Below are 56,936 nucleotides of genomic sequence, written 5' to 3'. Positions count from 1 at the left end.
AGTCCAGCCGTGTCAACGTCGCCATACGGCGTCGCGGTGACCGCAGCTCTTGCACTCATGGAATCGTTACCTCATTGCGTTGTCGGGGCGGGCCGCTTGGCCAAACAGCGCATCATTGATCCAACTCTCCGGTGCGCGGTCCAGATGCAGTTTGTAACGCCCGAACCGCCGGATGTTGTGTGTCGGATACGGACTTAGGAATTCGATATCCTCGGGGCGGACTTTCTCGCCCTCGGCCACCATGTCGCGCAACGCCCGCATCATGTCGGCCGTATTCTGCAGGATCACCGCCGAGGCGATCAGGTCATTGTAGCGGAGCCGCTTCTGCTGCTCTTCGGGCTCATTCTCGGCAATCACGTCGCCTCCGAACGATAGCCACTTCGCGAAACCGTTGTACGACTCGATCTTGTTGGTGTTGGCCGTGACCTCCTGGCGAAGCTCGCGGCTGCCGATCCATTCGAGAAGGAACACGGTCCGCACGACGTTGCCGAGCTCGCGCGCGGCCAGGTAAAGCCGGTTCTTGCGGCTCTCCGAGCCGAGCCGCCGCAGCAGCAACGGCGAGGAAATCGTGCCCGCCTGCATCGAGAGTGCCACCTGCATCAGTTCCTGCCAGTGCCGCTCGATCAGCACCCAGTCGATCGTCGCAGTGAACAGTTTGTCGATGTGTTTGTATTTCGCCTCGTTGTTCGGCCGGTACATCACAAGGTCTTTCCAGTTGCGGATTCTGGGCATCAGCTTGATACCGAGCAGATGGGTGAAGGCGAACACGGCGGCCGATTGCCCCTGCGTATCGGCATGCACGGTGTCCGCCTTGACGGACAGGCCCGCCTTGAGTAGGCCCTCGATCACGTAGATGGCTTCCCACACTCCCGGCGGAATGAAATGCCGGAACACCGCGATATAGTTGTCGGCGACGTGCCGGTAGGCGACGGCGCCCATCTTCCGGTACCGGAAGTGATAGCCGGCCAGCAGGTTGTTGTCGTAGAAGTCATACTGCGTGCCGTCGGCGGCCACCGTCTTGCCGTCGCCCCAGTGCTTGGGCAGATCGAGGCGCAGGTACAGCTCGGTCAACTCGCGCTGTGCGGTCTCGAGTTTCTCCAGGCTCATGTGTCGGCGATTGACGAACGAAAGCATGTGCGCAGTCAGGTCGGTATCGAGATGGCGGGCCGCCTGGGTTGGTCCGAGATTGCAGCCCATTGCGAAGATCGTCAGCAGGTAGCGCTCGGCCGCCTTGCGGATCTGCGGGTCGATCCCGGAGAGCGGTCCGAAGTGCCGCGTAAAATGGGTCCAATGTTCGATGTTGGCGAGGATGTCGAGCACGTTGCGCGTCGGCAGCCGCGCATTGATCCGCTCCTGCAGCGCGATCGCGCTCGCAGGGATCTCTTTTGCAATGGTCTTGCGCAGGGTCGGTTCGCCTCGCTGGTCGATCGTGACGTGTTCGCGCTTGTGCGAAAACTCCTCATCAAGCTTTCGTGCGCCGTCGGTCAGCCATTGGCGCAATTGGTCAACGAACTCGCTGCCGGTCTCCGGCAGGCCGACCTTCGCGCAGTAGTCAGGCATTTGCTCCTCGCACTGCCGCCACGGCAGCAGGTGATCGCGGTAGTCCGCATAGGCGTCGGAACCAGTCACGCACAGGTCACCCACCCGCAGCTCTTCGGCCATGTACGAAAACACGCAGAGTTCAAGAAAGCGTCGGTTGGTCGGCGCTCCCTCCCCGTGGGAGCGGCGCACGAGCTTGCGCCAGCGCGCCGCAGCAAAACTCAGGTCCACGTCGGCATCGATCCATTCACGGTGTAGCGTCTCATTCTCCAACACCACGTCGAGCGCATCGAGCAGCGAGCGAACTTGGCTTGTGGAATCCCATTCAAGCGTATGGACAAGACGCATAAGGACCGAGCGGTGCGCACGGAAATGCTTCCAGAGCAGTGGCAGGTAATTGCGGCCGCTGAAGGCTCGGATCTCCGCACAGCTCTCGCGCAGCGGTTCGAGGTCGCCCTTCGGTGCCAGCCATTTCCGTATCGACTGCGCGATCGTCATCTCGTCGGGTTCGTCGGAAAGAATGTCGACAACGCCGCCGAGCAGGACCACGAGATCTTCGACCTTGTCTCGCTGCCTACGCTGGACGATCTCCAGTTCGTCGCTTGCACGCTTGTGAATCGCGGCCATGCGCCGCACGAACATGTCGGCGAGATCATCGCGGGCGCGCACGCGCATCCGGCTCAGCAGCGCGACGATCAACGTGTAGCGTTTCTCGGGGAGCGTGTCTTTCTTGAGGGCGGACGCGTCAAGCGACATCGCCTGCATCGCCAGCGAGCGCAGTTTTGATGCCGGAACGCCGGCGAGTGCAATCGTGAAGTCGCCGATCTCGTCGAGCCAGGTGATCTGGTCAATCAGCAAGTCCAGGTGCTGCCGGGACGGCCGCTTGGCGTGCCGCTTGATGCGGTTGTAGGCGGTCTGTCGGCTCGAGAGGTCCCGAGCCAGAAGACGGTCGAGACCGCGCTTCTGTTCATCGGTCAGGCGTCGCGCGACCCGTTTGAAAAGCCGCGCCTGGGTCTTCGCGTGAATCTGTTCGGTAATCCGATCCAACGTTGAGAACGCCGGCAGCTCGACGTTCTGCGCGATCAGCTCGTCGATTGTGGCGTTGATGATGTCGACCGGCTGGTCCATGGACAAGGCTGCCGTATGCGCGGCACGCGTGGCAATCGTGCCAGCGTCGGTGCCGTAGTACGGCTTGACGCCGAGGTACTCGCGTACCGCGGCGTAATGTCGGAACAGCGTCGGTGATACCTGCGTGTCGTAGCCGAAGCACACGCCTGGGCCGATGTTCGCCGCTGCGCGCACGTGTTCGACGATGGCCGCCGGAATAACGTCCAGCGCCGGGAAATGATGCATCTGCTGGAAGATTTTTAGAAGGACTAGCAGGCCCAACCGGGGTCGCTCACCCCGTGACGACCGACGTGCCCATTCCAATTCATCGGGCAGAGGCGTGTAGCAGGCCTGCAGATCCCGGGTAGCCAGGACTTTGGGAAAGCGCGGGTATGCGGTGCGTTCGACGGTGGCCATTGCGAGTCGTCCAGATCGCAGAGGGCCAGTCAGATTAGCGCAAGAAAAATCAGACGTTACTGCGTCAGATCGAAATGTTCGGACGCGTTTTCATAACCAAAAAGCTTATGATAGGAATTTACGCGTACCTTGTTGAGCCCTGGTGAACGCCGGCCATACGCAGGCGGCTGGAATTGTCTCCGCAGCGCGGAGACAATCGCGAGGCCGGGCGTGGGTTTGCCTGCGGATGCTCCGATGAGGTACGGTGCAGGCTTGAACTCACTAAAGGACTTTGAATGAACAAGCAGGAACTGATTGACGCGGTGGCCGCCAGCACGGGCGAGAGCAAGGCGGCCACGGGGGAAGCCATCGATGCCGTGCTCGAGACCATTACGCAGGCCCTGACGACGGGCGACACCGTGCAGCTTATTGGCTTCGGGTCATTTGCCACCGGTCAGCGCGCGGCACGGGCGGGACGCAATCCTTCGACGGGCGAGGCGATCCAGATTCCTGCCGCGAAGACGGTGAAATTCACCGCCGGTAAGGGGTTCAAGGACGCGGTGAACGCCTAATGCGCTGATGACTGCACCTACTGGCAGATCGGCCGCCGGATCGTCGAGTTTGAGCAGGGCGGTGCAGACCGGGCAGCATATGGACAGGCGCTGCTGCAGCGTCTGTCTGCCGACCTGACCGCGCAGTTCGGCCGTGGCTTCGGAGCGGATAACCTCGAGCTGATGCGCCTGTTCTGCCAGAGCTACGGCGACAGCGAGATTTCCGAAGCGGCGATTCGGAAATCCGGTGCGCCGGTCCCAGTATCAAATTCCGAATCGCAGTCCGGGATTTCTCGCTTGAGCAACTGGCACAACGGGCTTCCCTCTCCTGGACTCACAAGGTCCGGCTGATGCGACGCACGCGATCGCGCGAGGAACGTCACTTCTATGAGGCGAAGGCGTCACGTGGTGGATGGAGCGTGCGTGCCGCGATGTGCTCGAACGGGCGCAGCGACAGGGGTCGCAGGCGCACGCGTCTTCGCCCGGCTCGCGCGTGGCCTTAAAGCCGCCTTTCTGGACATGAGCGGCTTCTCGCCCGCGCAATCCGAAGTACATGTGCGCTTGCGCAGGCCTGGCCCAAATTTGTTCGACACCCTGTTGCACTATAGTCGTAGGTCGCACATTGTCACGCTTGACCGGCTCGACGACTGGAGCCGTCCCGAACTTGGTGACACTCCGCCACGAACGCAGACCTTTTCCAGGCATACATGGCGACATGGAAAATGTCGCACCGGTGATTGGCGTGAGGCGCGCAGCGAATGTCATGCCGCCGACGTAGAGCGGGGTGTCCACAATTGTCTCCGCGGTGCGGAGACAATTCCGAGCGCCCGCGGAGCATCTGTGCCGTGACGGATTCGAAGACCAGACCTCGAGCGGTCATTAATGCGGTGACCAAATACCTGAGCAAAGAAATATGAGCGACCTTACACTTTCTCCTCTGTTTGACGAAGTGCGACGGCTCATCAATTCGGCGCGCGAGCGGGCCGCGGCTGCAGTTAATGCGGAGCTGACACTGTTGTACTGGCAGGTCGGGCATCGTATTCAGGTGGAGGTGTTGCGCGGCGCTCGCGCGGAATACGGGCAGGAGGTAATCAGGTCATTGGCGCGCCAGCTTACTGCGGAATATGGTCGCGGTTGGAGCGACAAGCAGTTGCGCCATTGCGTGCGCCTTGCGGAGGTATTTGCCGATGAAGCGATTGTCTCCGCAGTGCGGAGAGAATTGAGCTGGACGCACCTGAAGACGCTGATCTACGTCGAAGATCCGCTCAAACGCGACTTTTACATTGAGCTGTGCCGCCTGGAGCGCTGGTCATCCCGCCAGTTGCATGCGCGGATCGAGTCAATGCTGTATGAGCGCAGCGCCCTCTCGCGGAAACCGGAGGAAGTCATCCGCCACGAACTTTCCAGCTTAAGAGATGCTCACCAGGTAACCGCCGACTTGGTGTTGAAGGATCCGTACGTGCTGGATTTTTTGGGGCTGAATGATCGCTACCTCGAGCGGGATTTGGAAGACGCAATTCTTCGTGAGATGGAGCAGTTTTTATTAGAACTTGGTGCCGGATTCACCTTTGTGGCGCGGCAGAAGCGTCTGCAGATCGACGACGATGATTTCTATCTCGATCTGCTCTTCTACAACCGTAAGCTGAAGCGACTCGTCGCGATCGAGCTGAAGCTTGGCGCGTTCAAGGCGGAGCACAAGAGCCAGATGGAACTCTATCTGCGTTGGCTCGCAAAGTATGAGCAGGAGCCGGATGAGCAACCACCGATCGGCATCATCCTGTGCGCTGGCAAAAAGCAGGAACAGATCGAGCTACTTGAGTTAGGAAAGAGCGGCATTCACGTCGCAGAATATCTGACTGTGCTACCACCGCGCGCGACGCTCGAGGCAAAGCTGCATCAATCGATTGCTCTCGCGCGGTCTAGGCTACCCGACCATCGCGAGGACTAATTCGGCTTTGTACAAACACCGTCTCTTGGGGCCCGTAGCGCAGAGAGGGGATACTCTGTAGAGCGCGAGGTCGGTACACGTAGACCGTAATAAAAGCGTCAACGCCCGGTCTAGCAATGACGCGGCATGGCGCGCGCTGGTTGACACTTTTATGTCCCGTTGAATCGTAATAAAAGCGTCAATTCGCGTATGTCCGTATTAAATTCGTCAATTCGCCTCCTACACTTCGAATCCCGCCCGTAAGCGGTTGATCTTATGGAACATTCTCTGCACACCGCAGAGCCGGTCGCGCTCGCCCGTCCGCGCGGAGCACATCGGTTCGAAGCGTTCAGCCCCAAGCTCGCACGCCGGATGACGTTCTATCGCCGCGCCCTGGTTGAGCAGTGGGTGTTGCTCGAAGCCGATCCGTTAGTAGTCGCCTTCTGTGAGCGGCCGGGGTACATACAGATTGACAGGCACAAGCGACTCGCGGACTTCTGGGTTCGTTATGTTGATCGGAATGAATTAGTTATCCTTGATGATCGGTCTTGCGAAGTCGATGCAACGAAGCCAGATCGAGTTCTCGACGTAGACACATGTACGATCCGGCGGGTTGCGCCGGCCGAACTGGCCGCCGCGCGAGTCTGGATTGAAAACTGGCAGCGCATGTTGCCGTGCCTGATGGGGTGCCTTCAGGATTCGGACTTTTATGTACGCTAGCTGCCCGAAAGTCCTTGCCACATAAGGCTTGGCGCAGTTAGTGCGTTTGCTCACGCAAACAGGGCCTCGCCATCAGCAGTAACTTCTTGATTTTCTTGAGGCTGCAGTGCGGCTATCGTGCTTTAAATTCCAAATCCTGAAGGCACCCCTTACCGGACACCTGGCGTACGCTTGCGTCGCTTATGCGCGCACTAGTTGTTCATCAGGATTGAGAGACGGGTCGATGGCGAAGATGCGCAGGGAACTTATCGACGCGGTGTATTTCTTCGTCTTGAATCCAATGATGAGGGCCACTCCAATCAGTGAATCTCGCGATGCGCCCGCACGCATGCGCGAATGGCCCACTCTCTCCATTGAACGGGACATAGATATGCGGATCGCTGACGAACTCATCACCGATATCGTCAATGTCCAGGATGCTTTCGAACGGGATGACAGCGACGACGTCGAGCCAAACGCGATTTTCAGCCGGGAGCTGCTTCCACACTCGCAGAGCTTCGGCGCGTATCGCGCTGTCAATCTGAGGAACCGGCCACGGCGTCTCGCCGCCCAGGTTAATGGCTTCGTTGCAGCAGAACATCGCGTCCCAGATTTCCTCATCATCGGCGAGGTAGGCGAAATGACGGCGCGTCAAGAACTCGAGACCATCGTGGCAAAGGCCCAGATACTTCCGAACGAACCATTGCGGCTGCTTGTCGAAGTTCAGTATCTCTTCGTGGTCGGGATACGTGGTCGCGTCGGGCGAACGAAGCAGCACCGTGCTGTTCTCGGCAGACTCGAGCAGTCGGATCGCCTTGCGTTTCATCGCCAGTTTGGCACGCAGCTCTGTACGCTGTGAACGCCGGCGAATGGTCAGTGACACGCCGAAGTACGCGAACAGCAGCCCGTCATTCTCCGGCCGATACAGTCGATCCTCGATCTCCGCTTTCCCCCAGAGGTGCCATTCCTGCAAGCCCATCGCAGCACATTGGTGGCGGAATCGATCCCGCGCGGTCTTCGAGAAATCGCACGCCGCAGCAAAGATGATGCCGTGCAGTACCTCGCCATGGGCCAGTCGGATCTCGTTCAGGTACTGCAGAAGTTTCGTTGGCCCGATTGCACGCTCGCGCTTGCATTGAACGAGCCACAGCCGGTCACCACTACCGACCACCGTGACCTCTTCGTCATCGGTCTCTGACGCCGACGGCGGCTCCGTTTCGACAATCTCGTATCCACGCGCATCGAAGCCGTCATCGGATCCAGCTCGACCAGTTGCCTCGAGGCGGCGCCATGGCTTGAAGTCGTAGACCAGCTGCCGTATCAAGTCTTCGAACCGCTTGGGTTCGAGGTCTTCGAAGTGGAGCGGATTGAGCGTTCGTGTTGCCGCGACCATGTTGGCTCCCAAGTCGTAAACTTGAACTTGCGTTCTGTATCCGCTGCTTTGTGCAGGTTAAAAGCGCCGTGCAAGCATCCTCTGGATCAGGCCTTCGACGACTGAGTCCGGCATCGTGAAGCCGTCGAACACCTGATAGAGTGGCTGGATCGCCGCTTTGACGTACTCGACGATCGTGCTCGGTGCGGTGTCGAGGGGGACAGTTAGCGTGGATGTCACGACGTCTTGGCGCGATGTGCGCGGGTTGACATGACGTCCAGGTTCAACCCATGACATGAGCACGCGATCTTTCAGGCCGGTCCAACGGAACAGGAATTGCAGGTTAGTCTGTTCGTCCGCCTGGAGCGCCCTCGCGAACGACAGTCCGACAGCGATGGTTTCGCCTACGCGCGTGATGGGCAGGACGATGTCAAGTGCGGTGCCCGGCGTCGGAGCGCGGGTGCCCGATGAGATATCGTCGTCAAGCGCTCGATAGCTATAGAAGCTGCCATTCGGATGCACGCGCATGAAGTCGACGTGCGTGAAGGTGTTCGGGTCGAGTGCGACGATCAACGTCTCCCACGCACTGTCAAATACATAGGGGCGCTTATCTGCGTCCTGGAACGTACGACTGTTCAGCCACACGGGCCAGCCGCTCAGCGACGGATTGCTTGCGCTCAATAGATTCGCGAATTCATCGAGGCCAGTCTGCGGCGGGAACTGGCCATCGATGATCAACGCGACTTCCCAAGACCCGTGCTTTGGCAGGCTGCCCTGCTCCTTCGTCACAGCCAGGAAGCGCCCCAGCCCTTCCGCCATGATTTTGTCGAGGCGTTCACGGACAGATTCCTTAACTGGCCCATTTCCGGCCAATGTCAAAGCGAATTCGCGAAGCGCGCTAGGGTCAGCAGCTGCAAGGTGTCGGCGAAGAAACCGCCCGATGTCGGCCTCACGATTGTTGAAGCAGATCTCGCAAAGTTCGTCCCAATCCCTATACTGCGCCTTTGCCGTACTCGGTGTGTTGTTGCTGTTCAGTGTGCGGACATAGGCGACATCGCGCTCAACGAGCATCTTTCCACCGTCGCCCGTCAGCTGCTGTTTTGCGAAAACGGGCGTACGAACTCCTGGCGGCACGACAATAACGGGATGAATGACGTCATCGTGTTCAACAAACTCGACCGCGATCTCGAACGCCTGAGACGCATACTTCGTGACCAGCCCTTGGATCACGTCGACATGGAAGGTCGAGCGCACATCTTTTGGTGCACTGTCTTTGTCTGGCGTCATTGTCTTGTCGTCGAATCCGATCACAAGATAACCGCCGCCCCGGTTTCGGAGAGCAATCGCTCCCTTGATGATTTTGGCTCGTCCTGCCGGATCGTCCGTTGAGATCCACGTCTTGATCTCAACGACCAGACTTTCGCCCGGTTGCTTGACCAGCTGCTCGATGTGTTCCCGATTGACGTCTGACATTTTCCCCTCGTTGATATTGATGTCCACTGCCTGAATGCACTGCTACGCATGTTCCAGAGCATCCGCAAATTCATCCCAGAATTCGATCATCGCGCGGCCTTACGCTCGCAGATCGGCCACCGTGAGGTACAGGTCTTCTCCGGACATGGGTCGATAGACACGAGGCTCGTAACGAAAGGGCATCGTCGTGATTTCGCCCGTCGCATGCTCCGGTTCGAAGAACTCGGGCCGCGCTGCCTTCAGCAAGTCCGCAGAGTCGCCGTCGGCGTGCTTCACCGTGTTGGCAACCAATCGTAGCTCGTCGATTGCCGCCCACGTCGGCACCAGTGTGATATCGAATCCGGTCTACGCCGATTGACAATTTCATTGTCGCAACGGTGACGAAATTAATACGGTCTCCGGCACGCGGTTGCAAATCGCTCTCGTGGGCAATTTCATTTCGTCGCTCTACGATTTAAGGACAGGTCGCCTGGACGGCTTTGGCCGAAGCGAGCTTACACTTCTGATGGAAGTTGATCGACTCCAGTAGCATGGTCAACGGTGCGTGCGAGAAGACTTGCGAAAACTAAATGTTCCGCAGCTTCTTTTTGCCATAGCCGATGAATTGTCGAGTGCGCGAGCGGATTTCGGATGGCCTGATAAGCACCGGTCAAGATGTTTATAAAACCTTTCTGCTCGTTCCGTCCAGACTCTGTCTCGAGTGTGCTGACGACTAGCCTGCCACCCTCTAATTTAAATGCCTCCGTGACCAATTGTTGGCCATCGAGTTGCAGATCGGCCCGTACCCTGATGTAGTCAAAAACAGCCGTTATCGAAGTCTCAACAGCCGCCCTGTAATGCGCCGCCGTATACAAGTCCCACGCGCGATTTGCGATGATTGGGTGAAGTAGGTCGAAAAGTGGGATGTTGGGATCGCTTCGTCCGTCGGAATGGGTGTCCAATTCCAATCTCGCTGCTTCTCGCAGCTTTGCAATTTCGACAAAGATGAATGAATGGTAGTCACGTTGATGTTCGAATCTGACGAGTCGCATGGTCTCTTTTGACCATTTATACGGTCGCATCCGCTCATGCCAGATGTCTAGAAAATCGTCGAACAGTTTCGATACGTCTTGGTACCCGAGTGACCAAGCAAAACGACGAGAACCTTGGAACACATTTGAGGGCGCATCAGCCCATTTTACGCACTCACGCTGGATTTCATCCAGTTTTTCACACGCCCGCATAAACCAGCTATAGGTTTTTGAGTCCATTGTTAGTTGTCGTTGTGTAAGAGTCGAAAGCATTTTACGTCGGTAAGCTGCGCAGCAGTCCCTTTTGCGCCGCCGCCGCGGATGGAGTGCTGCTCGCGAGCGAGTTTCGGGCACACTACGGATTTCCTGGCGGCTCTCGCATGTCACGTTCATTCACTCCCACTGCTGAACAGGACGCGATCGTGGATGCAGTTATTCACGGCCGCAACCTGAAAATCAAGGCATTTGCCGGAGCAGGAAAGACGTCGACACTGCGGCTCGTTGCCAGCCGCCTCGCAGACAAACGAGGCAGCTATCTTGCCTTTAACCGGGAGATCGCAGAACATGCGCGCCGCGGTTTCCCGCCGAACGTCGTCTCGCGTACGATGCACTCGGTCGCCTATGCATCGGTCGGCGCAGCGCTGCGTTCGCGCCTGGATCTTCCCGCCGAACTGCCGCACGAACTGGCTGCGCGCTATCAGCTGGGTGCGCTGGAATTGCCCGGCATCACGGGCAAGGCGCTCGAGATTACTCCATTCGACATCGGCCGGATGATCGTCGATGGCCTTGGTCGCTTCTGCCGCTCGGCGCAGCTCTCGCCTGAAGCGTTGCACGTCCCCGTGGACGAAAAAATCGACGAGGCGGCCGCGCAATGGCTGCGTGAGGCGCTACTGCCCTATGTCGCCCGTCTGTGGGAGGAAAGCATTGCTCCCCGGACACATCAGGCGATCGGACCAGACGTCGTCCTGAAGGTCTGGGCATTGTCCAATCCGCGTCTGGATGCCGACTTCATTCTTTTCGACGAAGCGCAGGACAGTGACGGTGTCATGCTGTCGGTGCTTGGGCGACAGCGTCATGCACAGATCATCTACGTCGGCGACCCCTACCAGCAGATATACGAATGGCGAGGCGCGATCAATGCAATGGCGTCCATCGAGGCGCCCGAACTCGCATTGTCGGAATCCTTCCGCTTCGGTCCTACTTTCGCAGCGCTCGCAAGCCGTCTGCTTGGCCTGCTTGGCGAGCGTACACCGATTCGAGGCCAGAATACGATTGGCTCAATTATGGTTGAGGACCCGTCGATCGCACCGCCGGTTGACGCCATCCTGTGCAGGAAGAATGCGACCGCCATCTGGCACCTGGCTGCAGGGCTGGAGATGGGCCATAAGCCGGCGATCCGCATGAGCGCGGCCGAAATCGAAGCGTTCGCGGATGGTGCCGACCAGCTAATCGCGGGAAGGCGTGCCTATCGTCCTGCCGCTTTTTCACTTTTCGAAAACTGGGGTGAGGTACAGTCGTTCGCCCGGAGTGCGGTCGGGCGCGATCTTCTGCCAATCGTCCGGATCGTCGAGGAATGCGGTACCGGTTACGTTCGGGCGCTCGCTCGCCGCGCGACACCAGAGCCGGTTGCAGACTACGTTATCTCCACCGTGCATCGCGCCAAAGGACTGGAATGGAAACGCGTGAAGGTGGTGAATGATTTCCGGTTCGGAGTGGTCGACGGTCGCCTGAGCGTGGACGACGAAGAAATGCGCCTGCTTTATGTCGCGATCACGCGCGCACAGCACGTACTCGACATCTCGGAGCTCCGCGAGGAACTTTTGCGGTTACTCCACAAGCGCACCTGACACTTGTAGCCGGAATCACTCCCCCTGCCAGTGCCCGTCCGCTAGCGCCATCGGCATCGCCATCCGTGCGTGCTCCTGACCTTGTACCGCTGATGCAAGATTGGGAAAGGTGGCCTGGACGTCCGGTCGCAACGCCCATTCGGGCAAACCGTCGATGCGATACGTGAAATACACTTTGGTAAACGAAGTGCCCGCGACTTTTACGACCGGATCCCAGCTCAGTATCTTCACGAGTTTGGCCTTGCCGTAGCAGATGGTGCCGTCAGGCGTTATGTATTTCTTGCCCTCGTCAGTCGGCGTGTACTGGTGTCCCGGATAACGTCGGCCCAACCAGCCTGTGACTGACACTGGCTCAGCTTTTAACACGCCAGCCTTGCTCAACGCGGTCATCAGTGGCGTATCTGGCTCGGAATCCTGGGCAACATTCGGCCAGTTGAACGAGATCGTTCTGCACATGCTAGGCCCCCTGGCCAGACCGGCGGTGACTGCCTCCTCGAAGTTGGAGGTGTTGGCGTCCTGCTTGCTTGAGCATGCGGCGGCAGTGGCCAGGATGAATACGCAGGCGGCGAATCTCGGGGCGTACACGGTTTCTCTCAGTTTAGCGGGGATTAAATCATACGATATATCCGGGCGGAATCACCCGGGCGAGCTTGGGACGCGTACCCTGGCGCGTCCTGCTTGTCCTTTACCGGAAGGCTGTATATATTTACACCTGTATGGATAAACAGGGGGTGAATATGGAGCACCTTGTCCGGATCCTCAACGACGGCGATCGGCAGACGCTTGCCTGGCTGCGCACCCACGTCGGCGACGCCCGTGTGGCCGATGCCTCGCGCCAGCTGGCTGCAAACCGGGAACAGTTCGCTGGCGTCAGGGCGAAACCGTACCTGTCGGCCGTCTGTCGCTATCTCGGTGTTTGGCCGCCGGCGCCGCGTCGGTCGACGCGCGCGGATGCGGACCACAGGGTGGCGGACCAGCATCTCGCCCGGATCCGTCAGCTGCTGTCACATCGCTCGCCGGCGGCCCGCCGGGCGACCTGAACCAGGAGCCGAGCATGTCCGGTGAACTGGAATTCCCGCTGATGGAAGGCGAGGACAGCGCGGAGGTCGATCCTGTCGCGCTCGAAAGGGCGGCTCAACGAGCCGCGATGGATCTGCAGCGCGTCGTCGCACTGATAGCCCAGCCTTATCTTCGCTTGCTGCATCAGAAAAAGCTGGGACATTGGGTACCGGCGCCTACATGGCGCCTGCTTGTCGATATCGAGGAGGAGGCGTTTGCGGATCTGGGTTTTCAGGGGCGACACGCAGAGGCAGTCCGCAACGGCTTTGCTCGCCTTGTCGACAGTCGTCTCGCTGGCCCTGATCTTGACTCGCCCGTGGACTGGCAGCGTGACGATGACCCGCTGCCGGCGGTCTATGCGATCATGCGCGCGCTCGTGCATGAATTCGATTCCGCTTCGTCATCTGATCGGAATCCTGATTAATGTTTTCGGCCGTAGACCGTAACGACCCTGATGAAATTCACCCGTCGCTATGGCGGGCGTCGCAGCTCGCGCGCGGAAACGGTCGTTCCGTTGAGACCGGTTACGCATCCCTCTCTGCAGAGTTGCCCGGTGGCGGCTGGCCGGTCGGCGCGCTGATCGAGCTATTGCCGCAGCATTCCGGCATCGGCGAATTGAGACTCCTGCAACCTGCCCTTGCATCGTTGGGAAAGCGACCGGTCGGACTGATTGAGCCACCCCATCCACTGTATGGACCCGGACTCGGGTCGATCGGCTTGCCGCTCGACGCGATCGTGCAAATCAAGGCACCCAGGATGGCTGACAAGCTCTGGGCAGCGGAACAGATTCTCAGGACGGGTAGTTTCGGAGCCTTGCTCCTCTGGCTTCAGCAGGTGCCACAGGCATCGCTGAGACGGCTGCATCTGGCGGCACAGTCGTCGGAGACCCTGTTCATCGTCGTCCGCCCGGAATGGGCCGCGACGCAAGCGTCACCGGCCACATTAAGGCTTGGCCTGCGGCCAGCAGAAGATGGTCTGGCGATCGACATCCTCAAGCGGCGAGGCCCGGTGGCCGCAACGCCGCTGGCGATCAGCGTGCAGCAACCGGTACTTCATTCACGGCGCCGGCGCGCGCGCGTTCCCGCGCCGATCACGGTGTCGGTCGAGGCAGCAGTTGAAGCCTGATTCCGCGCCCGAAACAAGCAGCTTCAGGCATCCTGACGGTGTGACGTACAACCCCTTCTCTCTAAAGACTGACTGGCGAATCGAAGATTCGCCATAGGGTGGCAAAGAGCCAAACTCAGTATATAAGCCGAAGACCATGGATCGAGACTCGCAATGGATGACAGCCCCAGCGGATGCGTACCGGCTCTGGCAGGAAACTGACGCAGTCGGTGCGGATCGCCGTCCCTTTTCCGCACGCTCACGCATCCAGCATGCGGCGATGTTCGAGCGCTTTCTTCGGCACCTCACAACAAAGAGCGTGACGCTGGCCACCTTCGGCGCAGCGCATGTCGAATCGTTCTTCGCAGACGTCGAGACGCGCTGCGCGCCGGGCACCACGACGCGCCTGCGCTACGGCAAGATGCTCGACAGGCTGTGTCGTCACCTCGTTGAGGAAGGCATCCGGACAGAGAATCCGGTCACCGCCATGGCCGCCTTCGAGCGATGGCCAGAGGACGAGCCGGTTCCCCTCTTCCTCGATGTCGACTCGGACGCGCGGCTTCAGGAGTGGGTCGAGCCTGCAGCCGGTGACGACGCACGCGCATTGCGCAATCGCGCGATCGTCGCCCTCTTTCTCGCGACCGGCATCTCAGCGACGGAGCTTCGCCAGGCGCAATGCGACCATTTGAGCGTCGACGGCATCCGCCCGCATCTGGAGGTACCCAAGCGCGGCCCGCGCGAGTCGCGGCGAATTCCGTTGCCGCCGTTTGCGATCGACAGTCTGTCCAGGTGGCGGCAGACGCGCGAGCCGGACGCCGGCGACGCGCTGCTCTTTCCGGCGCCCGGGCGCGGCGGGATGGTCAATGACGTACTGCTGGGTGCGGTGGTGCGCGAGGCGCTCGAAGCGATCGGATTCCGCGCGCCGGACATGAGTCCACGGGTACTGCGCAACACCTTTGCTCGCCGGCAGCTGCTCGACGGTCGCAGCAACTTCGATGTGAGCCGGCTGCTCGGGCTGACGAGCCAGCGCACCGTGGTGCGTCTGCGCGCCACTATTGAGCAACGTGAATCCATTCTTCAATCAGTAGAGCTGACTTGACTTCGCTGGTCGCTCCGTAGGCTGGGATCACCGGTTCAACCGAACCGGCAATTCCAGCAAAGGAGCTTCCAATGGAATATCAGGGCCCGTTCAAGCACATCATCTATCCGGACGAGTCGGCCGATCCCTGCGTGCTCGAATACAGGATTGTCTTCACGAACGGCACGAAGCGGCTCGTCGTCGTGCAGATGTTCGACTCCGCAGTCGCATTTCAAACGCCGTCCTCGTCGTCCAACGTGCGTGACCAGATTCTCAACCGGATTCTCGACCTGGACCTGCGTGGTCTGCCGCTTAACGCGATCCGGCTTGTCGTGAGCGGCAATGTGGGAAGCAGCGCCTACGACATCGAGGTCGACCTTGAAGACTATGTGCGTCGCGGCAATCCCTACCACGCGAGCCACGCTGCCGTGACCGGCACGCGCGTAAGGGAGACCATCTATATAAGCTCGGACACGATCATTGCCGGCCGCACGCGCGTGCAGACGACGCACGCCGTCCCGAAGCCGCTATCTGAAGAACTGGCCGACGCCATCGGTTGATGCCGTCGCAATTCGCGCAGCGGAAAGCTCACCCGATTCGGGCGGCTTTCGCGGCGTTGCGCGGCCGCCGCTGCGCGACACTCTTATGATCGGCAACGAGGGCATTCACCACACTAACATGCGGACAATCACACCGACGGAAGAACAGAACGCCGTACTCGACGCCGTTTCGGCTGGTGGCAATCTCAAGGTGAAGGCATACGCCGGTGCAGGCAAGACGGCGACGCTGGATCTGGTTGCCCGTGCCCGCCCCGACAGGCGCGGCTACTACCTCGCGTTCAACCGCGATATCGCCAACGACGGGAAACGCAAGTTTCCTTCGAACGTCAGCTGCCGGACGGTGCATTCCGTCGCCTTCTCGTCCGTCGATCGTGCGCTGACCGCGCGGCTCAATCTGCCGAAGGAGCCACCGCACCATCTGGCGAGCCGCTACGGTCTCGGACTCATGCGCGTTCCCACCATCATCGGCAAGACGCTCGAGCTGTCGGCGTTTCACGTCGGGCGCATGGTGGCCGACGGCGCGGCGCGCTTCTGCCGCTCGGCTCAGTCTGCGCCTGAAGAATGGCATATTCCCGTCGACGAGAAGATCGAAGAGACCGCGGCGGCTGATCTGCGGGCGATGCTCCTGCCACACGTTGTACGTCACTGGGAGGAAAGCATCAGCCCGACCGGAAAGACGGCGATCACACCCGATGTTTATCTGAAGGTCTGGGAACAGGCGAGGCCAGCAATCAATGCGGACTTCATCCTGTTCGACGAAGCGCAGGACAGCGACGGACTGATGCTGTCAGTCCTCCGCCGTCAGAGCGCACAGATCATCTACGTAGGCGACCCGTACCAACAGATTTACGAATGGCGCGGCGCCGTCAACGCAATGCAGTACATCGACGCGCCGCAGTGCGCGCTGACCGAATCGTTCCGGTTCGGCCACACCTTTGCAGCGCTTGCCTCGCGAATCCTGCGGCTGCTTGGCGAGCGCACGCCGCTGCGTGGCCAGTCCGCAATCCAGTCCCGGCTCGTTGAAGGCGGCGAAACACCACCCGTCGACGCCATCCTGTGCCGGAAAAACGTCACGGTGGTCGGTGCGCTGGCTAACGGCCTGCGAGATGGCCACAAGGTCGCGGTTCGGGCCAACGTCGAGGACATACTCGCGTTTGCGGATGGCGCTGACCGGTTGAAGCGTGGCGAGCGTGCGTACCGGCCGACCTCGCTCGCGCTGTTCGAATCGTGGAGCGATGTTCAGGAATATGCCCGCAGTTACGCAGGCCGCGACCTGTTGCCGATCGTCCAGATCATCGATCGCGAAGGAACGGATTTCCTGCGCGCGCTTCTCTCCCGGATCTCGCCCGAAAGTGAAGCCGACTATGTGATATCGACCGTTCATCGGGCAAAAGGACTCGAATGGGACCGGGTGAGGGTTACTGGCGATTTTCGCTTCAAAACGGAGGATGACGGCCGCACAACGATGGCGGAGGACGAGAAACGGCTCCTGTATGTCGCGCTGACGCGTGCCCGCCGAATGCTCGACGTCTCTGAACTTCACAACGACCTGCTCAAGGTGTTCGAATGTGCGGGTCCCAACGAGCGTTAGCTAAACTTCACAACGGCTCGGAAGGCAACTCTCGACCCACCTCGGCCGTTCGGCCCTCGGTACGCCGAGCGTCTCTTGATGATGTGCAACGGCCAGTCGCTCATGGTCCTCGCCGACATGTCGTCGGCCTTAGCCTACGTTCATGTATCGACACCGACATGTACGCTCAGTGCCATAGAGCAGTCGTTTGGCAACGGAAAACGGCGAATCGCGGACTTCAACGCTCTTGCTGAATCCACATAGCGTCAGACACTATTGCCATCCATCTCCATAAGACACAAGTGTGGTGAGTATGCTTCGCGCACACGAGCGGACATCGATAAATCATAGGACTCGTCTCGTTGCTCCTCTAAATCTTGACGACGAAAGCGCTGACGGTATTCCCGCGGAGTTATATCAAGCCGCCTCGTAAAGATAGCCCTCATGTGAGAACCACTACGGAACCCGCTTCGAAACGCCACCGTTTTCAGCGGCAAGTCGGTCTCCTCGAGCAACTTTCGGGAAAAATAAACGGCATTTGCTCCACGAAAGCCGAAGGCGTCATATTGGCGTTTTTTGCGAAGACACGGAAAAAAGTCCGCCGACTGACCGCGACGGCATCAGCCAACTGCTCGATGGACAGTGGCTCGCTAATGTGCTCAGTGATATAGCGCAGCACCTTCGCCACGACGGTCTCTTCCTTCGGACCAGCCGCGAGATAGGGGCTGTCTTGCGACCGACCACCCTCACGGCGGATGTACACGATCAGACGCTTCGCAATGCGTAGCGCCATCTCGTGCCCCCAATCCTCTGTCACTAAGGCAAGACTGAGGTCGACTCCAGCTGTGACGCCCGCACAGGTGAACAGACTACCGTCGCGGACGAAAATCTTGTCCGGCCGGACATCAGCCTCTGGAAATTGAGAGGCGAGGCGATCAATGTAATCCCAATGGGCGGTCACTTCCTTGCCATCCAACAATCCGGCATGGCCCAGGAGGAAAGCGCCATTGCAAACCGAGCCGAAGCGCCGGCAACCCTCTACTTTCGCGCTGAGCCACCGAAGAAAGCTGGGCGGAGGGTGTAACTCCGGAAGCTTTGGGCCACCTGCTACGAGAAGCAGGTCAGGTTGTTCCTGGTAATGCAGGTAGTCGATTCCGACGTTCAGTCCCATACCGTTGGAGCATCGAACGCTCCCGGAGCGCATGCCAACAAGGGTGATTTCATATTGTTGGTCCGGGGGAAGGAAATTGTTCGCCTCGGTGAAAACATCCATCGGCCCTGCGACGTTCAGCGCCAGCACTGCTTGCTCGTAGCCTGGGCTTTTCGGCGAACGGTTCGAACTGTGCATCAAGCGACTTGGGAAGTGGCACTACAGGTGAATCGGTGACGTCGCCGCCGACTCGCCCTCGCCGCCTCGTTACACATCAATTGCCGCGTGCAGGTACTTTTCCTGACGTGCGACGTGCATCGACTTGTACCCCGGTGCGGTCGATGCGGTTGCTTCAGGCCCGATATAGCGCAGCGCTGCACGCCCGTTTACGATTTCCAGCAGCGGTTCCATGACGAAATTCCATGAACCCTGGTTCTTCGACTCTTCCTGACACCAGACGACGCTCTTCAGATTCGGGTAGCGCTCCAGTTCCGAACTGATCTGTTTCGCGGGGAACGGATACAACTGTTCAACGCGAATCAAGGCGATATTGTCCTTTTGGGCCTTACGACGACGTTCCAGAAGTTCGAAGTAGACCTTCCCCGAACACAGGATGACCCGGTCGACTTTGGAGGCGGCATCCTTCGAAGGCGATTCGGCAAGAATCTCGTTGAATCGGCCCCTCGCGAGATCGTCCAGTCTGCTGACAGCCTCCGGGTGGCGCAGAAGCGACTTCGGCGTCATCACAATGAGCGGAACGCGATCGTGCAGCACGGCCTGCATCCGCAGCAGGTGGAACATCTGAGCCGGTGTTGTGGGCTGACAGACTCGCATATTGTCCTGTGCACATAGTTGCAGGTAACGCTCGAGGCGCGCGGACGCATGTTCCGGACCTTCCCCTTCCTGACCGTGCGGGAGCAGCATCGTCACACTACTGTGTTGCCCCCACTTTGCGGCGCCAGCTGAGAGAAAGTTGTCGATCACAACCTGCGCCCCGTTTGCGAAGTCGCCAAACTGTGCTTCCCACAATACGAGCGCGTTCTGCCGAACGATCGAGTATCCGTACTCGAAACCTAGAACTGCGGCCTCCGACAGCACCGAGTTGCTCACCGAAAAGCGCCCCTGGTCTTCTGACACATGGTGCAGCGGGACGTACGTGCCCTCTGCCCGTATCGACCGCTTCTGGTCGTGAAGCACCGCGTGACGATGGCTAAACGTACCGCGTTCACTGTCCTGCCCGCTCAGGCGCACGTCAATGCCAGCCGAGAGCAGAGAGGCAAAGGCCAAATGCTCGGCCATGCCCCAGTCGAGCGGACGCTTGCCTTCCGCCATCTCGCGACGCGCAGACATCACACGCCCAACAAGCGGATGCAGCGAGTATTGCTCTGGAATACTGGTGATCTTGAGAGCGAGTTTCTGGACGAGGTCTGGCAACGGAGCCGCATAGTAAATTCGACCAACGTTTCCATCGAGCAGTTGCGGCCAGCTCACTTCCTCGTTCTTTTGATCGACCGGCTTCTTCTCTTCAGCGGTTTGCGCAGCGTCAAAACGGTCGCGGTAGTCATGGAGATACTTCTCCACGTCTTCCGCGGTCACAACCCGCTCGTCCACAAGCTTCCTTGCATAGAGGGTACGAACGCCAGGGTGGCCCGCAATGGAACGATACATCAACGGTTGGGTGATGTCGGGCGTGTCCTGTTCCTGGTGGCCGTGGCGGCGGAAGCAAACCAGCTCGATAACGACGCTCTTCCCGAATGTCGCACGAAAATCGATCGCAAGGCGCGTTGCGGCAATAACCGCTTCAGGGTCGTCGCCGTTCACGTGCAGAATCGGCGCCTCGATCATCTTTGCAATGTCGGTGCAATAGAACGACGAACGCACATCTCTAGGGTCGGAAGTGGTGAAGCCAACCTGGTTATTTACGACCACATGTATCGTGCCGCCCGTGCCGTAGCCTCTGGTATTCGACAGGTTCATCGTCTCCATAACGATGCCTTGCCCCGAAATCGCGGCGTCCCCGTGGATCTCCACCGGCAGGACCGCGCCCGGACCTTGCCCCAATACTTCGGCTCGCGCGCGAGCGATACCCTGGACAACCGGGTTGACGATTTCCAGATGCGACGGGTTAAACGCGAGCGTCACTTCTGCCAGTCCGGTCGCCGTCGGAAGCAGACCGGTAAAACCCTTGTGATACTTGACGTCACCCGCCGGAAGCAGATTCGCGGTCTTCCCCTCGAACTCGTCGAACAGCGCAGCCGGCGGCTTTCCCACGATATTGACAAGAACGTTCAATCGTCCACGATGCGCCATGCCGAGAATCGAGCTCTTGACTCCCTTCGTGGCGCCGTACGCAACGAGTTCGTCGAGCAGGACGATGAGCGACTCGCCGCCTTCGAGCGAGAACCGCTTCTGTCCGACATAGCGCGCATGCAGGTATTTTTCAAGCCCCTCGGCAGCCGTCAGCCGTTCGAGGATGTGCAGCTTGTCACCGGCATCCAGGGTAGCTTGTGAACGCGAAGATTCGAGACGCATTGGCCACCAGTTACGCTGATCGGGATCAGCCAGATGCATGAACTCAGCGCCCAACGTCCCGCAATATGTCTCTCCAAGTGCCTGCACCAGATCGCCGAGGGTTGCATCTTCGTCCGAGAAGTAGGCGCCCGACATGCTGAACGTCGTGTTCATGTCCGCATGGGACAGATCGTAGTAGCTCGGGTTTAATTCAGCCAACGGCACTGGCGCGGTCCAGCGCAGCGGATCGAGATGCGCGTTGCGGGTACCGACCATGCGATAGGCCGAAATCAAGGCCTGCACGGCGACCTGCTTCTGGGCAAACCTCAATACTTCGTTCTCTGTTCGTCCTTCCGTTCGAGGCCGCCTCGCCAACTCCACAAAACGCGACACGACGGGAGCGTGTGCGACGTCGACAGCGTCGGATCCATCGACGGCCGGCGCGCCCTGCAATGCGTCGAAATAGGCGCGCCACTCTTGCGACACCGTGTTCGGGTCTGCCAGATACGCCTCGTATTGTTCCTCGACATAGGGAGCATTGCCTCCAAAAAGGAAGGAGGTACTCCGGTTGCGCAACATCATGATGACTCTGTCCTCAGTCGGGCGATGCCCGACATGTGCCACGAATTAACCCAGGGCAACGCCCGTTTCCACCATGGCCAGGCCAATGGCTTTCACAGGTACACGAAGACAAAGATCCACATGCGAAAGGAGGCAAGGTTCTATGCATCCATTACGCCTCAACTTGTGCAAGACCCCGTGACTCTTGCCACCAGGTCCCTGTACCCGCCAGGATCAGCAGTCTCCTGACCGCTGATAGGAACAGTTTAGGCTTCGCGGGTTTTCCCTGGCGGTTTTGTTGTGATCGTTTTTGGCCATTCAATGCTCATCTCTGGCCATATTCGCGATATTGCCGGAATCTCATGTATCTATCAGACTCGGCATTAGTGCCATGCGAAGGCGCTGACAGTCGACCGGGTTTGTCAGACGGCCAATACGTCCACAAATAGCTGATCAAGAGCGCCAAGGCATCGATCAACTACGGAACGTCTGGAACAAGAGCGTTGGTAAGCCCTGCGCGCCAAAGTGCTCACGGTCGGGGGCAGCGTGGTGCCGTCCATCGCCCGTGCTGTCTGCTCAAGTCACCACGTCATTGGTGCCTCGCCGATGCGTTGGCGAGCCTGCGCCGCCGCGCTCTTGCTGACAAACGGCGCGGTTGGGCAAGACCGGATCGTGAGCTTCCCCTGAAATTTTGCCTTCCAGTAGGTCGTGTGTAAACTCGACCCAAAGGAAGGAAAGAATGAATGGTCAAGGTACCGCACCAGGTGTACACGGCGGAGTTCAAGGAAGCAGCCGTGCAACGAGTCAAGGACGGGCAAGGCGTGAGCGCCGTGGCCCGCGAGTTGGGTATGTCGACGCAGACGCTGCGCAACTGGCTGAAGGCTTCTGAGGCCGGCAAGCTGAATGGCCCCGGGGCGAAGGTGGTCACGGCGGAACAGATGGAACTCTCGCGTCTTCGAGCGGAGAACAAGCGCTTGCAGGGAGCTGGAAATCGCAAAAAATGTATGGTCCGCCCCGGCTTTGCAAGGGAGTCCCTGTGCGACGAAGCAGTTTGCGTAAATGTATCCGGCCTCTCGCGAGTCAGCCGCTTTTGACGGCAAGGCCATGATGGGATATGCGCGCTCGGTTCCCAATAAGTGGCGCGGCCTTGAAGGCCGTTTTTTTGACCCGGGTTTACCGAACGCCGTTGCGCAGTGTCGTCATCAGGTACAGCCTGCAAACCTGGAAGGGTAATCAGAGGCCTCCTATTGCTGTTGCTGGCGCGGCTGCCGGAGATAGAACGCACCCTGTCTGGTCAGCACGACCCAGGCGATTCGCGCGAGTTTGTTGGCCAGCGCGACGATAACCTTGTTGCGATGTATTCCTCTTGATTCCATTCGACCTATCCAGACACCGAGATGATCTTTGGTCCGGTCCAGGTGAAGGACGCAGGAGCGGGCGCCATGCACAAGCAGCTTGCGTAGATACGGATTGCCACGCTTAGTTATGCCGAGAAGATGTTGTTTGCCGCCAGTGGAAAACTCGCGTGGAACGAGTCCGAGCCATGCGGCCAGGTGTCGGCCGGATTTGAACTGCGTTCCGTTGCCGGCAAATGCGGTGATGGCGGTCGCGGTCAGTTGGCCGATGCCCGGCACTGACGTCAGCCGGGTGGCTGTGTCGTCGGCAGTCGCAATTGACTCTATCTGACGCCGGAGTTGCAGCAGGCGCGCTTCGACACATCGATATTCTTGCCATAGCTCGTCGAGCAGACGGCGCATTGATGGCGTAAGCCCGTTCTCGTCATCTGAGAGAATCGACGGCATGTCGCGAACAAAGTACGCAGCGCCAACACCAATGGTGAGGCCATATTCGAGCAGAAAGGCTCGTGCCTGGTTGATGACAGCCGTCTTGCTGGACACGAGTCGCTGCCGGACACGGTGCAACGCCTGCAGATCAAGCTGAGCTTCTGTCTTTGGCTGCACAAACCGCATGGTAGGACGCGAAATCGCTTCGGCAATTGCCTCTGCATCGACGATGTCGGTCTTGTTGGACTTGACGAATGGTTTGACGAACTGCGCGGGAACGATTCGGGTGCTATGTCCCGCATCCGTCACTTTCCTCGCCAGCCAGTTGCTGCCAGGACAGGATTCCATTCCGACGATCGTGGGCGACGCACGCGCCAGAAATTCGATGAGGCGCTCGCGGGTGAATCGACCTCTGAAGACAGGCCTGCCGCCGGCATCAAGCCCGACAACATGGAATGCCGATTTGCCGATATCGATGCCCATACGGGCCATGGCGGGTGTAGCGCACTGACTCATGACACACCTCCTCGGGAGCTGTACGTGTCAGCCTCGATTATGCGACTGCGGGAGGGGCGGACCATCCTTGTGCAGTTCGCCTGGATTGACACGCAGTGCCGGCACTATCCGCTGTCGGCGCTGTGCGAGGTCCTTTGTGTAAGCGTCAATGGCTATCGCGCCTGGAAGCGCGGCGGCACGCCCGAGCGTCAGCGGCTGACCGATGCGCAGTTGCTCACGTTGATTCGGACGGTTCACGCCGAGGTCAAAGGCGCCTACGGCTCGCCGCGCATGACCGAAGAGGTTCGCTCTCGCGGCTTTCCGGCCAGCAAAGCACGTGTGGAGCGGCTGATGAGCGACAACGGTATCCGGGCCCGCCACAAACGCCGTTATCGCGTGACAACCGATTCCCGGCACAAGCTGCCGGTGGCGCCGAACGTGTTGAACCGCAACTTCACGCCTGCCGAGCCCAATCAGGTGTTCACCTCGGACATCACGTACATCTGGACCGACGAAGGCTGGCTGTATCTGGCGGTCATGCTGGACCTGTTTAACCGGGAGGTCGTGGGCTGGTCCGTCAAGCCGCGCATGACGGCGGACCTCGTAACCGACGCGCTGACGATGGCATGGTTCCGTCGCCGGCCCGCGCCCGGTGTGCTGCATCACTCGGACAGAGGCAGTCAACGCGAGCCACGAATTCCAGCGCAAGCTGAGCTCGTACGGCATGCGCTGCTCGATGAGCCGCAAAGGCAGTTGCTGGGATAACGCGCCGACGGAAAGCTTCTTCAATAGCCTGAAGAACGAGCGGGTGCACGGCACGAGGTATCGCACGCATCGCGAAGCCGTCGCGGACTTGTTTGAATACATCGAAGTGTTTTATAACCGCAGTCGTCGTCATTCATCGCTTGGCTTCATGTCGCCAACTCAGTTTATGCAAGTCTGGCTTGCGGCTCAGCGGACAAAGCATACGGCTGCATAACTCAGGGCCTCTGGAAGGCGAAAAACCGATGGAACCTCAGCACCGGGCCACCGGCTGTCCTCCGCACGCTAGCAAGACTGTCGTTCGAATGGGTCGTGCACCCAACGTCGGCAAAGCTGATCGTTGCGGCCGTTGACCAATGCTCGCGCCGGCGGCAGCTTCGGCCGAATTGTGCGTGTGGCTCGTCCGTCAGGTCCCGGAGTACTGCGGCCGTTCAAACGGCGGCTATCCCCGCTAGCTGAACGGCAGGTTGTGGCCGGTCTCTGCCGAATGTGATCGGCGCGTAGATGGGCCGTTGCAACAGCGCACTGCGCGTACCTGATCTCCCAGGCGGCGCCATCGGGTACATTCCGTGGATTGGGCTATGCACGGAGGAGACCGATGGCAACCCGCTGGCATTCAACTTCGCGCAGCCGCCATCCGGCCGCGGTGGATGTACCGGGCTCAATGCCGTCTGCAATCGAGCCGGAACTGGCCACACTTGTCGGCCAGCCGCCAGCGCATGGCGAATGGTTATACGAGATCAAATTCGACGGCTATCGCGTAATGGTGCGTAAATCCGGCGACGTCGTGCAGCTCCTGACGCGCAACGGCCATGACTGGACCGACCGCTTGCCGCGTTTGCGCGACTCCTTGCAAGCTTTGCCGGGCGACGCATGGATGGACGGCGAGGCCGTCGTGCTGGGCCTTAACGGTCAGCCCGACTTCAATGCGCTGCAGAATGCGTTCGACCGGCGCAGCACAGCAAACATCATCCTGTTTGTATTCGACCTCCTGTGGATCGGCGATTCCGATCTCAGGGAGCAGCCATTGCGCGAGAGGCGTCGACTGCTGTCCCGGTTGCTCGAATCAGTGGATAGCCCGCTCGTGCGGTTCTCTCAGGATTTCGATCAGGAACCGCGCTCGCTTCTTGCGTCCGCGTGCAAGATGAAACTCGAAGGCATCATCGGAAAGCGCGCAGATTCGCCCTACCGCTCCGGTCGCTCGAATGACTGGATCAAGCTCAAGTGCAATCTGCGGCAGGAATTCGTAGTGGGCGGCTATTCACGCGCGAAAGGCGCTCGATCCGGCCTCCATGCGCTACTGCTCGGTGTGTTCGAAGACGACGGTACGCTGCGTTACGCCGGAAGTGTCCGGCCCACCCTGTCAACGACACGTACGAACGCATTTGCTGCCCGCGCTGCCGATATTTCCCAACACAAGGCACCGTTTCGAAACCCGCCGCAGCCTGAAAGCGACCGCGAATTCATCTGGCTTGCGCCAGAGATCGTCGCGGAAGTCGCGTTCCTCGAATGGACCAAAGGCGGCGAAATCAGACACCCTGTGTTTCACGCCATCCGGGAGGACAAGCCGGCTCGCGCAGTCACCCGGGAGGCGGTGCAGGTCGCTGACAGCATCCAATCGGATTCAACCAGCGATCCGGCGAAACGCAAGCGTGGCGCCCCGGTTTTGAGCGGCGTAAAGATCTCCAACCCCGACCGCGTCATGGACCCGTCGACCGGACTTACGAAGCTGGACGTCGTGCGCTACTACGATGCGATCGCCGAATGGGCATTGCCCCACTTGCGTGCCCGGCCGCTCGCGCTCGTGCGCGCGCCAGAAGGCATCGGCGGCGAGCTGTTCTTTCAGAAGCATTCCGAGCGCGCGCGCATACCGGGAATCCAGCAGTTGCCGCCGGAACTGAATCCGCGGCATCCGCCACTGCTCGTCTCAAACACCGTCGAAGCGCTCGTCGGCCTCGCGCAAATGGGCGTGATCGAACTGCACACGTGGAATGCGAGTGCGCCCGACCTCGAGCACCCGGACCGGATCATCTTCGATCTTGACCCGGACCCAGCACTCCCATGGTCGGCAATGCTCGAAGCGGCGGCGCTACTGAGAGTCGTGCTTGACGAGCTCGGCCTGCGCTCGTTTCCCAAGACCAGTGGCGGCAAAGGATTTCACGTCGTCGTACCGCTGACACGACGCCATTCGTGGGACGAAGCGAAGCAGTTCTCACAAGCTGTCGCGCAGCACATGGCGCGCGTCGTACCGGACCGCTTCTCCGCCGTGCTCGGACCGAAAAACCGTGTGGGCAAGATTTTCATCGACTACCTGCGCAACGGGCGCGGAGCGAGCACGGTCGCACCGTTCTCCGTGCGTGCGCGGCCGGGCCTCGCGGTGTCGATGCCCGTGTCGTGGGTCGAACTCGCCGACATCAAACGCGGTGACCAGTTCTCGATGGCGGCTGCCGCTTCTCGCGAGCAGGCACGACGTGGCGACCCGTGGGCAAACTACTGGCGCACGAGGCAGGGAATCACAACCGCCATGCGCCGTGCCGTTGGCATGCGCTAGCGCTTCGGTGCCCTTGAGCTCGCCGTGCTTGTGCGCATGAGTGGCAGCGCGCTTCAGCTCATAATGCGCGCCCTTACCGCTGCGCATCGGCGGGAAGTGTTCCCCTTCCACACAGGTGACCTCGAATGAGCCGTCAGTGCCGTCGGGCACGACCGAATAAATCCCCGAAGTCTTGACGATCTCGCCGGGCTTGTACTGGTCAGCCATGTGTGTCTCCTTTTGGGGTTTGCTGTTCCGTCCACACAGCCGGAATGCCACCTGTGCTCGTTTATCATGGGCAGGAAAGGAGGCGTCCCCATGTGTACGAGCTACGAACCGAACCCGCGCGACGAAGCCGATTACTTCGACCTGTTTCCGCTCGCAGATTTCGACTACAAGTCCGAGATATACAAGGACTACGCCGCGCCGATTTTCCGTCGTGGCCCGGAAGGCTATAGCACAGACCCTGCGACGTTCGGCATCGTGCCGCGCAAGCACATTCCACCAGGAGTGAAGGTCTTCGACACGATGAACGCGCGCTCGGAATCGACCGGCGAGAAGCGAAGCTTCAGCGGCGCATGGAAACGCCTGCAACTGTGCCTGATCCCATGCAAATCATTCTTCGAGCCGAACTACGAGACAGGTAAGGCGGTGCGTTGGAGGATCGGGATGGCCGACGGGTCGCCGTTCGCGATCGCGGGGCTATGGCGCGAGTGGGACGAACCGGAAGGCAAAGCGCTATCGTTCACGATGCTCACAGTCAATTCAAACGAGCATCCGCTCATGAAGCGGTTTCACCGGCCAGGCGATGAAAAACGGTCAGTGGTTGTCGTGCCGCGCGCCGGATATGAGGACTGGCTATTGTCCAAAAACACAGACGAGGCATGTTCGTTCCTCAGTCTGTATCCGGAAGAAGGTATGCGCGCTGAACCATATCCTCTGCCGCCGCGCAAATCGTCAATCAAACAGCCTGATCTTCTCGGGTGAGCCCGATCGTGAGAGTGTTCTGCGGCCGGGTCATCGACGAAGCGTCAGTGTCCTGAAAAAAAAGCCCACGGTTCCGGAGAACGCGCGGGCGGGTGCAGCAAACATCTGGTTCAGGCGGCAAGCTGCAGTCGGAACTGATCGCCCGCTCGCGGCTGGACCCGCTCTGAGGCTGTCGACATCCAGCGCGACATCTCGTTGCAGCGATGTCGCATGCTGTTCGGAATGCCCTGATCTCGCGCCTTTATGCGTGCCGCGAAATCGGACGCCATCGAATCGGCACGTTGTCGATATCGCCGCTCTGTGACTGGTCCCGTCCTCATATGCGACCTTGCTAACCGCGTCGTCTGCCGCGCTTTGCGGCATTTTTCGGAATCCGTCGTTCAACATTGATGCTCCTTGTGCAGGAAACCCTCCCCACGGGAGTGCTCCCGTAGGGATTAAAAGAAGATTGGGCAGGCGCGATCGGTGCGGTCCGGATATCGCCTGCTGACTAGATGCGGCTATAGCGCATACGCCGGTCAAATGGCGATGGGATCACGCACGCGGAACGCGCCTGAACACCCGCATTGCCACTGGCATCAGCGGGACCGCGCTCGATGAGCAGCAGCGTCGCGGCCAGTAGCGCGCCGATGACGGTTGCGACCTTGATCCTTCTGTTCACAGTCACCTCCACAAAAAAAATGCCCCAGACCTCTCGCGAGGAATGGGGCTTCAAAGGCCGACCAGTGGTCGGGTCAGTTGCAGGCTTTCGGGTGACCCACGGCAAACGTCAGCACGCGGCCATCCGGGCAGAGGACAAAGTTCCCCGGCTCGCCTTTCGGCTGGACAACCACGATCGACGGCCTGGCGTGTTCCGTGTGCGCCTGCGGCTGGTTCGAGCACGCGCACAGCGACGAACTGGCGCCGGCCGCAATCAGCAACATCAGAAAATTCTCCATGGCATTCCTCAACGGTTAAACGGGGAACGCCCCTGTGGGGGCATTCCCCACAGGGTTGGAAGTTAAGAACGCTCAGACCGCGAGCGCTTCGACATCGATCACGGCGTCAGCTTCGGCGACGAGATCGGGCGTCTGCGAGATAAAGAATTCCCGCTCGTAGCCGCCCTGCTTCAGGACCTCGCGCTTCATCCGCATGAACTGCAGCTTGCGCTCGGGGTCGAGCGGGCCGTCGGATTCATCGCTGAAAAGCGTCTGGTACGGCTGGCCCGCGTTACCGGCCAGATACAGCGCAATACCGCGCGTGAGGCACTCGTTGATCCAGACTTTCTGGCCACCCGACATCACCGTTACGGCCTTGGTGCTGTCGTTGTCGGCGTCGTGCACGAGAATTTCAAACCCCTCGCGCATTTCGCCGGTAGCCAGTGCCCGTTGCGTGCGGATCTCGACCGTGAAGCGCGTGCCGTAACACGCGAGCAGCAGGTCGTTCACCGTCTGCGTGAGCGCCGGGCCCGCGTCGTCGATCGTCAGGGCGATGACGCCTTCGTTGCCCAGGCCCTTCGCAAGCAGCTTCCAGCGTGCGATCTCATCGGAGATGTGGTCCGCGCGCGACTGGGTCGCGTCGAAACCGGATAACTCCTTTTCGAGCGCATCGCGTTCGGCCTGTCGCGTTGCCTGGGCGCGGATCACTGCTTCGATCCGCGCGTCGGCTGCCGTCACCGCCTCGCGTGCCGCTGTCAGTCGACGGTCAACATCCGCGATCGCCGCGGTCACGTCGACCGCGGCAAGACGCGCCAGTTCGGCATCGACTTCCTGAAGCTGCAACGTGAGACGTGCGGTCTCCGCCTCCCGGCGTTGACGTGCATCGTGCTCTTCCGCATCGAGTGTCTGCAGATCGCTACGGGCGACGGCCAGTCCTTCGGCGGCCGCATCGAGCAGCGGCTTGCGGGCGGCCAGGTCGAGAGCTTTCTGCAGATCCTGACGGGCTCTCGCGAGCGTGTCATTCACCGCTTTCAGTTCGACCCGCTTCGCAGCAAGCTGCGATACCTGCGGCTCCAGCTGGTCGGCCTGCGCGCGCTGTGTGCGAAAACTCTCCCGCAACGACTGCAGCGACACACGGTGTTCGGTGGCTTTCGCCCCCGCTTCCCGTGCCTGCGCCAGCAGTGGACAGGTGGCATGCATCTCATGACCGGAACAGGGAACCTGTCCGATCACAGCCGCCTGCGCATCCAGCGTTCGCAACAGCGTGACCTTCGAGATCCCGTCTGATTCGAGCCCTTTCAGGCCCGAGGTCAACGAGGTAAGCGTCAACCGCTTCTGCTCCAGATCGGCGATCGCGGCCTGCAACGGTTCGACTTTCGCCTCTGCGCTACCAATACGCATCTGCGCATCGTCGCGCGCGGCCGCGGCACCCAGAATCGCGTCACGCTGACCGAGCGTCGCCTCATGCTTCGAGACGGTCTCGTTCAACGTTCTGCGCCGCTGTGCAACACGCTGGTCAAACGACTTCGCATCGCTGGCGTTCGCCTGCAGCGCCGCGTTGAGCTCGTTGCGCCGGCCCGTGAGGTCCCGCACACGCGCGAGGGTACTGGCGTTATCCGCCTGCTTCGCGGCGAGCGTCGCACGCTGCTGCATCAGATTTGCTGCATCCGACTGCCGCGCGTCGCGATCCTTGCGGGTCGCGGCAAGCGCTTCGTCATCTGCGGCGATCGCCCGCACGGTTTGCGATAGACGCTCGCGCTTGCCGCCGAATGCAACCAGCTGCTGATGCACGGCGTCGAGCGCGCGACTTAGCACCTTTGCAACGTCGCCCGCTTTCACCGACAGCGAACGCAGGTGATCGATCTTGAGCAGTTCCGCGAGCAGGCCCTTGATCTCGCTCGCACCGTAGGACGCGAGCGGACGCCGGTTCTGCGCGGAAAACACGCTGGTAAAAAACGTCTCGAGCGTGCCGCAGATCGTCTCGATGCAATGGTCGTAAGTCTCAGCCTTGCCGTCGGCCACCGTGCCGTCAGGCAGCACAACCGGCTGCCACGTGCCGTCCGCCGTGCGATACAGAAGAAAGTATTCCGCCTTCCCTGTCTTGCCGGGCTTGCGGAACGCGAAGGACGAGCGGTAGCGTGTACCGCCGTGCTCCCACTCGAGCTCCTTCATCGCCTGGACGCCACAGATGTGGTCCCAGTACGAGAAGGCGTCGACCGAGAGCTTCGCCGCACGCGACGGCATGATCCGGTACGGATGCATGTTGTCCATGACTGTCGACTTGCCGGCGCCGTTCGGGCCGGTCAGCGCAATCAGGCCGCCTGGCAGCGATTCGAGATCGAGCGTCACGCTGTCGCGCTTCATCCCGTCACGAACGCCATAAAAGCCTTCGAGGGTCAGTTTCAGCGGACGCATGACGGTGCCTCCGGCATCGGCGAGTCAAACAGATAATCCGACGGCAGCCAGGGGGCGTCGTCATCGTCAGCAAGCATCCTGCTGAGCAGCGGGTCAGGTTGCGGTGCCGGCGGCACCAGCGATCCGTCCAGAGCCCGTTCAACGAACGTACAGATTGCACCGAACTCTGCCGTCACCTGCCTGAGCAACGCATCCCAGCCGGTACAGCCGGTCAGAGCACGTAGCTCGCGATCAGACCACTGGTTCGCATAACCGGTGTTGAAGGACCACAGCAGGTTCTGCGTCTGCACGTCCGGCACGACGGCCAGTTCCGGGTTGCCGGCGTCAATGTCCGAGCCGAGAACCAGAAAGCTGCCCTTCTGCGCGACGACAGCACCACGGTCGGGGCCGAACGGTTGATGGAAGATACCGGCGGTGAAGCCCGCGTGCTTCACGAGCAGTTGCTGCAGCTCGCGCGCCTGCGTTGATCCATTGAAATGGCGGATCCAGCTGGGACCCGCGGGGTAAAGGCCAAACATGATCACACTCCGTGAAAAAGGGCGGAGTGCGTCCCCGGGAGGGATCTCTCCCCGCCAGGGTTAAATAAAACAATGGATGCTGCGAACTGCTATCGATGCGTCAATGACGCGGGTGAATCTTGTTCCGATAACGCACTTAGCGCGCTATCGGAACACGACTGTGTTCCGCGCGGGAGCGCCATTGCTGGCCACTCCCCCGAAGGCGGCTTCAGGTAGCCGCAAAAAGATCGTCCGTCAGCCACGCGAGCGGCGGTGGAACCGACGGCACATCAGCAGACATCGGCGCGACAGGTTCGGGCGCCGCAGGCTGGACGACAGGCACACCGTCGGTAATCGCGACTGCCAGCGATCGAGCGTCAGGCATCAGATCGATGCGCGACAGCACGGCGGCCGCGATCGCTTCCGCGTCTCCCGAGTCGAGCAGCTGCAGGCGCTCAACGACGGGTTCCGCCTCGACACTCGCCAGTTCGCACCAGCGCGCGACCTTGCCTTCCACCGTGCTTTCCAGACTGATGCCCTGGGCGCGACTGCGCACCACCGGCAGCACGCGGCCTTCGAGCTTCAGGCCTTCCGAGCCGGCGAACAGCGTTGCGATCGCATCGCGGTCGACCAGCTGGCGATGCTCCTCGTCGACCTGCCAGCGCACGCGCACGAACTTGTCATGCGTGTCCGCGGCGAGCGCGGCGAGCTTGTTCATGTCGGGCGGGCCGTCGAACTCGATGCTGACCATCTGCCGCGAAGGCGTCGGAACCAGTTCCGAATCAGCGGCGTCCGTCTGCACGTCCCACATCAGATAGCCCTTGTCGCCCTCTTCGCCGTAGTGAAACCGGCCAATCGAGCCTGGGTACGCGACACGCCTGCCCTCGCGCTCCCAGTACTGGCTTTTGTGGATATGACCGAGCATGAACGCGCTGCACTGCGCATCGAACAGCGCACCGAGCGAGAACTCATGATCGAAGCCGGCCATGATCACGCCGTGCTCGGTCGAGCAGCCGTTCACCGTGCCGTGCGAGACGCCCACCGTTGCAATCCCGGCAGCGCGGAACTGGAGGTTCACGCGGCCAGCGGCGGCGAGATACGACGCGAGCACGTCACCGAGTTCGGTTCCAGCCGCAACCGCGCCGACGCTCGCCGCAAGGTTGCCCTTGTTGACGGTCGGCAGGCACGTGAACACGACGCCCGGGCGCATGTCTCGCACCACCTGGTCGAGCTCGAGCGGCGAAAACAGAGGGCCTTCCGAGGCGAAGAACTGGTCATCGACGAGCGCGACCTGTTGCACGCGATCGGCGATGAACACCGGGTACGTATCGCCCATCAGCGCGAAATTGCTGAGCGTGCCGGGCGGTTCGTGCGAGAACGTGCCCTGCAGCATCAGTACGGGCATGTCTTCCGCGAGACGATGGACGCGCCGCGCGAGCGCGTTGAGCGCAGGCGAATGGGCATCGAGCCGGTGATCGGTCGAGTCGCCCGAAATCACCGCGACGCGCGCCTCGCGTTGCACGGCGTCGTCAACAGCGAAAGCGAAGCAACGGTCTGCTTCGGCGAGGCGTTCCGGCGAGTAATGCAGGTCAGAGAAATGTGCGATCTTCAAGATTCGCCTCCATAAAAGCAAAAGGCCGCCCGCAGGCAGCCAGTCAGGGTTGGACGCCCTTGTCGGGCGGCTTAAAAAATCAGGTATGCGATAGCGCGTCACGCACCCGCATCAGCGTCTTGCCGAGCAGGTTCATGCCGCGCCAGTGGCGCGCGTCGCCAATGCGCGAATCATGCACGCCGATCCCCACGCCCCAGATCAGGTCGTAGGGACTTGCTTCGACCAGTTGCGTCGGCGCAGTGGCGAGCAGCATTGAGCGCATGCCAGGGTTCTGCGCGAACTTCTCGCGACAGCCAACGTAGACGATCAATTCGCGGCGTGCTTCCCACAACGTCAGATCGAATCCGGCGACCTGGCGGCCGATAGCCTTCTGGGTCATCGGATCGCGCGCATCGAGGATCTTTTTCGCCGATACGTCATTGTTGAAGAGCTTCGCCTTAGCAAACATCATGAACTGTTCGACACTCGTAAAGGCGACACCGTGGTAGACGAACCGGCACGGATGCCAGTTGCTGAGTACATCGTCCGCGCCGAAAAACGCGGTGACATTGCCGACCTTTCGCATCGGACGACTCCATAAGAAAAGAAATGGCCGCTGAAGCGGGCTGGATTCGATGCGCAGTGGCGCTGTCGAAAACACTTGAGCAAGCGGCCTTGCTGAAATGTTCTCGCGGGAAAAGGAACGCCAGCCCCGGGGGGCTGGGTTCAGGCGTCAATCGCTAGTCGCTGAAGAGCACGGCCTGCGTCGCCGCATTGATTTCACCGTCGAGTTTCGCTGGATCGGTCAGAGCCTGTTTGAGCCGCTCGTTCATGCTGTCCACGTCCTTCGCACGCTCAGCCCAACCGCGGCCATACGTCGAATGTGCATAGACGCGAAAGCCCTGCTGGCGATCTTCGGCGTTCAGCCCAAGCCGTTGCAGCAGATCCGACATGCGGTGCCGTTTCTCGTCGAGCGACTCCGGTCGTGTGCCGCCGTCGGCCAGATCCGCCATCACCCTCTCCATCAGCGGACCAGCCAGGCCGTGCGATTGCGGGGCGTCCGGGTCGGGTGAGCCATCTGCGCCGCTCTCCGCAGAGCCGCCAGCATGCTGATCGACTTGCGGTTGTGCGTCGTCGGCATGCAGCGCATGGACGTTGCCGCCCGTTTCGATCATCGCAACAGCAGCATTCGCCGATTCAAGCGCCGGTGCCGGATCTTCGGCACCGTCGAGCAGCGCGCCGATATCAATCTCGGCGTCCAGCACCGTGAGCATCTGCTTCTGCCGCACTGCCTCGCCGCCTTCGTTGATGCGGGTGATATCGAACTCGCGCTTGGACAGCATGAAGCGCGTACCGGTCAGCTTGCCGCGTGCAAGCAGCACGGTCTGCATCGCGGCATACGCCTTCTGCAGCACGTAGATCGAGTTGGTCGGCAGTTCGATCAGGCCCAGGCCCTTGATGTCCGGTACCGCGAAGATGAAGCTCGCGGACAGGTTGCACTGGCGCGACTGATACTGCGGACACTGCTCGGGATCGCACACGCCATCGGGAATCGAATCGTCCTGCCGGAAGATCACGGTGCGGCCGCCGAAGTGGCGCTTTGCGCGCTGCGCACGCGGATCGCGTTCGATCTTCGCGTATGTCTTGCAGTAGCGCGTGCCGTCCGGGCCATATTCCGAGAAGTACTTGCGGCCCGTCGCACCCCATGCGGCCATCTGGTTGGGCAGATTGCTCATCCAGTCGTTGAACGCGAACAGCACCGGGAAGCGATAGAGTTTTATCCCGTCGCCACGATCCTCGCCATACAGCCGCAGAATCTCGTCGGCGACGTCCGGACTGGTGAAGTCGGAGCGGCGGCACGTGAAGTACGGCACGTTCTTCGGCACCAGTGCATCCCTGATCCTGCACTGTGACTCGATCGCTTTCGCGATGTCGTCAAACGAAGATCCGCCAGCGACCATCGTCTGGTACAGGTTTGCGGCTTTCGCGTTTTCACGGGCGCTGGACTTCAGCACCTTGATGCCAGGCCGGATGCGGCCGATGGTCGGTGGGCGCATCGCCCGCTCTTCAACGATGCTGCGGGGAGCAGCATCGGGCAACGTCATTACAGCTGTCATTGCAGGTTACCTCGCAGGATAAAAATGGCTGCCGTGCGCATCTGATCTGCGGACTGCTGCAGACCGTTTGCGGCCGCGTCTCCGCGGTTCGTGGCAACGTGTGAAAGAAAGACGCGCCGCTCGGGGTCACCGAGCATGGCAACCGTTGCGACCTCGCACCGCTCACGCCATGCGGGCGATGCGGTGTCGACCCGCGCGCGCTCGCGCTCGAGACGGTTGCGGATCGTTTCGGCAATACGCTCATCAAGACGATCAGGAAGCACGGATACCTCCGGTTGAGAAAAGACAACGGACGAAAAAAAAGCGCGTCCCGGTTGAGGAACGCGCTTTCTGGATTCGGTTGAAATGACCCGGGCGCCACGTCCCTTCCGGGGACGTGGCGCTCAGGGAGCCGCAAGGCTCAGATACGAGGGCGGGAGATCGCCCTCGCGCAGCATGGTCACGCTGCGCAACAGCCCATTTTCGGAAAATTCATTCCGCCGCAGGATCACGGATCAGTCCACTACGATCGTTTTACCCGGATGGGTCTGGAGAGAGACACCCGAATATCCGGGCTCAAACGATGCCACGGCGCTCATGAGAGCGGCCAGCAGCGAGTTTCATGACTGAAAGATGGGGAGCGCGGGCGAGGCGCTCATCAGCAGAAGATTCCACACCAGTTGCCGGCTGGTCGGAGCATGCTCAAGGGCACGGCTTGTACAGAAGATGGACTCCGGGCTACAGAGTCGAGGTCGATGCGTCAGTGACGCCGGGAATGGATTCAGTATTGCCGAAAAACGCCGTGGTGAATCCCGGAAAGCTGTCGAATTCAGCGTAGCTTTCGGGTCAACCTGTGTGCGGTACTTCACACACAATGATCGGGAGAGAGACCACACCCGAAAAAAACCATGTCCGCCGTTCTTGAACTCCCGTCCGATCCGGAGCGTGAGTCGCCGCCCGGCGAGTCGCGTCCCGCACTCACGCTAGCCGCCTCTGCGCCCGAAGCGAGCGATACCCCGCCGCCCGCCGCTGCATCCCCGTACCCGACGGCGACCGGGCTGAAGCCCATCGACCGGATGATCAGCGACACGCGTCTTGAGCGGATCATCCCGAATTCCGACGCCAGCACGCTGCTCGAGTACAGCTCGCAGTTCGCGCGCACCTTCATCCGCTCGGACTACAACTTCTGCGCCGCGAAGGTGACGGTCGCACGAAGCGGGAAAGTCAGGGCGCTGGACAGGGCATTCCGCGAAACGGACGAATGGCTGACCAAGGCCATCGCCTGGATCGAAAAGCACAACGCCCGCCCGTTGGTGCTACCGCATGAAGTGATCGAACTGAAGATCACGCATCCGCTCGCGGGCCGGCTCGTGCGCTGCCTGACGCAATACGACCGCCTCTTCGTGCGCACGATCGAGGCACTGCTCTCGCAGAAAATCCAGCCAGAGGACCGCGAGAACATTCTCGCCAACGCAGAGAAGCGTATAAGGCACATCGTCTTCGTCTGCCTGCCCGACAACGACCAGTACGACGCCGACGGCTCGCGCCGCGACCGGTAAACGCGCCTGCCCCGGTCAACCACACCATTGGAGATGGAACGATGGATTTACGTGAAATCCAGTCGCTGCACGCGCAGTACGCGTCGCAGCCTGTCACGATCGACATTGCCGGGCAGGTTGCGGCGATGCCAGCCCTTCCCGCGCCCGCCGATCGTGGCGACCGGCGCGCCACATCTGGCATAACGCGCCGCATTGCGCGGCCCGTTCTAATCGGCCTGGGAGTCGGGGCGCTTGCTGTGGGTGCGGCCCTGGGTGGTCTTCACCTCTTTCAGGTGATTCATACTTCCGCGCCGGTACACGCTAGTCTCCATACGGACCCAGCGCCCCACAGACCAGCAGGCCTGCAGGACATGCCGGTCAATGTGGCGCCGGCGCGGCCGCTGACTGATCGTGACTTCATCGGCGCATCGAATGCGCCACCGTCGGCCATGTCCAGCGTCGACGTGCGAGCGCTATCGGCCGCACCCGCGCCTCGCGCAACTGAACAGCGCGCGGCCGCGACATCGCAAGCAGAGCTGGCCACCGCCGCGGCGTCGCCAATTCACGCACCCCGCACTGCGGTCGCGGCCGTCGCGCCCGCCGCAGAAGGCATCGCGACACCCGCAACGGCGGCGACCGTGACTCAACCGATGGTCACTCGCAACGCGCCTGAAGTGGCAGCTTCCGCAGTCCCCTCGATCCCGGCAACAAAGCCCATCCAGAAACCTATCCATCACCCTGTGCACCACCGTACGGTCGAGCCACCGGATGCGTCCAGCGAGAGCACGGCCCTGCCCGCGGGAACCGGCACAAAGCCCGCGAACCCTGTCGGCAAGTCCGGCGACGTCCAACTCTTCTAACTCTCACTCATGAAAACCCAGACGCTCAATGTGACGTTGCTCGCCGCCGGTGCAACCATCCACGGCGACCTCATCCTCGATCATGGACTCAGCAGCTTCGGGATCGTTGACGGCAACCTGATATCGAATGCCGGACTGCTGCATGTCGGCCTCGGCGGCATGGTCAAGGGCACCGTGCAGGGGGAACACGTGCGGATCGACGGCTCCGTTGAAGGCGACATCCGCGCACGCGCGACGCTCGAGATCAACGGCCGCGTGAAGGGCAACATCTTCTATTGCGGCACGATACGGCTCGGTCCACGTGCGGCGATCGACGGCCAGCTCAAGCGCGTGTCGCGCGAACTAACGATCGACGCGCCGGCTGCCGACGGCGACGCGAAGCTGCAGTCGCCCGTTCACGGTAAGGAGAAGGCCGCGCCCGCCGACGTTCCGCCTTCAAACGTCCAGCATCTGCCGCTCTCTGCGGCGAACAACTGACACGCCTGGCAAGGATCCTGAAAAATGAAACCCGAGCACCTCTGGAACATGCTTGTCGGCACCGTGACCATCGAGCCCGCTACCACGAGTGGCGCCCCGACCCGGGTCACACGGCGCGCCATGCCGCAGCGCGTAGCGGAACTGCTCGCGCTGCCGGAAGAACAGTGGACGGCTGCGGATCGCGCGCTTGTGAGCAGCATTCGCGACCTGGCCGGTGTCCTGATGCGCGGCCCGCTTCTGGATAGCGAGGCCGCCGGGTTCGGTATCGGCATTGGTGTAACGAAGGAGCTGCTGGTCTGCCTCGCCGCGTTCGCGCCGCCGGTTGACTCTCACGCAACGGCCGGGACGACGTCACAAAACATGCGCGACGTCATGCTCTCGAATTTGCGGGTTCTCTGAAGCCTGGAGCCCGCGGGTTGTCAGCGGGCCTCCGATTCGACGACGAAGCGCGACACTGCGTGCTTCCTGATGCTGGTCATGACGAGGCTTTCTCGCGCGCGGGTCATCGCCACATAGAAAAGCCGTCGCTCTTCGGACTCGGGGCTCTTGTCGTCGGGCACGACCCCTTCCTCCGCCCGCGATATCCATACGTGGTCCCACTCCAGCCCTTTTGAGCTGTGCATGGTGGTGAGAATCAGCGCGCCGGGCACCGGCTTGTTGTTATCGCGTCTGAGAAATTCGATGCGCTCGGTAAAAGGGCCGTTAAGCCGGGATATCACGTCATAGGTGGCCTGGATCGCACGGATCGCCGCCTCGGCCTTTGCATACGACAGCATCCACTCACGCACACCTTCGAGTGCAAGCGAGTAGAACTGGCGGCCGCACAGTTCCTGCCATTCGGCGAGACGCTTCATGAAGTTCCGGTACGCGGTCGCAGTCTCGTCAGTCAGCCCGAGCGCGACGAGATCCTTCTTCTGCTTCTGGACAAGCGTCGGCCCCATCGCGCGGTGCAGGCTGCCCCGACCGTCCGAACCCATGCCCATGTGAGCGAGCACCGCATCCAGCCCGTTGTCTTTCGCGCCCTGCACGATTTCGAGCAGGTTGCACAATAGCGCGCCCTGCGGCCGGTTCAGGACCGAGTACCCGGACGCGCGGAAATACGACACGCCGTGCGACTGGCACACCGCTTCGAGTGGGTCCAGAATGCGGTTGGTGCGCGCGAGAATCGCGCATGACTGGCCGGCCGCAAGCCGTGGCTGCATGGCCTCGATTGCCGCCACCGCGTCGGCATACTCGTCCTCGAACCGAAGACCCGAGACCGCACCGCCCCCGCCGCGCTCCGCATGCAGCAGCTTGGATATCCGGTCGACATTGTTCCGGATGACGCGGTCGGCTGCGGACAGTATCTCGTCGCGGCACCGGTAATTGCTGCCCAGCACGATGCGCTGCGCCTCGAAGGTCGAGGCGAAACTTTCCATGCCGCGCACGCCGAGCGCAGAGCGGAATCCGTAAATGCTCTGGTCGTCGTCGCCTACCACCGTGACGGTCGCGCCCGCGCGCGCATGCAGTTCGACCCAGCGGTACTGCAGCGGATCGGTGTCCTGGAACTCGTCAACGAGCAGATCGGTGACGGCGTAGGGCTCGATGTCGCCCGCCTCCATGCCCTCGACGGAAAGCCGCAGCATGTCCTGAAAATCGATCTTGCCGTTGCGCGCGAGCGCCTCCTGATACGCGTGATAGATCTCCGCTTCTGTCGTGCCCGCGTCGACCCGGCCGAAGTTGGTCTTGACCCGCTCGATGAGGGGAATCACCTCCTCGACCTTCCATGTCAGGCCACGCTCGGCGAGCACACGCGCGATGAGGCCCGCGCGATCGCCATCGGACGCGATGTCGCGCTTGCGGCCGGTACCGCCGCCCAGTTGCCGGAACGCAAGGGAGTGGAAGGTGCCGGCGAGCAGCCTGCGCTTCGCATCGGCGCCGGCAAGCGCGAGGATGCGATCGCGCAGCTCGGCGGCAGCATCCTTGCTGAAGGTGACTGCGCCAACGATGGCTTTCGGCTGCGACAGCAGCCAGGCGGCCTTGGCGGCAATCGTCTTCGTCTTGCCTGCGCCCGGGCAGGCGATGGCCAGGCAGGGCCGGCGCGACTCAACGACCTCGCGCTGCTGCGGGTTCAGTCCGTCGAGCATCACGCAGAAACGTCAAGGTCGTGCGGAGCGATTTCCCGGATGTTCCGGCGCTTTTCGGCCGTCCTTTCGCGATGGGCAAGCAGAATCCCACTCAGAACCACGATAGTCAGCAAAATCAGGGGCGCTTCCCACCATGGCAGAGTCAGACCGAACCAGTGAGCGCAGGCTTCAACAGCTTTTCCCGCAAGCGCCACGAATATGACGAAGCAACCTGCAATAGCTCCAGTTTCGTTGTGGCTGAGCATAATTCCCTCCCCGATCAGACAGCGGCCGACCTACCGGCCGCGCACAGTGGTCATCAGGCGCAGGTGTGTCATGTAGCCACGGACGCCGACCGGATGGAACTTGCGCAGGAAGCGCGAGGTTTCCTCGTCCATGTCCGACTGGTCGCGGATGCCGTTCCAGACGAGGAAATCGAAGTTGTCCATTACCCGATCGAATTTGAGCAGCAGCGACAGCAGCCGCATCGAGAAACGCGAATAGGCTTCGACCTCGATATCGAGCGATGGCAGGGTGACCGTCGGCACGAAGACGACATCGCCGCGCCCGGTCATCTCGGCCTGCGTACGCTGGCGGAATCCGCTCGCAACCTCGAGCTGCTCGTCGACGTACGCCTCCAGATCCGCGACCTGCTTTTCAAACCAGCCGGTTACCATGCCCTGGTCCTGCGCGCCGAACGTCGAGCGGCCGAAGCGCTGCATGTTGATGCTCATGCGATTTAGGTACGGCCACCACTGTTCAAACAGCGGCTTCAGGCGCGTATGGTTCAGGCGCACCGCGGCCTTCACGACGGCGGCACCCGAAAGCTGACGCTCCATCAGCTGACGGCCGATTTCGCGGCGACGCTGGACGATCGCCGCGCGTTCCGCCGGCGGCAGATCGCGGAAGAACTTGCGGGTGCGTGCAACCTGTTCGCGCTTCTCAGCCGCTTCCTGCTCGGAAATCATCCCTTCGCGTTGCAGGGTCGCGGCGTCGGCTTCCATCTCGGAGAGTTCGCGCTCGATCTCCCCGTCATCGGCTCCGTCGGTCACCATTGGTACGGTCGCCAGGCCCGTGCCTGCTGCGCCGGTCACATCCTCCGCGTTGCTGTCGAGTTCTGGCGCAGCGTGGCCAGCCACGTTCGTTTCTTCGTTGGTTGCGGTGCTCATTTGTCGTTCCTCTGTGGTGATGCGCGGGACGCGCGAGTCAACCTATTGTTGCGAGGAAGCGAACGAGCATTGAACTGAAAGAGGGGTTATTTGCGGAGCCTTTCGATCGAATGTTGGCTCCGCGAAACAGGCGCCGTCCTTGGTTACAGACGCGGCAATGTGATCCGGGTGTGGGGGGGGAGGATACCGTTGCTAAACGATCGAAAGAAGCTCCGCCAGTGGCGCATCGCCAAAATATTCCGCAAGCAACGGGAACAGAGCCTGGTCGTAGGCGGCATTCTGGACGGGGTCCAAATCGTTGTATTCACCGAATTTCGCAACGACCGACGCTTCGGCGGCCTTGCTGACCGATTCAAATATCGCTTTCGCTTGTGCGATTGGCATGTTCACAAGTGCTTTTCCATGGTTGCGACAACGGCTCGATCATAGCGGTCGCTGCGCAGCCGCGTCAAAGATCGATTGTCGTGCCGTCAACCAGTTGACGGCCTTAACCCGGAAAGAGAGTGGTTTTTGTGGAGCTTTCTCGCCGTGCGCTCGCCCTACTGGTAGGACGACGACGCTTTCCAGATCAGCACGCCGAGCACTGCGGTGACCACAATCCAGTACTGCGCGAGTACCGGGACCGGCGCGACGAGCACCGCAAATGCCACGCCGAACACGAGCAGGATGCCATGCCCGGCAAGGTGAAAGGACAGCGGGCTTGCAAAACCCGCCGCGGACGCCTTGATCTTGCGGCGCATTGAACCGTCAACGAACGCCGCGACACAGAAGACGGCCGTGCCGAACAGCCAGATCTTCATGACCGTCGCGCGGTAGACCACACGGTAAACCAGCAGCCAGAAATTGCGCACCCACGTATGCGCAAAGGTGGACACGCCGCCATCGTTGAGTCCATTTGATCGCGTGGCCTCGACGGTGGCACGCATCACACCGGAGTCGACAAACGCCCGGCGGAACAGCGAATTCGTGCGCTCGGCCGCTTCCCCCGCACGGTCGGCACCGAGAGCGGCCACGACCGAATCCGACTCTGCTTCCGGTATCTCAAAGAGCGAACGGTCCGGAATCGCCGGCATCACGAACACTGCCAGCAACGGCACGAAGAAAAACCACAGGCGGACGTGCGCAACGAAACGGCTACTACTGGCCATAGTGATGCATTCCGAAGTCGTATGCCCAGACCGCGATACGGGCGAACATGTAGCCAAAGAACGCCATCAGTCCTGCGAGACCTGCATAGAAATGCACGGGGCGTCGACTGACAAACAGCGCGAGGCCGTAGGCCATCGCACCGGCACCATGCTTGAGGTCAGTCGGCGCGGGCGCGTCGATCTCGTCCTGTGCGCGCGCCGTCGACAGCGCGCGACGCGCGAGACCGGTATCAACCCGCGACAGCTTCGCTATCAGCCAGATCGTGAGCGACATCGTAGTCCTCGAAGTAAAGGCGGAAGTTCTCGCCCGTGAGCGCGCGCGCGGCCAACTGGAAAGCTACGGAACGCTGCGTGATTCTCTCGGGGCACCGCTCATCCGACATCCCGACCGTCAGATTGCTGTGCCGCGCCTCGAACGCAGTAACAGGCTCGAGCATGGGCGACCAGACGTGATATTTCTCGCCGTCGCTTGCGACATAGCGTCGGGCATAGAGCAGCCAGGCGGGCGCAAATAGCCCGCGCATGAATGCGACGTGCGACTCGCCGGACTTGCGCGTCTTCTTGAAACTCGCGAGCGCGCTGTCGAGCATCTCCTTGACCAGTGGCTCCGTCTCGCCCATGTAGCGCTCGCCGATGAAATCCGCAACGCGCGAGCAGCACAACTCCAACTCGGGGGCGAGCGTAAAGACCGGGATGAGGCGCGCCGAGAGCTTGTGGTCGCGGATGATCTTCCTGAAGACAGCAGACATTGTTTGTTTTTATCCTTGGAGGATGGGAATACGACCCTGGTACACGGCGCCGCCAGAAATCCGCATGAAGTACTGCAGGTTCGGCAGCTTGTGTATCAGGTCAACGGGAATCAAAGGCACCTTTTCAAGTTGCAGCGAACGCGACACGGACCCCGAGAATTCACCGAGGTGCGCTTCGCTGCCGGTGCTCGTGCTGCCACTCATCACCAGATTGCGGATTGCTGTCTCGCCGACCTTGTCGGAGAACCACTTCGCGGTATCGCTGTCTTCCAAGCGTAAGACGATCTGGTTGTTGAGGTTGCCCAAAACCTGCAGCATTTTGGCGGCATTGCCAAGCTTCGCTTCGAGGTCCGCACGCGCCTGGAACGCGACGAACGTCTTGAAGCCGGCGCCGCGCCCCTTGTTCAGGATCTGGATCACCTGCTCGTTGATCGCTTCCGCGATCTCGTCGATGACCAGCACCACCTCGGGCGGCGATTCGTAGAAGTTGTAGATCGAACCGCACACCGCCGCGACGTCGGCAAGAATCATCGACGCGATCGCTTTCTGCACGATCGCGTTCGACAGCGAATCGAAGCCCATATAGAGCACCGCCTTCTGCCGGATGACCTTGTCGATGTCCCAGATCTCGCGTTCGTCCTCGAAGTCATCGGCCTTCGGGGCTAGCATCAAACCTGTTTCGCCCGTGGCGAGCATCTGCAGCAGCGGCAGCGCCGAGGCGATGATGCGCATGTAGTGTTCGCGATCGTGAACGTGCGTGGCGATCAGGCCGTCGATTGCTTCGTGGCCGCGATCGAGCGCAGCGAATCGCGCGTTGTAAAGCGCCACCATGCCGTCCACGACTCCAGCACCCGGCTTGTTGCCGAGCTTCACGGCATCCGCGGCAACGAGTGCCTCCCAGTCATGCAGGCCATGTTCACGGAAGAAGCGCTTCAGACTCTTTTCAAGCAGTGTCGTGATCCCCGACTGGGCGTACTTCAGGATCGAGCGCAGGGTCGGCTTGTCGCCGATGTACAGTTCGCCCTTGACGGCGCGATCGATGAAGAGGAACGCGAAATCCCGGAACGGCCCTTCTTCCATCAGTTGGGCGATGCGGCTCGGGATTTCCGATGGCTGCGACCAGTTTTCAATCGGATTGAGCCGGATCGATTCGGAGGGCTTGGCCTGGCTGAAATACAGAAACTTCCGCCGTGCCCGCTGACACTCCCGTTCAACCCGTTGCTTCCACTCGGCATCGTTCTTCGGGTCGATGATGATCAGAACGTCGCCACCGTGAATCACCTGCGTCGAGATGACTTCATAGGTGCGCGTCTTGCCGGCGCCGGTCGTGCCACCAACGAGCGTGTGCCCGGCCATGGCCTTGTAGTGGAAGGGCACAAGCCCTTTCTTTGCCTCCATGCCATGAATCCACGATACGCCCTGAGGCAGGCGATCGCGGATGCTGTCCTTTGGCGCGAAAATATTCTCGATCGCGGACTCGATCTCCCTGCCCTGCCGCGTCTTCGACAGCCACCGCGGCAGGCCGGGGATGTCGGTCGTCGGCATGCGCAGGATGTCATGGGCAATCTGGCAATGCTTCTGCGTCCATTCGTAGCCGATGCCGAGATACATCGAGTTTGCTTCCTCGCGCATGCGAAGCTGGGTCGCAAGCAGCTTCTCTATTCGAAGCGTCGTGAGCCATTTGGTCGATATGGCCATGCGGAATTTGAGTGCTTTCCAGACCTGCAACGAACGGACCGTGAGCACGACGAAGGCGAACAGCGCGAACGCCCAGCCGTATGGCATGCCGGACATCGGCAGCAGCACGACCGCAGCGAGCCAGAACAGCGCGGCGCGATTTTCATAGATCGGCCTGAAGTGGCTGATGTAACCGTTCATGTCGTCTCCGTACGCGGAAGAATGAGGTCACCGGCGCGCGGTGCGAGTGTGATCTCGCCCTGCCCGTTGGACAGCAGCAGGCTGCGTTTGCGCAGGTGATCGACAAGCGTGTCGCTCGCGATACCGTAGTTACCGATCAGGCGCTTCTGGATGACGAGCCCCTTGTCCGTCCACTGCACCTTCGCCTTGCCGCCGGCGACGTCCTCGCGCAACGCGCGGAACAGATCGAGAATCATGTTCGGCGCACCCTTCAGTACGTCATCAAATGCAGTAGACGTATCCGGGCTGACGCCTGTTTGCGGTGCGCGCATGTCGGCTGGATTGATTGCCGCGGCCCCGGATTCGCCTGGCGCGAATGGGAGCCCCAGCTGGTCGGCAGCGCTCGCGCGCTTTGCGGCTGGCTCAATGGCCGTTGCCGGCGCATCGACGATCCCGATCGCCTCGAGCAGTGAACGCGGTGCGGCAGCCCGACCATCGTCGGACGACGTCGATGGCGGGCTGGCTGGTGCCTTCGCGGTATTCGCTTCGTGTGCCGGAGCCTCGCCTTGCGCCGTGGGAGCACCCGCGCCCGTTTTCGGACTCGCTTGCGCACCGCAGGATTGTGGTGCAGCACTCGACGCGGAACCCGCCGGCGGCGCGGGACTGGCAGCGGCCGCCAGTTGCTCAGCCGGCGGCACCGCCGCGGCAACAGGCGCGACTACAGTGCGCTGCGCCTTGCGCTCGAAATCGACCGCGGCGTCGATCGCCTGGCGGACCACCTTGTGCGTGAGCGTTTCCGCTTCCAGCGGTTTCGCGTTCGGGTTGATCGCACCGAATACTTCGGCGAGCACCTCGGCATCGAGACCAGCGAGCAGGTCGCTGCCAATCAGCATCTGCGCGAGCATTCCGGTGCGCATGCGTTCGACCGGCAACACCGCCGCGCGCCGCTCCACCCGGTATGGCTTATCCGAAAGCCACGGCCCGGCTGCGCCCTGCACGGAGGGATTCCAGTGCGCCCCGTCGCCATGCCGTTCGATGACGAAATGACGGTACGGCTCATCCAGTCTCGAGCAGACGGCCGCGAGAAACACCCCATAGTTGTACTGCGGCTCGATGCGGCGGCGCTTCTCGGACGGCAAATTGGTGCCGAACTTCTGCCCGCCGGCGAGGCGCATCGCGTAGAACGCCGTTTCCACGGCACAACGGAATGCGCCGCCCGGCTCCCGGTAGAGATCCGACGACAGCGGCATCGAGGAAAACCACCCGGCGCAGCGCCGCAGGACTGACAGCCACTTTCGCTCAAAGTCATTGCCGTTCGCCTCATTGGCACATTGGCGGATGAGATCAATTCGTTTGCCGTGCAATGCCAGCAGATCTTCTGCCGATGCCGGTGCATGGAGCGGGATTGACATGATCAGACAGCCGCCGCCGCCGCGCGTCCTACCTTGCCGATCGCCGAACCGCTCGCACTTGCGCCGCCGCCAAACATCGCCGCCATTTTTGGAATCTCGAATGACAGGAGAAAAACGAACAGCGACAGGTCCAGCACATAGGACGCAGCGTATGGCGTTGTAAGCGAGAGTCCGTTTCTCAGCGAGTCCTGGATTGCACCCGCCACCGAGTTCGTCACCAGCCGGGTCAGAATCGCCGCGACGACGACGTACATGCCGGCGCTTATCATGTAGTCGAGCCACGACCTGAACCAGCCGCGGGTGAAGGACGAAAATCCAAGGGCGAGCGCAATCTGCCCGACGACGAATCCGACGGCCATCTGCACCTGCCCGATGCTGACGAAAAACACGAAGACGATCGAAGTAATGGTCAGGACGATCCAGGCGAAGAACAGCGGGACAACTGACGTGGCGATCGCAAACCACTGCCACCACGTCGATGATTTGAACGCCGAAATGAAGCCATCGAAAAGCCCGCCCGCGACCGTGAAAATAATGCTCCCGGCATTGGTCATGTTCGCGCCTCCGCTGATGGTCTGCGAGAGGCTGAAGAACCACCTGTAGAAATTGGGCGCCCAGCCTGCGTACCCGGCATAAAATCCCGCAAATATGCCGAGAACCGCGAGTTCCTCAAACAGCGCTACCCACGCTGTTACCGGGTGGTGCGCGGCCGAAAACTTGACGGCGGCAAGCACGATCGTGATCACTGCGAGACCGAAAGCAAACCTGTCTGCTTCGGGGCGGATTGACTGGCTTGCCTCAACGGCGGCGTCGACGACACGCGCAACGACCTCGGTCAGTTTCTGGACGGCCAGGGTGCTGCCCTGACTGACCTCTGTCGGCTGGACTGTCGGTCCTGTGGCCGAATTTGTTGGCGCGGGGGTGCCGGCCGGCAGCTGTCCCGCGTCGTCAGCACGCGCGACCGGTACGCCGACCAGGCCCGTGACACAGGCAATGAGCGCAATCAGGATGGCGCGCTGGCCGCATCGGAGATAGCGTCCCATTATTGTTGTCCGGTGTAGCCCAGGGCCGCCCGTTCGGCGTTCTGCTGGTTCATGAAGCTCTGTGCGGCCGCCGCGGCGGCCTGGTTCTGGGCGGTCGCGACGGCAGACTGCTGTGCATCGCGCTGCTGCTTCGCCGCCATCATCTGCATCATGTCGGCGTTCTGGCTGGTGACGATGTCGAGGTAATGCGTTGTCAGTTCCGCCGTCGCCTGCTGGGTAGGCGTCTGCGAAAGCTGTGACTGCAACTCCTGCCGGCGTTGCGCGAGCTGCTGCGTGTGGGTGAACACGTCGTTGCCCATCTGGAACAGGTCAGTCGCCGCCTTGTTGTTCTGGTCGTTCAGCGAGGACATATCCTGAAACCATTGCGTCGGCGACTTGCCCGACGTCGAGATCAGCGTCTGCACGTGACCCAGCCATGCTCCGCCCTGCTGCAGATTGCCGTACAGACTGGTCAACGTGTTCGTGAGCGCCCGGGTCTTGCTCATATCCGAGGTGATCTGGTCATACTGCGACTTCATGGACGTCGGATCGAGGTTCTTCGCCTGCAGCAGCTGGTTCTGCATCATCTGATACTGATAGCCGATGTTGGTGTTCTGGTAGATCTCACCCTGCACCGCCTTCATCGCGCTAAGCATGTTCTCCAGAAAGTTGCTCGGGTCGAATACCGTCAACTGTGCGAACGCGCCCTGCGCAACACCAAACGTCATGCCGGCGAGCAGCGCCAGCCGTACCGCAAATTTTTTCATGGTTGTATCCTCAGTCAAGCGTCAACATTTCCGCCACATACGCCTCGCGCCAGTTCGGCGCACCTGACGCGTGGTGACGGTCCAGCACCGCCTGCGCGCGGCCGTCCGAGCGCAGCATTGCAAGGATTTCCTTCGGGAAGCTCGCCTGGAGCATCCGCGTCTGGTCAGGCGTGACCAGCAGGTAATCGCGGTTGGGCACCGCGTTGGCGATCATGTCGATCTGGTGTTCGGTCAGCCCGAACCTGTCGCGATACAGATGAAGGCTGCTTCTGGCATCCCGGTTCGGCAGATAGACGATGTTCGGAATGTTCTCCTTGAGAATTTCGAAGTCCGCGATCCGTGCCACCTGCGCGAGCGACTGGGTCGCCAGCGCGAGCGTCGCGTTGAGTTTGCGGATCGTGACCGCCCATACCTCAAGGCGCTTGTAGAAGCGCTCATTCATGAAGAAGAATCCGGCTTCCTCGACCTCAATGACCGTATAGCGCTTGCCATCGAGCCACTGGGCGATGCGGTAGAACGCGTAGTCCATGAACAACGCCGCAGCGGCCGGAAAGTTCTGGAACAGATCGCCCATCTCGATCGAAAGATCGTCGGAAAGCGCGAATGCGTCGTCGACGTGATCAAAAAAGCGCCCGTTCTTCTCGCCCTGCGTCCAGACCGCAAGCCGCTCGCGCAACTCGTCGGGCAGCAAGGTGTTCAGGAACGACAGCGTCCAGAATTCGCGACCATAGCCTTCGCCAAGCGTCGTCACCGCATCGAAGATGATCCGTTCGTGTGTCTTGCTACACCGGAAGTCATCGTCCTCGATGGCCATTTGCACCCACTCGGCGACGTACGGAAAGTGCTTCGCATCATGCAGAAGCGACAACGGATTGACGTACGTTGCTGCCTCGAAGCGGCCTGTTGCGTCAACGAACCTGCCGCCAGCGAGCAGCGTCGGGATACGCGTTGAACGATCCTTGTCGAAGCGGATGCGGCGCGCCTTGTGCCGCCCGGTCTGCGACATCAGGAAATTCAGGAAGATGGATTTACCGGCGCCGATCGGGCCAAGCACCAGCAGGTGCGATTTGCCGCCCGGATGATGGAGGCTCACCCTCTGCAGCGTGCGGTGTCGCGTCGGCAGGATCGTGAGCGGCCCCGTCTGTTCGCCCGACTGCTGCGTGAGCCAGTCATTGACGGTCGGCCCTTCCGGCACGCTTCTGATCGGTGCAATGTCGGACACCGCCGGCGTCTCAACGAACTGCAGGCGCTTCTGCTGGTCCCACCGGCCGGGCAGGCTCGTCGCCCAGCAGGCGCCGAGGTTTTCCGTCTCCACGATGAGGCCAAAGCCCGCATTGCCGATGCGCCCGACGACGTCACGCGCCGCATCGTCACATTCCTGCACCGTATCGCCATAGACGATCACCGAGATGTTGGCGAACCCGTACTGCTGCCCATCGGAGACAAGCTTCGCCAGCGCCTTCTCCGCCTCGTCGGCGAGTATTTCGCGGCCTTCGTCGTTCTTCTGCTCTTCCTTGGCGAGATACCCCTTGATGATCGCCCAGGGGTTGAATGCGGCCACCTTGTAGAACTTGCGGATCTTCTCGATGTACGCCGAGGCTTTCGTCTTGTCGAGAAACCGGAACATCACGCAGATGTCCAGTTCGGCATCCACGTCGCACAGTACGTCGAGCGCCGCCTCCTGGAATCCGAGCCATTCCTTGACGGCGATGACCTTGGCGTAGCGCTTGCCATAGGCCGACTCGAACAGCAGGTGCTCGGCGCCCGGCGTCACGTAACTTTCCGTCAGGTGCGTGTCCAGCATCGTCACCGGATAGCGCACGCGCCGCGGCGGCACCGTCACGTTTGCCGTCTGATGCAGGTAGGCCAGTGCATTCTGCAGTTGCAGGCGTTTGGCCTTCAGTCGTGTGATGCCACCCCTGAACGCATCGAGGACCGACTCGAAGCGACGGATATCGGACGTCAGCCGTTCGATGTCGAACGCGAACGCGCTGCGCGAGAGAATCAGATCCTTCGCCGTTTCGAAGATGGCGAGAGGGATCGACTTGCCGCCCACCGTCATGTGATAGGCGACCTTCTCGAAAACCTTGTTGATACCGGTTTCCGGCGTATACGCGAGCGCAAGCGAATGCGTGTTGCGAAAGAACTTGCCGCTCGTCGCGCTCGCCTGGTTGATGCTGTCCACGCGCGCGTCCATCGACGCGCCGAACTCGCCCGGAATCTCCTGGCGTACGCGCCGGTGCGACAGTCGCCACCATGCGGTAACGCGGTGATCGAAGTTGCGGCACGCCTGGTCGAGGTTGTCGCGCGCGGCCGCGATATCGGACGCATTCGGGCTGTCCGCGTCAACGCCTTCAAACGTGTAGACGGTCAGCAGGGACCCATCCTTGTCGAGGATCAGCTCTGGCGTGACCATCGTCGCCCAGGGTGCGATCTCCTGAATCGGGCGCTTGACGAAACGTTTCAGCATGGCAGGTCCTGATCGAAACCATAGGGCCGTTTGAACCGCGCCGCGAACTTCGCCGACGGACCCGGCTCGTACACATCGGGATACCGGTTGTAGACAACCATGATCTGCCGCCACCACGGGTCGCGTTGCGTCTTCCAGCGCAGCAGCCAGTGCACGCCGATGCCAATCGGCAGGAACGCCGGGGTCGTGCTGGCGTAACAGAGCAGCAGCGTGATCGTGCCGTTGAAAATCGCAAGTCCGCGATCCGCCCCGCCCATCTGGCGCGGCAGGGACAGCGAGCGGCTGACCTTGACCGGCTTACGCACAGGAATTGACCAGATGCAGATGGTTCTGCGCGATCGGGACTGCGGCGGAGGCAAGACCCAGGCCGACAAGGCCGGTCGACAGCAGCTTGCCGATCGTGCCTTCGGAGTTCGCGATGGCGACCGCGCCAAGGATGATCAGCACGACGCCGATGCCGAACAGCCACGGGCCGCTGATGTAGCCTTCGATCAGGCAGATGACGTCGGTCGCGCCGCTCAGGTCCGAGAGGTCCGCCGCGAGTGCGAGCGGCGCAAAACTCGCGAGGCCTGCGGCAATCAGGGTGGTGCGGATCTCGCGCCGGCTGAAGAGCTGCCGCGCCAGCAGCCCCAGCTGCGTGCGCACAAGAACCAGCAACATGGGTAGGGTTTGCTTCATCTGGATGGTCACTCCGTGGTTAAAAGACGCGTTTGAGGACGTAGTCCCCGTTGCTGAAACCCTCGACCTTCACGATCTCGGATATGTGGCGCAGCTCACCGGTGCGACGCAGGTGAACGACGTAATTGATGCAGCTCGCGATGTTCTTGCGCATGTCGTCGAGTTCCCAGCGCGAGCCGGCCGGGATGCCGAGCATGGCGAGACTCTCCAGACGCGTGAGCGCGGAGCGGGCGGTATTGGCGTGGATCGACGCCAGGCCGCCGTCGTGGCCGGTGTTCAATGCCTGCAGGAGGTCATACGCTTCACCGGCGCGGACTTCGCCAACGATGATCCGGTCAGGGCGAAAGCGCAGGCATAGCGCGATGAGCACGCGGGGCGTGACGCCCTTCTCTTCGTTGGAAAGCAGCCGCACCCGGTTCGGCACGCGCAGCTTCAGTTCCATCGTGTCTTCGACGGAGATGACGCGCTGGTCCTCCGGAATCTCCGCGATGAGCGCATTGAGAAACGTGGTTTTGCCGGTGGACGTGCCGCCGGCGACGAGCACGTTCTGGCGTTGCAGGACGAGCTCGCGCACAGCGGCCATCAGGCTGTCGTTTTCGATGCCGGGCGCAAATTCAATGTCGCGCACGTGTTCGTCAAGCGCCAGCGCCTTCGAGAAGGCACCCATCGCGACGTAGTCGCTCAGGGACAGGTGCGTGTCGCGGTGCTTGCGGATCGACAGCGCGTGGCCGTCGATCGCGGTCGGCCGCATCACCGCGGCGATACGCAGGTTCTGATGACCGGCATTGATGATGCCCTGCGAGGTGCCCGGCTTCGCCGACTTCTCGACGGACGCGGCGAGTGACAGTACCGCGCCGTTCAGCGTTGCCTGATTCAGTTCGATGGGCAGCCGGTGCATCCTGCCGCGGTGTTCGATCCAGACGTTGCTGAAATCGTTGATCATGATTTCGGCGATATCGGGTGCCTCAAACTGCTCCTTCAGCGGCTTGAGGGACTCGAAAAACATCTTCACCGCGCTCGCTTCGAGCGGGCGCAGTTTGAGCAGGGAGGTTTCGGCGGCTTCGGACATGACTGCTATTCTTCGGGCTGCCCGACGGCGCGACGGACCGAAAGAACAGCCAAATGCGCACGCTTTCGCCGGTTACTCTGCGGCTGCCTGCGCGACGATGATCCGGCGACGTCCGGGGGAGTGCCGTCAACCAGTTGACGGCCTTAACCCGGAAAGCTCCAGAAAATGTCGAGCTTTTGGGTTAATGTGGGCTGCTATTCTGTGGTAGTCGCAACCCTTTTTGAGGATCCCCGTGCGCGTTGCCCGTCCCGTGAAGGCACTTCCACAGCCTCTGTGCGATTACTGCGGTGCGCGCGCCCAGCTCGCGCGGTTTGGCGACGTGCCGTATCCCTACCGGGAGGACCACGGCCCGCTATGGATCTGCACATCATGCCAGGCGTGGATTGGCGTGCATCCGCGCAGCAAACACAACACGCCGCTCGGCCGGCTCGCCAACGCTGCGCTGCGCGACGCGAAGAGCGGCCTGCATGACGCGCTTGAGCCACTCGCCGAAGCGAAGGCACGCAGGGACCGCGTGACGATCTTCGAGGCGCGCGCCCGGGCAGTTCGATGGGTGGCGACCGAACTCGGATTCGAGCCGGTGCCGCCCGGCCTGCACGCTTTCAGCCTCGATCAGTGCGAGCAGGCGCTGCGTTACGTGGGCGCGTGGAAAGTACATCGACACTCAGGATGACTGCGACGCCCTCGACGCTCAGCTCGTCTGAGTCCGCACACCAGTCAATAGACCTTCGCCACCGATCCAATATTGCGACGTCAGTCATCAATTGCGACTGAATCGAACGCGAACTGAACGCGATAGCGAACCAGCGAGAGCGCTGTTACGGCTTCCGCTGCATAGCGGACGGGTTCGGGGAAGTCGCTGGCGATCAACATTCCTCGTGGTGGCTTACCATCCTGTCGAGCGTACCAACCAAGGTACCGGGCGATCTGGCCAACCGCAGCATCTTTTGCCTCCCCAACCTTCAACTCAATAACCACACGGCGCCCGGTTGCGTCTTGGGCAAGTATGTCAACACGACCGATATCGATGACCACCTGACGTTCGACGAAACGCAGTCCCTTCTCAAGCGCGTCCAGATTGCGAATCAGATGCTCTTCCACGTCTCGTTCGAGACTGATCGACGTCTCGATCAATTGCTCGATGGTGTCTTCGTTGTCCAGCTCGCCTGTGGTTGTCGGATCATCCACGGCTGGTGCCCAGACGTTTGGCCCGTGCTTATTCTCATCGTAGATGTGAAACCGTCCATCTTCAGATCTGTACAGGAATTTTTCCGCCGACTTTTGATGCTGATATGCCTTGGGCTGGTTAACAGCGCAGCCGTAAAGGTGAGCATTCAGGGTGCCGGGCGTCCACTTCTTTGGATAGGCGCTGTTGATATGGTCTCTGATCTCTCGAGAGGTCACTCCCGGCGAGGATTCAACAAAATGCCGAATAGCACCGGCCATGGTTGTCATGGTAGATCCTTTGATTCTTTTAATGAGCTGTTGTTAGTCGTCCAGGCTCCGTTGCGTCGCGATATCGGTACGTGGACTGAGTTGGGCTATAGCGTGGCTTTGGAATTGTCGCATGCTTCGCGCGCGGATCGGGCCACTGGATAGTCGTCTTGCTGAGCGCCTGCTCGAGGTCGATTTCTGCCTATTTGCATAACGCATCGACAAATTTCGCGGACGAAAAAAAACCCGGCTGCATGAGCCGGGTGTGTTTCAGAAAAATGGGCCATTCGCGGCGCTTAACAGATCACTTCCACCATCTCGCCGAACGGCGCGAGATTCGCGCTGCGCAGTGGCACGGTTGACGCCCACAGCACCGGATACGGCGGTTCTGCGTCCGGATAGCGGCCGAACGTGTCTGTGAGGTAGACAACGAACACGGGGTTGATGTCCTCGCGCGCGAGCCGCAGAAACGGGTCCGTGAACGCTGTTCCCCCGCCGCCACGAACCGGCAGCAGCTCCACCGGCTCGCCACGCTCGAACACCTGCATCTGCGTGACGCGCGTATCGCAATCCAGCACGATCAGGCGCCGCGGCCGCAGGCTTTCGTTCATCGCCATGATCTCGGCGGCAAACTGGGCCTGCGTCCCGTCGAACACCGAACCGCTCGAGTCGCGCACAAACACCGCGTCCCCAACCGCCGGCTCGTGCAGTGCGGGCAGATACAGGCCCATGTGCACGTAACGGCGATTCGGCATCGCGAAGCTGTAATCGGTCGGCGAGGCCTGCTGCGCGAAGCGATGCAGCACCGCCCGCCAGTCGACTACCGGCTCGACCGCCTGCTGGATCATCGCCTGCAGGTCACCGGGCAGATCGCCGCGCATCTGGGCCGCTTTCGCGGCCTGGTGCACGGCGACCTTCCATTCCGCTTCCTGCAACGGCTTGTCCTCGCCGTGATACTGCCGGACCTCGCCACAGGAAGGAGATCCGCCCGGCGACTGGCCACCTTGCGGTGTGTTCGCGCCGTTCGCGGATTGCGGGTCGCCCTGCCCCTGCAAAGGGTTCGGCTGATTGCCTGCATCAGAGTTGCCACCCTGCTGGCCGGCCCCGCCCTGCCCGTCCTTTTGCGCCTCCCGGCGTTCCTGGGCGAGCACGGCGTAGATCTCCTCGGCTGACATGCCCCTGAACCGGGGATCAACGAGCGGTTTGCCGGGAAGCAGCATCCCCGCATCCAGCACGATCGGATTGATCGCGTAGTCGCAGGCATCGTTCCAGAGATCCGGGTCGCGATCGCCAGCCCGCCAGCAGTGACCATTGGCTGCGTGCAGCACTTCGTGCCCGAGGACGCCCCGCACTTCGAGATCGTTGATGGAGGCGAGATACGCCGGGTTGTAACCCAGCGACACCCCGTCGGTCCAGAACGTCTCGCAGGACGGATCCTCGATCGCTTTCAGACGCAGCGCCAGCGCGCCGAAAAACGGCTGGTCCAGCACCAGCGCCGTACGCTGCTTCGAGATACGAGGGTCCATGGCCACCTCACGCGACAAGCCGCAACTGCAGCTTCTGCGGCTCTGCCGTTACGGCCGGCATCGGCGCCGACGGTGCACCGCCCATGAACGCCGCCATCAGGCCTTCGATCTCGTGCGCCTTCGCCGCGACCTGCGAGCGCAGCACATTCGATTCCTTGAGGTCCGCGCCGCTGTACACCGCAAGGTGCGTGCGGGCCTGCTCGAGGATGTGCGTGAGCTTCGGATCGTTGGAGAAGTTCAGCTTCGGCAGCAGTGCACACAGTTCGCGCACCTGGTTGGCGACGTCGAGCCGCACATTGCCAGAGGCATACAGACGCGAGGCCAGATTCGACACCGCTTCGTACAGCCGGCCCACCAGGTCGTTGTTCGCGTCGGCAATCGACTTCATCACGTGCTGGTCGATTTCCGAACGAAGCGACGTGAGCACGTCGTCCGGCAGATCCACGCCGAACTGGCTCGCGTCCGGGAACGGCAGGACCGCCATGCGCACGCCGAACTTGCCCGACAGTTCGGCCAGCGTCGGGTAGTCGGCCTCGTTGAAAAGGCCGTTCAGTTCCGCACGTGCCTTTTCCTTCAGGTCCAGGTAGTCCGTGAGGAACACGCGAACGGCGAGGTCGAACTCGTCCTTCATCGCGCGCATCTTCTCCGCGAATTCCATGTAGATCATGGTCGGCAGCAGCCGCACACCCAGCTGTCCGTAATGCAACGTGTGGGCGTAGTAGTAGCTGCTGATGCGGTTGCCGATGGATGCAACCTCGGCAAAGCTCGGTGCGTGCTCGGGCAACAGGCGCTTGTTGAAACGGCCAATGCCGCGCGTCTGATGCTTCGTCTCGACCTCCTCGGTGACCTTGCCATCGTAGCGTCGCGCAACCCAGATGGATTTCGTAACCGAACAGAGCATGACTTTGGACTGGATATCGGTAATGTTCATGGAGAACTCCACAAAAGAAAAAGTGAATGGATGAAGCGGAAAATCGGCATAGGGGACAGCCATAAGGCCGTACCCCTGCCACACCACCCGGCGTGCGGGTCCGCACCGGGCGGTTCGGGAAGTTGAGGTTATGAGA

General features: G+C 61.1%; 52 protein-coding genes and 5 pseudogenes (1 of these 57 running past the window's edge). 20 read left to right on the top strand and 37 right to left on the bottom strand.

Translation table 11 applies throughout. From position 1 onward, the window contains the following. Together tnpC and BX592_RS15835 are read right to left on the bottom strand one after the other, a co-directional pair. Nucleotides 1–59, bottom strand: partial view of a Tn3 family transposase post-transcriptional regulator TnpC gene (tnpC, locus tag BX592_RS15840; protein WP_134192774.1) — the start only. Its footprint begins 313 nt before the window's first position; the window shows 59 of its 372 coding nt (coding positions 1–59); it begins with the start codon at nt 57–59; its stop codon lies beyond the left edge, outside the window. A 7-nt stretch (nt 60–66) separates the two neighbouring features. Continuing rightward, nucleotides 67–3,063 carry a Tn3 family transposase gene (locus tag BX592_RS15835; protein ID WP_134192773.1) on the bottom strand — a complete coding sequence of 999 codons (2,997 nt, stop codon included), beginning with the start codon at nt 3,061–3,063 and terminating at the stop codon, nt 67–69. A gap of 275 nt (nt 3,064–3,338) precedes the next feature. On the opposite strand from BX592_RS15835, the gene BX592_RS15830 reads away from it, so the two are divergent. The 4 genes and pseudogenes from BX592_RS15830 to BX592_RS15810 form a co-directional block, all read left to right on the top strand. After that, nucleotides 3,339–3,614, top strand: a complete 276-nt coding sequence (locus tag BX592_RS15830; RefSeq protein WP_134192772.1) for an HU family DNA-binding protein — start codon at nt 3,339–3,341, stop codon at nt 3,612–3,614. Between the two features lie 27 nt (nt 3,615–3,641). Then, entirely contained in the window at nt 3,642–3,944 is a 303-nt protein-coding gene (locus tag BX592_RS35160; RefSeq protein ID WP_166676378.1) for a DUF1016 N-terminal domain-containing protein, read from the top strand. A 562-nt stretch (nt 3,945–4,506) separates the two neighbouring features. After that, nucleotides 4,507–5,541 (top strand): PDDEXK nuclease domain-containing protein, encoded by a 1,035-nt coding sequence (locus BX592_RS15815; RefSeq protein ID WP_134192771.1) that lies wholly within the window; start codon nt 4,507–4,509, stop codon nt 5,539–5,541. Between the two features lie 255 nt (nt 5,542–5,796). Continuing rightward, nucleotides 5,797–6,204 (top strand): annotated as a pseudogene (locus BX592_RS15810) (hypothetical protein); the annotation flags it as partial. Nucleotides 6,205–6,442: 238 nt separating this feature from the next. Here the strand turns inward: BX592_RS15810 and BX592_RS15805 are convergent. The 4 genes from BX592_RS15805 to BX592_RS15790 all read right to left on the bottom strand — a co-directional run bounded on the left by BX592_RS15805 (nt 6,443) and on the right by BX592_RS15790 (nt 10,314). Continuing rightward, on the bottom strand, nt 6,443–7,612 hold the full coding sequence (locus BX592_RS15805; protein WP_134192770.1) for a PDDEXK family nuclease: 1,170 nt from the start codon (nt 7,610–7,612) through the stop codon (nt 6,443–6,445). 57 nt (nt 7,613–7,669) lie between these two features. Next, a complete protein-coding gene (locus tag BX592_RS15800; protein WP_243849563.1) occupies nt 7,670–9,091 on the bottom strand; it encodes an AlbA family DNA-binding domain-containing protein in 1,422 nt (473 codons plus the stop codon). A 72-nt stretch (nt 9,092–9,163) separates the two neighbouring features. Further along, the gene (locus tag BX592_RS15795; RefSeq protein WP_134192769.1) at nt 9,164–9,355 is read right to left on the bottom strand and encodes a hypothetical protein; all 192 of its coding nucleotides are present in this window, start codon (nt 9,353–9,355) and stop codon (nt 9,164–9,166) included. Between the two features lie 203 nt (nt 9,356–9,558). Then, a complete protein-coding gene (locus BX592_RS15790) occupies nt 9,559–10,314 on the bottom strand; it encodes a TIGR02391 family protein (RefSeq protein ID WP_166676368.1) in 756 nt (251 codons plus the stop codon). A 140-nt stretch (nt 10,315–10,454) separates the two neighbouring features. Here BX592_RS15790 and BX592_RS15785 point away from each other — a divergent pair, with 140 nt between their 5' ends. Then, complete coding sequence (locus BX592_RS15785; protein WP_134192767.1) at nt 10,455–11,921, top strand: 3'-5' exonuclease; 1,467 nt, start codon at nt 10,455–10,457, stop codon at nt 11,919–11,921. Between the two features lie 15 nt (nt 11,922–11,936). On the opposite strand, the gene BX592_RS15780 is transcribed toward BX592_RS15785, so the two are convergent. Next, nucleotides 11,937–12,506, bottom strand: a complete 570-nt coding sequence (locus BX592_RS15780; protein ID WP_134192766.1) for a hypothetical protein — start codon at nt 12,504–12,506, stop codon at nt 11,937–11,939. 152 nt (nt 12,507–12,658) lie between these two features. Between BX592_RS15780 and BX592_RS15775 the strand changes: the two genes are divergently transcribed. From BX592_RS15775 to BX592_RS15750, 6 genes are all read left to right on the top strand, one after another. Next, a complete protein-coding gene (locus BX592_RS15775) occupies nt 12,659–12,961 on the top strand; it encodes a CppA family protein (protein ID WP_134192765.1) in 303 nt (100 codons plus the stop codon). Between the two features lie 14 nt (nt 12,962–12,975). Next, entirely contained in the window at nt 12,976–13,404 is a 429-nt protein-coding gene (locus BX592_RS15770) for a DUF2471 family protein (RefSeq protein WP_243849562.1), read from the top strand. Further along, on the top strand, nt 13,404–14,105 hold the full coding sequence (gene imuA, locus BX592_RS15765) for a translesion DNA synthesis-associated protein ImuA (protein ID WP_134192764.1): 702 nt from the start codon (nt 13,404–13,406) through the stop codon (nt 14,103–14,105). Before BX592_RS15770 ends, imuA begins: the two co-directional genes overlap by 1 nt. Before the next feature lie 259 nt (nt 14,106–14,364). Then, nucleotides 14,365–15,183: a tyrosine-type recombinase/integrase gene (locus BX592_RS15760; protein ID WP_341804388.1), complete on the top strand. Its 819-nt coding sequence runs from the start codon at nt 14,365–14,367 to the stop codon at nt 15,181–15,183. A 71-nt stretch (nt 15,184–15,254) separates the two neighbouring features. After that, nucleotides 15,255–15,722: a hypothetical protein gene (locus tag BX592_RS15755; protein ID WP_134192762.1), complete on the top strand. Its 468-nt coding sequence runs from the start codon at nt 15,255–15,257 to the stop codon at nt 15,720–15,722. An 85-nt stretch (nt 15,723–15,807) separates the two neighbouring features. Beyond that, complete coding sequence (locus tag BX592_RS15750; RefSeq protein ID WP_243849561.1) at nt 15,808–17,313, top strand: 3'-5' exonuclease; 1,506 nt, start codon at nt 15,808–15,810, stop codon at nt 17,311–17,313. Between the two features lie 245 nt (nt 17,314–17,558). Here BX592_RS15750 and BX592_RS15745 read toward each other — a convergent pair. Together BX592_RS15745 and BX592_RS15740 are read right to left on the bottom strand one after the other, a co-directional pair. Beyond that, a pseudogene (locus BX592_RS15745) lies at nt 17,559–18,640 on the bottom strand (GlxA family transcriptional regulator). A gap of 69 nt (nt 18,641–18,709) precedes the next feature. Then, nucleotides 18,710–21,535, bottom strand: coding sequence for a 2-oxoglutarate dehydrogenase E1 component (locus tag BX592_RS15740; RefSeq protein ID WP_134192761.1), 2,826 nt, complete (start codon nt 21,533–21,535; stop codon nt 18,710–18,712). Between the two features lie 722 nt (nt 21,536–22,257). On the opposite strand from BX592_RS15740, the pseudogene BX592_RS15730 reads away from it, so the two are divergent. Continuing rightward, nucleotides 22,258–22,513, top strand: a pseudogene (locus tag BX592_RS15730) (transposase); the annotation flags it as partial. A gap of 245 nt (nt 22,514–22,758) precedes the next feature. On the opposite strand, the gene BX592_RS15725 reads toward BX592_RS15730, so the two are convergent. Then, nucleotides 22,759–23,814 carry an IS110 family RNA-guided transposase gene (locus tag BX592_RS15725; RefSeq protein ID WP_134192760.1) on the bottom strand — a complete coding sequence of 352 codons (1,056 nt, stop codon included), beginning with the start codon at nt 23,812–23,814 and terminating at the stop codon, nt 22,759–22,761. A 45-nt stretch (nt 23,815–23,859) separates the two neighbouring features. On the opposite strand from BX592_RS15725, the pseudogene BX592_RS15720 reads away from it, so the two are divergent. Together BX592_RS15720 and ligD are read left to right on the top strand one after the other, a co-directional pair. Beyond that, nucleotides 23,860–24,772: pseudogene (locus BX592_RS15720) on the top strand (IS3 family transposase); the annotation flags it as partial. Between the two features lie 381 nt (nt 24,773–25,153). Further along, entirely contained in the window at nt 25,154–27,106 is a 1,953-nt protein-coding gene (gene ligD / locus BX592_RS15715; RefSeq protein WP_243849560.1) for a DNA ligase D, read from the top strand. Here ligD and BX592_RS34420 read toward each other — a convergent pair. Continuing rightward, nucleotides 27,107–27,313: pseudogene (locus BX592_RS34420) on the bottom strand (hypothetical protein); the annotation flags it as partial. 90 nt (nt 27,314–27,403) lie between these two features. On the opposite strand from BX592_RS34420, the gene BX592_RS15705 reads away from it, so the two are divergent. Further along, on the top strand, nt 27,404–28,072 hold the full coding sequence (locus BX592_RS15705) for an SOS response-associated peptidase (protein ID WP_134192759.1): 669 nt from the start codon (nt 27,404–27,406) through the stop codon (nt 28,070–28,072). A 490-nt stretch (nt 28,073–28,562) separates the two neighbouring features. Here the strand turns inward: BX592_RS15705 and BX592_RS33825 are convergent, their stop codons facing one another. From BX592_RS33825 to BX592_RS15665, 8 genes are all read right to left on the bottom strand, one after another. Next, nucleotides 28,563–28,733 (bottom strand): hypothetical protein, encoded by a 171-nt coding sequence (locus BX592_RS33825; RefSeq protein ID WP_166676367.1) that lies wholly within the window; start codon nt 28,731–28,733, stop codon nt 28,563–28,565. A 73-nt stretch (nt 28,734–28,806) separates the two neighbouring features. Next, entirely contained in the window at nt 28,807–28,995 is a 189-nt protein-coding gene (locus BX592_RS15695) for a hypothetical protein (RefSeq protein WP_243849559.1), read from the bottom strand. 87 nt (nt 28,996–29,082) lie between these two features. Then, nucleotides 29,083–31,404 (bottom strand): SMC family ATPase, encoded by a 2,322-nt coding sequence (locus BX592_RS15690; protein WP_134192756.1) that lies wholly within the window; start codon nt 31,402–31,404, stop codon nt 29,083–29,085. Beyond that, nucleotides 31,392–31,922 (bottom strand): hypothetical protein, encoded by a 531-nt coding sequence (locus BX592_RS15685; protein WP_134192755.1) that lies wholly within the window; start codon nt 31,920–31,922, stop codon nt 31,392–31,394. The genes BX592_RS15690 and BX592_RS15685 overlap by 13 nt, the downstream gene beginning before the upstream one ends. A gap of 208 nt (nt 31,923–32,130) precedes the next feature. Further along, nucleotides 32,131–33,513 carry a metallophosphatase family protein gene (locus BX592_RS15680; RefSeq protein WP_134192754.1) on the bottom strand — a complete coding sequence of 461 codons (1,383 nt, stop codon included), beginning with the start codon at nt 33,511–33,513 and terminating at the stop codon, nt 32,131–32,133. 79 nt (nt 33,514–33,592) lie between these two features. Next, nucleotides 33,593–34,078, bottom strand: coding sequence for an NADAR family protein (locus BX592_RS15675; RefSeq protein WP_134192753.1), 486 nt, complete (start codon nt 34,076–34,078; stop codon nt 33,593–33,595). 154 nt (nt 34,079–34,232) lie between these two features. After that, nucleotides 34,233–35,609 (bottom strand): recombination directionality factor, encoded by a 1,377-nt coding sequence (locus tag BX592_RS15670; RefSeq protein ID WP_134192752.1) that lies wholly within the window; start codon nt 35,607–35,609, stop codon nt 34,233–34,235. Next, entirely contained in the window at nt 35,606–35,872 is a 267-nt protein-coding gene (locus BX592_RS15665; RefSeq protein ID WP_134192751.1) for a DUF7696 family protein, read from the bottom strand. The genes BX592_RS15670 and BX592_RS15665 overlap by 4 nt, the downstream gene beginning before the upstream one ends. 624 nt (nt 35,873–36,496) lie before the next feature. Here BX592_RS15665 and BX592_RS15660 point away from each other — a divergent pair. The 4 genes from BX592_RS15660 to BX592_RS15645 are packed head-to-tail and all read left to right on the top strand — an operon-like array spanning nt 36,497 to nt 38,862. Next, nucleotides 36,497–37,147 carry an AcaB family transcriptional regulator gene (locus BX592_RS15660; RefSeq protein WP_134192750.1) on the top strand — a complete coding sequence of 217 codons (651 nt, stop codon included), beginning with the start codon at nt 36,497–36,499 and terminating at the stop codon, nt 37,145–37,147. Nucleotides 37,148–37,188: 41 nt separating this feature from the next. Then, complete coding sequence (locus BX592_RS15655; RefSeq protein ID WP_134192749.1) at nt 37,189–37,986, top strand: hypothetical protein; 798 nt, start codon at nt 37,189–37,191, stop codon at nt 37,984–37,986. A gap of 9 nt (nt 37,987–37,995) precedes the next feature. Continuing rightward, nucleotides 37,996–38,463 (top strand): bactofilin family protein, encoded by a 468-nt coding sequence (locus BX592_RS15650; RefSeq protein ID WP_134192748.1) that lies wholly within the window; start codon nt 37,996–37,998, stop codon nt 38,461–38,463. Nucleotides 38,464–38,487: 24 nt separating this feature from the next. Further along, entirely contained in the window at nt 38,488–38,862 is a 375-nt protein-coding gene (locus BX592_RS15645; protein WP_134192747.1) for a hypothetical protein, read from the top strand. Between the two features lie 20 nt (nt 38,863–38,882). Here BX592_RS15645 and BX592_RS15640 read toward each other — a convergent pair whose 3' ends face one another. The 15 genes from BX592_RS15640 to BX592_RS15570 all read right to left on the bottom strand — a co-directional run bounded on the left by BX592_RS15640 (nt 38,883) and on the right by BX592_RS15570 (nt 52,909). Next, nucleotides 38,883–40,589: an ATP-dependent helicase gene (locus tag BX592_RS15640; protein WP_134192746.1), complete on the bottom strand. Its 1,707-nt coding sequence runs from the start codon at nt 40,587–40,589 to the stop codon at nt 38,883–38,885. Beyond that, nucleotides 40,589–40,834: a hypothetical protein gene (locus BX592_RS15635; protein WP_134192745.1), complete on the bottom strand. Its 246-nt coding sequence runs from the start codon at nt 40,832–40,834 to the stop codon at nt 40,589–40,591. The genes BX592_RS15640 and BX592_RS15635 overlap by 1 nt, the downstream gene beginning before the upstream one ends. Nucleotides 40,835–40,864: 30 nt before the next feature. After that, entirely contained in the window at nt 40,865–41,737 is an 873-nt protein-coding gene (locus tag BX592_RS15630; protein ID WP_134192744.1) for an ATPase, read from the bottom strand. Nucleotides 41,738–41,929: 192 nt separating this feature from the next. Beyond that, the gene (locus tag BX592_RS15625; protein WP_134192935.1) at nt 41,930–42,121 is read right to left on the bottom strand and encodes a hypothetical protein; all 192 of its coding nucleotides are present in this window, start codon (nt 42,119–42,121) and stop codon (nt 41,930–41,932) included. Between the two features lie 155 nt (nt 42,122–42,276). Continuing rightward, on the bottom strand, nt 42,277–42,885 hold the full coding sequence (locus BX592_RS15620; RefSeq protein WP_134192743.1) for an IncC plasmid conjugative DNA transfer DtrJ family protein: 609 nt from the start codon (nt 42,883–42,885) through the stop codon (nt 42,277–42,279). Beyond that, nucleotides 42,875–43,159, bottom strand: a complete 285-nt coding sequence (locus BX592_RS15615) for a hypothetical protein (RefSeq protein WP_134192742.1) — start codon at nt 43,157–43,159, stop codon at nt 42,875–42,877. The genes BX592_RS15620 and BX592_RS15615 overlap by 11 nt, the downstream gene beginning before the upstream one ends. Then, nucleotides 43,116–43,634 (bottom strand): hypothetical protein, encoded by a 519-nt coding sequence (locus BX592_RS15610; protein WP_134192741.1) that lies wholly within the window; start codon nt 43,632–43,634, stop codon nt 43,116–43,118. Before BX592_RS15610 ends, BX592_RS15615 begins: the two co-directional genes overlap by 44 nt. 9 nt (nt 43,635–43,643) lie before the next feature. Beyond that, nucleotides 43,644–45,512, bottom strand: a complete 1,869-nt coding sequence (gene traD, locus BX592_RS15605; RefSeq protein ID WP_134192740.1) for a conjugative transfer system coupling protein TraD — start codon at nt 45,510–45,512, stop codon at nt 43,644–43,646. Next, nucleotides 45,509–46,903, bottom strand: a complete 1,395-nt coding sequence (locus BX592_RS15600; RefSeq protein ID WP_166676366.1) for a TraI domain-containing protein — start codon at nt 46,901–46,903, stop codon at nt 45,509–45,511. The genes traD and BX592_RS15600 overlap by 4 nt, the downstream gene beginning before the upstream one ends. 2 nt (nt 46,904–46,905) lie before the next feature. Next, nucleotides 46,906–47,946, bottom strand: a complete 1,041-nt coding sequence (locus BX592_RS15595; protein ID WP_134192739.1) for a type IV secretion system protein — start codon at nt 47,944–47,946, stop codon at nt 46,906–46,908. Beyond that, nucleotides 47,946–48,692, bottom strand: a complete 747-nt coding sequence (locus BX592_RS15590) for a TrbJ/VirB5 family protein (RefSeq protein WP_134192738.1) — start codon at nt 48,690–48,692, stop codon at nt 47,946–47,948. Before BX592_RS15590 ends, BX592_RS15595 begins: the two co-directional genes overlap by 1 nt. A 10-nt stretch (nt 48,693–48,702) precedes the next feature. Then, nucleotides 48,703–51,162 (bottom strand): VirB4 family type IV secretion system protein, encoded by a 2,460-nt coding sequence (locus BX592_RS15585; protein ID WP_134192737.1) that lies wholly within the window; start codon nt 51,160–51,162, stop codon nt 48,703–48,705. Then, on the bottom strand, nt 51,156–51,419 hold the full coding sequence (locus tag BX592_RS15580; protein WP_243849582.1) for a VirB3 family type IV secretion system protein: 264 nt from the start codon (nt 51,417–51,419) through the stop codon (nt 51,156–51,158). The genes BX592_RS15585 and BX592_RS15580 overlap by 7 nt, the downstream gene beginning before the upstream one ends. 40 nt (nt 51,420–51,459) lie before the next feature. Further along, nucleotides 51,460–51,852, bottom strand: coding sequence for a conjugal transfer protein TrbC (locus BX592_RS15575; protein ID WP_243849558.1), 393 nt, complete (start codon nt 51,850–51,852; stop codon nt 51,460–51,462). A gap of 7 nt (nt 51,853–51,859) precedes the next feature. Beyond that, nucleotides 51,860–52,909 (bottom strand): TadA family conjugal transfer-associated ATPase, encoded by a 1,050-nt coding sequence (locus BX592_RS15570; RefSeq protein ID WP_134192735.1) that lies wholly within the window; start codon nt 52,907–52,909, stop codon nt 51,860–51,862. 232 nt (nt 52,910–53,141) lie between these two features. On the opposite strand from BX592_RS15570, the gene BX592_RS15565 reads away from it, so the two are divergent. Beyond that, nucleotides 53,142–53,582, top strand: coding sequence for a zinc-finger-containing protein (locus tag BX592_RS15565; RefSeq protein WP_134192734.1), 441 nt, complete (start codon nt 53,142–53,144; stop codon nt 53,580–53,582). Between the two features lie 80 nt (nt 53,583–53,662). Here BX592_RS15565 and BX592_RS15560 read toward each other — a convergent pair whose 3' ends face one another. From BX592_RS15560 to BX592_RS15550, 3 genes are all read right to left on the bottom strand, one after another. Then, nucleotides 53,663–54,364 (bottom strand): endonuclease NucS domain-containing protein, encoded by a 702-nt coding sequence (locus BX592_RS15560; RefSeq protein WP_134192733.1) that lies wholly within the window; start codon nt 54,362–54,364, stop codon nt 53,663–53,665. A gap of 275 nt (nt 54,365–54,639) precedes the next feature. Further along, nucleotides 54,640–55,869 carry a vWA domain-containing protein gene (locus BX592_RS15555; protein WP_134192732.1) on the bottom strand — a complete coding sequence of 410 codons (1,230 nt, stop codon included), beginning with the start codon at nt 55,867–55,869 and terminating at the stop codon, nt 54,640–54,642. A 7-nt stretch (nt 55,870–55,876) separates the two neighbouring features. Continuing rightward, entirely contained in the window at nt 55,877–56,800 is a 924-nt protein-coding gene (locus tag BX592_RS15550; protein WP_134192731.1) for a hypothetical protein, read from the bottom strand. Nucleotides 56,801–56,936: the final 136 nt, after the last annotated feature.

The sequence above is a fragment of the Paraburkholderia rhizosphaerae genome (genome assembly GCF_004366595.1).
Classification (GTDB): domain Bacteria; phylum Pseudomonadota; class Gammaproteobacteria; order Burkholderiales; family Burkholderiaceae; genus Paraburkholderia; species Paraburkholderia rhizosphaerae.
Note: the sequence above shows the minus strand (reverse complement) of the source record. Positions and strands in the feature narration are given on the sequence as shown.

Excerpts from the sequence above, each read along its gene's own strand:
- BX592_RS15835 (WP_134192773.1), bottom strand. The coding sequence starts at position 3,063 with ATGGCCACCGTCGAACGCACCGCATACCCGCGCTTTCCCAAAGTCCTG.
- BX592_RS15830 (WP_134192772.1), top strand. The coding sequence starts at position 3,339 with ATGAACAAGCAGGAACTGATTGACGCGGTGGCCGCCAGCACGGGCGAG.
- BX592_RS15815 (WP_134192771.1), top strand. The coding sequence starts at position 4,507 with ATGAGCGACCTTACACTTTCTCCTCTGTTTGACGAAGTGCGACGGCTC.
- BX592_RS15805 (WP_134192770.1), bottom strand. The coding sequence starts at position 7,612 with ATGGTCGCGGCAACACGAACGCTCAATCCGCTCCACTTCGAAGACCTC.
- BX592_RS15790 (WP_166676368.1), bottom strand. The coding sequence starts at position 10,314 with ATGGACTCAAAAACCTATAGCTGGTTTATGCGGGCGTGTGAAAAACTG.
- BX592_RS15785 (WP_134192767.1), top strand. The coding sequence starts at position 10,455 with ATGTCACGTTCATTCACTCCCACTGCTGAACAGGACGCGATCGTGGAT.
- BX592_RS15775 (WP_134192765.1), top strand. The coding sequence starts at position 12,659 with ATGGAGCACCTTGTCCGGATCCTCAACGACGGCGATCGGCAGACGCTT.
- BX592_RS15770 (WP_243849562.1), top strand. The coding sequence starts at position 12,976 with ATGTCCGGTGAACTGGAATTCCCGCTGATGGAAGGCGAGGACAGCGCG.
- imuA (WP_134192764.1), top strand. The coding sequence starts at position 13,404 with ATGTTTTCGGCCGTAGACCGTAACGACCCTGATGAAATTCACCCGTCG.
- BX592_RS15760 (WP_341804388.1), top strand. The coding sequence starts at position 14,365 with ATGTTCGAGCGCTTTCTTCGGCACCTCACAACAAAGAGCGTGACGCTG.
- BX592_RS15755 (WP_134192762.1), top strand. The coding sequence starts at position 15,255 with ATGGAATATCAGGGCCCGTTCAAGCACATCATCTATCCGGACGAGTCG.
- BX592_RS15750 (WP_243849561.1), top strand. The coding sequence starts at position 15,808 with ATGATCGGCAACGAGGGCATTCACCACACTAACATGCGGACAATCACA.
- BX592_RS15740 (WP_134192761.1), bottom strand. The coding sequence starts at position 21,535 with ATGATGTTGCGCAACCGGAGTACCTCCTTCCTTTTTGGAGGCAATGCT.
- BX592_RS15725 (WP_134192760.1), bottom strand. The coding sequence starts at position 23,814 with ATGAGTCAGTGCGCTACACCCGCCATGGCCCGTATGGGCATCGATATC.
- ligD (WP_243849560.1), top strand. The coding sequence starts at position 25,154 with ATGGCAACCCGCTGGCATTCAACTTCGCGCAGCCGCCATCCGGCCGCG.
- BX592_RS15705 (WP_134192759.1), top strand. The coding sequence starts at position 27,404 with ATGTGTACGAGCTACGAACCGAACCCGCGCGACGAAGCCGATTACTTC.
- BX592_RS15695 (WP_243849559.1), bottom strand. The coding sequence starts at position 28,995 with ATGTTGCTGATTGCGGCCGGCGCCAGTTCGTCGCTGTGCGCGTGCTCG.
- BX592_RS15690 (WP_134192756.1), bottom strand. The coding sequence starts at position 31,404 with ATGCGTCCGCTGAAACTGACCCTCGAAGGCTTTTATGGCGTTCGTGAC.
- BX592_RS15685 (WP_134192755.1), bottom strand. The coding sequence starts at position 31,922 with ATGTTTGGCCTTTACCCCGCGGGTCCCAGCTGGATCCGCCATTTCAAT.
- BX592_RS15675 (WP_134192753.1), bottom strand. The coding sequence starts at position 34,078 with ATGCGAAAGGTCGGCAATGTCACCGCGTTTTTCGGCGCGGACGATGTA.
- BX592_RS15670 (WP_134192752.1), bottom strand. The coding sequence starts at position 35,609 with ATGACAGCTGTAATGACGTTGCCCGATGCTGCTCCCCGCAGCATCGTT.
- BX592_RS15660 (WP_134192750.1), top strand. The coding sequence starts at position 36,497 with ATGTCCGCCGTTCTTGAACTCCCGTCCGATCCGGAGCGTGAGTCGCCG.
- BX592_RS15655 (WP_134192749.1), top strand. The coding sequence starts at position 37,189 with ATGGATTTACGTGAAATCCAGTCGCTGCACGCGCAGTACGCGTCGCAG.
- BX592_RS15650 (WP_134192748.1), top strand. The coding sequence starts at position 37,996 with ATGAAAACCCAGACGCTCAATGTGACGTTGCTCGCCGCCGGTGCAACC.
- BX592_RS15645 (WP_134192747.1), top strand. The coding sequence starts at position 38,488 with ATGAAACCCGAGCACCTCTGGAACATGCTTGTCGGCACCGTGACCATC.
- BX592_RS15640 (WP_134192746.1), bottom strand. The coding sequence starts at position 40,589 with ATGCTCGACGGACTGAACCCGCAGCAGCGCGAGGTCGTTGAGTCGCGC.
- BX592_RS15635 (WP_134192745.1), bottom strand. The coding sequence starts at position 40,834 with ATGCTCAGCCACAACGAAACTGGAGCTATTGCAGGTTGCTTCGTCATA.
- BX592_RS15630 (WP_134192744.1), bottom strand. The coding sequence starts at position 41,737 with ATGAGCACCGCAACCAACGAAGAAACGAACGTGGCTGGCCACGCTGCG.
- BX592_RS15625 (WP_134192935.1), bottom strand. The coding sequence starts at position 42,121 with ATGCCAATCGCACAAGCGAAAGCGATATTTGAATCGGTCAGCAAGGCC.
- BX592_RS15620 (WP_134192743.1), bottom strand. The coding sequence starts at position 42,885 with ATGGCCAGTAGTAGCCGTTTCGTTGCGCACGTCCGCCTGTGGTTTTTC.
- BX592_RS15615 (WP_134192742.1), bottom strand. The coding sequence starts at position 43,159 with ATGTCGCTCACGATCTGGCTGATAGCGAAGCTGTCGCGGGTTGATACC.
- BX592_RS15610 (WP_134192741.1), bottom strand. The coding sequence starts at position 43,634 with ATGTCTGCTGTCTTCAGGAAGATCATCCGCGACCACAAGCTCTCGGCG.
- traD (WP_134192740.1), bottom strand. The coding sequence starts at position 45,512 with ATGAACGGTTACATCAGCCACTTCAGGCCGATCTATGAAAATCGCGCC.
- BX592_RS15600 (WP_166676366.1), bottom strand. The coding sequence starts at position 46,903 with ATGTCAATCCCGCTCCATGCACCGGCATCGGCAGAAGATCTGCTGGCA.
- BX592_RS15595 (WP_134192739.1), bottom strand. The coding sequence starts at position 47,946 with ATGGGACGCTATCTCCGATGCGGCCAGCGCGCCATCCTGATTGCGCTC.
- BX592_RS15590 (WP_134192738.1), bottom strand. The coding sequence starts at position 48,692 with ATGAAAAAATTTGCGGTACGGCTGGCGCTGCTCGCCGGCATGACGTTT.
- BX592_RS15585 (WP_134192737.1), bottom strand. The coding sequence starts at position 51,162 with ATGCTGAAACGTTTCGTCAAGCGCCCGATTCAGGAGATCGCACCCTGG.
- BX592_RS15580 (WP_243849582.1), bottom strand. The coding sequence starts at position 51,419 with ATGGGCGGGGCGGATCGCGGACTTGCGATTTTCAACGGCACGATCACG.
- BX592_RS15570 (WP_134192735.1), bottom strand. The coding sequence starts at position 52,909 with ATGTCCGAAGCCGCCGAAACCTCCCTGCTCAAACTGCGCCCGCTCGAA.
- BX592_RS15560 (WP_134192733.1), bottom strand. The coding sequence starts at position 54,364 with ATGACAACCATGGCCGGTGCTATTCGGCATTTTGTTGAATCCTCGCCG.
- BX592_RS15555 (WP_134192732.1), bottom strand. The coding sequence starts at position 55,869 with ATGGACCCTCGTATCTCGAAGCAGCGTACGGCGCTGGTGCTGGACCAG.
- BX592_RS15550 (WP_134192731.1), bottom strand. The coding sequence starts at position 56,800 with ATGAACATTACCGATATCCAGTCCAAAGTCATGCTCTGTTCGGTTACG.